Genomic DNA, 41715 nt, shown 5'->3' on the forward strand with positions numbered 1-41715 from the left:
AGCGGAACCCGACGTACTCGACGTCTGGCTCGAGCGGACTCGCCGGCAGCCCGTCACCGACTGCGGGCTCGTTGTACGCTCGCGGGGCAACGTCGTTGGGACCGTCGGGATAGAACAGCGATGCCAGCGTCTGAATCTGGCTGCGGCCGACACCGAGTTCGAACTGGCCGCCACCGTACAGCCGAATTCCTCGCTCGTTGCAGTACGTGATGGTCTCGAGCAGCGACTCGAGCGAGCCAAAGCGCGACGGTTTGATGTTCAACCAGTCGGGCTCCCACGGCAGCGACTCGACGTCGTCGAGCCCGTGGATCGGGGCATCCCAGGAGACGCGCGATCGAACGTCGCGGTCCTCGAATAGCAGCCGCGTTTCGTCGGTCAGCGCCGGATCCTCGATGACGGCTTCGGGGAACGCCTCGAGGACGAGTTCGTACAGGTCGGGATCGGCCGGCACGTCGACGTCGGTCCCCTCGTACTGGCCTTTCAGATCGAGGATCCGGACCGCATCCGTGCCGACCGTCTCGTCGATCTCCCTGACGAGATCCGCGTCCCACTCGGGTGTCGGATCGAGTTTGAATCCGAGGTCGGGTACCTGTTCGTGCAACGCCTCGAGCCGATCGGTCGTCGGCGGCTCGCCCAGACGGGTGCTCGCGACGAATCGTACCGGCTCGAGCGATCGCTCGAGGACGTCCGTGAGGTCCGTTTCCGCCTGCCGCAAGGCGAGATCGAGCGCTGCACTCTCGATGCCCCACCGTCGGTAGTTGCGAAAGACCTCGCGATCGGGCGTACCGCCGGGAAAGAGATCGAGCTCTGCGAGTCGCGTAGAAAAGGACCCGAACGTGTACTCGCCGGTGAGGTCCGGCAGGCCGGTCTCCGCCAGCCGATCGTGATCTTCGGTTTCGTAGGTCACGTCCTCGCCGCGCCCCGTGACCGTCTCGCCCTCCGGCCCTGGCCCCGAGAGCGCGAATTCGGTCGTCACGCGGGTAAACTCGCTCGAGGTCTCGCGCTCGTGGCGCTCGCTCGTGATCGACTCGATCGTCAGCGACAGGTCGGTGATCCGCTCGTCGTCCATATTCGGGCTTCGACCCGGAGCGGGAAGAAACGTCGCCTGATCTGACACGTGGACTGTGTTACTCCTCGCCGCGACGCTGGCGCAGGTTCTGCCGGGTGAACTGTGGTCGTGCGCCGATCGATTTAGGCGAGCGAAACGACCGATAGAGCTGGATCAGCACGACCACCGAGAAGATCGCCGCGACGATCGATCCACGGGGGGCCTCGAGCGCGTAGAGGACGCCCGTCGAGAACAGTGACATCGTGAGCAACATGCCGTAGATCAGGCGTTTGGCGAGCTTCTCGAAGACGCTCTCGGAGTCCTCGACGCCGATGCGGACGTAGAGGTCGTCGCGGTCGAGCCGGTCGAGCGCGCGTTCGGTCTTGGGCGCGAGTCGAGTCAACGACTCGCCGCTGCGGCGGAGCTGCTGGCCCGTCTCGTCGATGTAATTTCGGATGGTCTCCTCGCGATACCCTTCTTCGGTCAGGTAGTCGGTCGCCGTCGCGATGAAGTCGAAGTCCTCGTCTAAGGTGACACAGACGCCCTCGACGACGGTCGCAACCCGGAGGACGAGCGCGAGGTTCTTGGGGAGCCGGAAGGGAAACTCGTAGATCGAGTCTTCGATCTGGCCGACGATCTGGTTGACCCGGTACTGCTCGACGTCCTCGCCGCGTGCGTCCTGGATGGCGATCTCCATCACTTCGGCCATCACGCCGCGGTCGGCGTCGGGACTGAGCGTGCCGATCTCGATCAGCGCGTCGAGAATGCCGTCGATGTCTTGGTTGGCGACGGCGACGTAGAAGTCGACGATCTTCTCCTGAATGAACGAATCGACCCGTCCCGACATCCCGAAGTCGTAGAAGACGATCCGTCCCTCGTCGGTCACCGCGAGGTTGCCGGGGTGGGGATCGGCGTGGAAGACCCCATCGTCGATGATCATCTGCAGGTACGACCGCTCCAGGTTCTCCGCGATGCGGGTCCGATCGATTCCCTTGCGCTCGAGTTCCGCGAGCTCGTTGATCTTCGTCCCTTCGACGTACTCCATGGTGAGCACGCGCGGGCCGGAGTGACTCTCGATCACGTCGGGGATCAGAAAGCGGTCGTCGTCGGCGAAGTTCGTTCGGATCTCGGCCAGCATCTCGGCTTCGCGCTCGTAGTCCATCTCCTCGCGGATCGTCTTCGCAAACTCATCGGCGAGGTTCTCGAGCGAGAACGCCCGCGACTCGTCGACGAAATACAGCAGGATGGGCAGCGACCACTTGATGACCCGCAGGTCGGCGTTGACGAGCGATTCGATGTTCGGCCGGCGGATCTTCACCGCGACGTCGGGATCTGCCCCCTCTGTTAGGTCAGTCCGTGCGTGCTCGCTCTCCGGGTCGAGTTGGGCCCGATAGACCTGTCCGAGACTTGCGCCGCTGATCGCCTCGGTGTCGAACGCCGCGAAGTGCTCGTCGACGGGACCGAGTTCGTCCTCAAGCACCTGTTTCGCTTCGGGCCAGGGAGCCGGCGGCACGTCGTCCTGCAGCGATGCGAGGGTGTCGATGTACGCCGGTGGGAGCACGTCGGGACGGGTCGACAGCAGTTGGCCGAGTTTGATGAACGTCGGGCCAAGCGTCAACAGCGACTCGAGCAGCCGTTCGGCGCGGCGTCGGTGGGTTTCGGGGCCAACCTGCCGCGGACGGCCGAACAGCAGGAAGCGCCGCCGGTCGCGAGCGTAGGCGAGCAACAGCGGCAGAAACTGCCTGGCGACGATGACGAACCGCTTGTACGCGCGAAGAGAGGCCAGTCTCGGTCACCCCGTGTTAGGCGTCCTCGTCGACGATCTCGATCGTCGTCTCGTCGCTGGCACCCCGTTTCGGCAGGACCAACTCGAGGACGCCCCGATCGACCGTCGCCTCGGCGTTGGCGTCGGATGCGTCGTCGGGCAGCGGGAGGTCGACGTCGAAAAAGAGTGAGCGTTTCTCCTCGATGTACTGGTAGTCGTCGGTCGGCTCCTTTTCGCGGTGGGCATCGATGGAGATTCGACCGTCTTCGATCGCGAGGTCGAGCGACTCGGCGGATACTCCTGGGACGTCGAGGACGAGCAAGTAGTCGTCCTCGCTTTCGAGCAGATCGAAAAAGACGTCCTCGGAGAGATCCCGCAACGCGTCGCGGAGCGCTGACATGGATGCAGGTTCGAACGCCGCGACGAAAAACCCCGCGGTCGCGGCGATTTGCCTCCCCATGGGCCCCCACGCTTTTGGCGTCCGGCGACTCGAGTCACGGTATGGAAGGTGCCGACCGCGAGCGAACGGAGGCCGGGTTCAAGGTGCGAACACCGGTCGCCGAGGCGCGCCGAATTCTCAGCGACGCAGTCAGAGAGCGGGGCGACGACGTCCCCTGTGGGACCGAGACCGTCGACGTCGCGCGTGCGGACGGCCGAGTCCTCGCTGCGCCCGTTACGGCCGCACGGAACGTCCCCCACTACCAGCGGGCGGCGATGGACGGCTACGCCGTCCGGGCCGCGGACACGTTCGGGGCCAGCGAGCGCTCGCCCGAGGTGGTGCGAATCGTCGAACCCGACGCGTCCGACGAGGAACACGCCACCGCCGATCGCATCGAACCGGGGACGGCCGCGCGGGTCCACACCGGCAGCGCCCTTCCCGAGGGGGCCGACGCTGTCGTCATGATCGAACGCGTCACCGAACGCGAATCGCTCGGCGAACTCGAGGTCGAGGACGCCCTCGCGGAGGGCGAAAACGTCGCGCCGGTCGGCGAGGACGTCGCGGAAGGCCAACGGCTCTACGAGGCCGGCCACCGGCTCCGGCCCTCGGATCTGGGCCTACTGCGGTCGGCGGGGTACGGACAGGTCGCGGTCGCCCAGCGACCCACGGTGGGCGTGATTCCGACGGGCGAGGAACTGGTCGCTGGCGACCCCGACCCCGGCGAAGTAATCGAAACCAACGGCCTCACCGTCTCGCGGCTGGCCCAGCGCTGGGGCGCTCGCGCCACGTATCGCGACGTGGTCACCGACGATCCAGAGTCGCTGCGCGTGGCCATCCAGCGCGACCTGACGAAGGACGTGGTCGTCACGACCGGCGGCTCCTCGGTCGGCGAGCGAGACCTGTTGCCGGAGGTAATCGACGATCTGGGCGAGGTGCTGGTCCACGGTGTCGGACTCAAACCCGGCCACCCGGTCTGTCTCGGGATCGTCGAGGACACGCCCGTGCTCGCGCTGCCGGGGTATCCCGTCGCCTGTATCATCAACGCCGTCCAGTTCCTCCGGCCGACACTGCGCTGGCTCGAGGGGACGACGCCCGATCCCCATCCGACGACGCAAGCCCGGCTCGAGCGCAAGATCCCGAGCGAACCCGGCACACGGACGTTCGCACGGGTGCGCCTCGAGGCCCGCGACGAGGACGACCTGGACCGGGACGAACCCGCGTACACGGCGATTCCGACCCGGGCGAGCGGTTCGGGCGTGCTCTCGAGCGTCGCGCTGGCGGATGGCTGGGTCGTCGTCGACGACGACCGCGAGGGGATTCCGGCCGGTGAGACGGTGGCCGTCGAGAACTGGGAAATCAACCCGTAACGATCCTCGAGAGAGGGCTATTCTTCCCCAACCTTGATATCGACATGTGTTGCCAACTCTCATTGAGGAATCCCAAATGACAACGACTGACGACGTACTCGACCACCACCTGACGGCCTTCGGCGAGCAGGATCTCGAGGAGATTATGGTCGACTACACCGACGAGTCGGTGATCGTGACGAACATGGGGACGTTCCGGGGACTCGAGGAGATCGAGGGGCTCTTCGAGAACCTCTTCGCGGAGTTCTCCCAGGAGGGGACGACGATCGACATGCAACAAGAGACCGTCGAGGACGAGTTCGCCTACATCGTCTGGGTAGCCGAATCCCCCGAGAACGTTTACGAGTTCGCCACAGACACGTTCTACGTTCCCGAGGAGACGATCCTGTTCCAGACCTTTGCCGGGCATATCTCGCCGAAGGATTGAGACGGTCCTCTGTCACGATATCCCGGTGGTCCCGCAGGACAGTCGCGGTCCCACTGGCACTGACTGACAGTAATCCGTATGAGACGCTCTGCTGGACCGACGGTCCGGTGTCTCTGCACCACGGGTCGCGAGTGCGCCGAAATTGATCGACAGGAGTCCGTCTCCTCACCGCAGCGCGAGCCGGACGGCGTCGGCCAGCGCGTTCACCCGGGCGATGTGTTCGTAGGTACCGTCGCGGACCCCGTTGGTGACGTACGCGAAGCCAATGTTCTCCTCGGGGTCGGCCCAGCCGACGCTGCTCCCGAGGCCGGCGTGGCCGAAGACGTGTGCGGGAGAGAGCGTGCCGTAGGGTGCAACCGTCGTTCCGCCTTTCCAGAAGCCGAGCGCGAACCGAGCCTCGCGGTCGAGCGTCCCGTCGGACGCCGTTTCGGCCTCGAGCCGGGTCATCCGGTCGACGGTCCCGGACTCGAGGAGGCGAGTTCCCTCGAGTTCGCCCCCGTTGGCGAGACAGGCATAAAAGCGAGCCATGTCCCTCGCGGTGCCGATCCCGTTGGCCGCCGGGACCACGGCCCGGTGGACCGTTTCGGCGTTGAACGGGGCCGCGACCGCGGCGTTGTCGCCGAGTCCCTCGCCCGGGTCCCGACAGCGGTCGAACGGATCGAAGCCGACCACTGTTGCCACGTCGTCGTCCTCGTCCTCCCGGAGGCCGATGCCGGTGTGTTCCATCTCGAGCGGCTCGAAGACGCGCTCGGCGGCGGCTTCCTCGATCGGCGTGCCGGAGACACGCCGGACAAGTTCGCCGACCAGCCAGCCGAAGGTCAGCGCGTGATAGGCCGGCAGCTCGCCCGGTGGCGAGAGCGGGTCCTGTTCCTCGAGCGTCTCGACGACGCTGTCCCATTCGTCCCAGACGGTCGGCCGATCGTCGATCTTGCTCTTTTGTAGGCCCGCCGTGTGGCTGAGCACCTGTCGAACGGTGATTTCGGCCTTGTCGGTGCCCGCATCGGCGAATTCCGGCCAGTGGTCGACGACGCGGTCGTCGTACGCCAGTGCCCCCTCCTCGATCAGCGAGTGTAGCGTCACCGCGGCATAGGGTTTCGTACACGAAAAGAGAACGTGACGCGTTTTGTGGGTCTCTGCGTCGCCATCGGGACCAGCCGTGCCGCCCGCGAGGTCGATGACGAGCTCGCCGTCGACGAAGACGGCCAGCTGTGCCCCGTGGTGGAGCCCGACCTCGAGGTGTCGTTCGAAGAGGGCGGCAATGCGCTCGCGATCGGTATCGGCAAGCCGTGACATACCACGTGCAACCAGCAGCGGGATTGTAATCGTTCCGCCCGAGACAGCTATCCAGTTATACGGTCTAGTGTAACGATTTCCCGGCGCACCTGCAGGACGGGTCGCGGGTGCGCCGGCACCCACTGACGGGAGTCCGTATTAGTCGCTCGCCGACGAGTCGGGCCGATACGCGCGGCTGATCGTCTTCCAGTGGCCGGTCGCAAACCGGTAGTACGTGACCGCGGCGGGCACGAACGTCTCGAGGATCAACGCGGCGTAGAGCGCGCCGATGCCAAGCGGCGTCACGGTCTCGAGGAACGGAATCGGAATCGAGACGGCACCGACGAGAGCGACGGGCAGCGCGAAGCCGTACAGCCCGAGCACCTGTCCGTAAAACGGCCAGCGGGTGTCGCCGCTGGCGCGGAGTGGCCCGGTCGCGCCACCGCTGATACCGCGGAAGACGACGCTGACACACGCGACGGCGATAAAGGCGGTCACGAGCGGCAAAATCGATGGATCGGACACGAACAGGCGACCGACCTGCTCGGCGAAGACGAGGACGAGCGCCCCGCTAACGAGATAGACGCCGGTGCCGAACCAGAGGACGTCATGGCCGTACGCGTCGGCGTCCCCTTCGTCACCGGTTCCCAGTTCCTGCCCGACCAGACTGCTCGAGGCCAGCGAAAAGCCCCAGCCGGGCGTATCCATCAGGTCCCGGACGCGGCGGGCGACGACGTAGGCGGCGAGGACGTTCGGGCCGAAGAGCGCGACGATCGCGAGCATCGGGAACTGGGCGGCCCGCCGTGCGACGTTGGTGAACACCAGTGGCGTCCCAATGGTGAGCACGTCGCGGATTTCGCCGGCTGTCGCGTACGGCCACCCGATGCTGACCGTCACGGGGAACGCGCCGATCAGCGGCAGCCGGCCGACCGTGAACCCGACCACGAACGCCGCCAGGACGAGACCGTTCGCGACGACCGTGCCGATCGCCGCACCGACGACGCCCAACTCGAGGACGAAGAGCAATACCCCGTTGAGAACCACGTTGACGACTGCGCCGCCCGCCCGAAGGGCCATCGGCGTCCACGCGTCGTCCGCGCCGACGAGTGTCCGACTGGCGATAAGGTTCAGCCCTGCCAGCGGGACGCCGATGGCGACGACGCGGAGGTAGTCCGCACCGAAGGCGATCGCGGCGGCGTCGTCGCCGATGAGCGCAATCAGTCGCTCAGCACCCATCCCGTAGACGGCAGCAAGCGGAAGCAAGATTGCGACGACGATGACGCCGCTCGTCGTCACCGCGAGTGAGAGTCCCGCGGCGGTCCCGCCGCTGTATCGCTGGGAGACAAGACTGATGGTCGCACCGGCGACACCACCACCGACCGCAAAGGCGAGTCCCCAGTACGGTGTCGCAAGGCCGACGCCGGCGATCGCCGCCGGGCCGAGCGCGATCCCGACCATCGCGACGTCCGCCGCGGACTTCGACATCCGCGCGATCCCCGTGACGATGCGCGGCCAGGCGAGGTCGGTCGTCCGCTCGGCGCGTCGCGGATCGATCACGCCGACCCGTGCCAGCAGGTAGCCGACCGCCAGCAGCAGCCATCGGATGGGATTCGGGATATCTCTCGATCGAGCAGCCACGAGAGCCCGTTCGTGATCCGGCACTAAAGGCGCTCATATGTCGGGCCGGTCCGGTCAGAATGCACCCGTCGCTGACACAGTACATCGAAACCGGGTGTTCTCTTCCGCACTTCGAGTGTTCCGCCTAGTTCGAGTCACGATCTCGAGCCGATCGTACTCGCGAGCGGTAGATTCGCCAGCGGTCACTGACCCAGACCCTGCGCGCTGCGACGTAGACGAGTGCGGCGCCGAAGAAGGTGAGCGGCGTCAACGTGAGATGCCACAGGAGCGTGCTTCGGACCTCGTAGCCCACGAGATCGAGCGCTTCACCTATTCGCTGGAGCGGGTACAATACTGCTGGATGGGCGATATAGATACCGACCGCATAGGTTCCCCACGACGGTACCGGCGTCGACCGTCCGAGCTCCGGCCTCGAGAGAAGAAACAGAAATAATGACCACGTAAACAGCGCAGTTCCGATCGTGTAACTCGCCGTGTAGACCCCTTGAGCGAACGTCTCACCCGTGAGGACGTATCCGAGTACGTATCGTTCACCGAGATGGAGCACGCCGAAGACGACGGTTGCCACGAGATAGCGTGTGCTCCGCTCGGGGCCCGGCTGCCAGCCGCGCGAGTAGATCGCGTAGCCGAGGCTCGTATAAAAGAACCCGAAGAACAGCGCGTCTCTAATCTCGAACGGGATATCCACGAACGTCGTATAACTCGCACCCAAGAGCCCGATCACGTGGAATACGAGCGAAATCGGAACCAGATAGGCCGTCTTGTCGACCCGAACGAAGAGTGACACGAACGTAAGCGAGAGGAGGAGGGCCGGGAGAAACCAGAGGATCTCGGATACCGACGTCCCGTAGTACAGTAGCGCGGGCGGAGACACGAATTCGGTCAGTTTGAGCGCACTGCTACGGACGAGATCTCTGTTTTCGGCGCCTGCACGCACAGCCGTTCCTGCGAGGAAAACCGGCGCGGAGAGCAACAGCCCGGCCGCGTAAAGCGACGCGATCGTGGTCACTCGATCGGTGAAATAGTCGGTCAGCTCACGACGGGCAGTTTTGCGGGCGAAAAAATACCCCGATGCCATGAAGAAGAACGGAACCACGAATCGTGCAACCGAGTCGATCAGAAAATTCACCATGTTCCCGGTCGCTCCGAGCCCCCTGAACGGATCCGTGTGAATCGCAACGACGAACACCATTGCGATTATTCGCACCGAATCGATGCTGTAGATGCGATCAGACATCACTCGTACACCTCGCGGTTCCGCGATCGATCACTGGCTGGCTGTCTCTCGCAGGCGACTGTGCTCCCGGCGCTCGAGCATGCCGCTGCTCAGCCTCGGCCGTCTCCACGGCACGAAGGTGTATCCGGTGCCTGCAGTTCTCCATATCACCCGTTCAGCCACCGATTCCGTTACTATCAGTACAGCAAGCCTGTTTCGCCGCTCTTACGCGTCTGATACAAGCGTTTCAGCGGTGTTATAGTGGCAACTGAAACGATTTCCACTGATCGCTCGACAACTGTGCGATCAGGTATACGCTGTCCTGCTGAACGATGGACGACGCAGGCGGACCACTGTCTCTGCGTCGACTGTTGCACGATCTAGAACTGACATCGACGGTTCGTTCAGCGTCCAGGTGAAGCGTTCGCTGAGTACGCAGCGGACTCGGCACGCGGGTCTCAGACTCGAGAGACTGACGTTTTTACCCCCGGCACGCGAAGTGCCGCTATGAATCGCAAGGAGTTTCGTGATCTTGCCACCCCCGCGGAGGCACGCGAGGCGATCGACTCGCTGGCCCTCGAGGCGGGCATCGAACGCGTCCCGCTCGCAGAGGCGCGGGGCCGCGTGCTCGTGGCGCGACTCGACGCCGAACTCGATGTCCCGGGGTTCGACCGGGCGAGCCTCGACGGCTACGCCCTTAAGGCGCGGGACACGTTCGGCGCGGACGAGGCCGATCCCGCCCGGCTCGAGCTCGTCGGCGAGGTCCACGCTGGCGAGGAGCCCGACGTGACGCTCGAGGAGGGGCAAGCCGCCGAAATCTCGACCGGCGCGGTGATGCCCGACGGTGCCGACGCGATGGTCGCGGTCGAGCGCACAGACATGGATTCGGAGGGTGACGATGTGCTGGTCCGCACTGCAGTCGCCCCCGGTGACAACGTCATGTTCGCCGGCGCGGACGTCGCCGCGGGCGAGCGCGCGCTCGGGCCCGGCACGCAGATCACGCCCCGTGATATCGGCCTGCTGTCGGCGCTGGGGGTCGACGAGGTGCCGGTCAAAGCGAGGCCACGCGTCGGTATCGTTTCGACCGGCGACGAACTCGTGCGACCGGGCGAGAACCTCGCGAGCGAGCGCGGAGAGATCTACGACGTCAACAGCTACACGATCGCCGCCGGCGTCGAAGACGCGGGCGGCGAGGCTGTCCTCTATCCGCACGCCGGCGACGACCAGGACGAAATGGAACGAATCCTCCGCGAGGCCGCCGACGAGTGTGACCTGGTGCTCTCCTCGGGGTCGACCAGTGCCAGCGCGGTCGACGTCATCTACCGCGTCATCGAGGAGCAAGGCGAGTTGCTGCTCCACGGTGTGAGCGTCAAGCCGGGGAAGCCGATGCTCATCGGCCGTCTAGACGATTCGGCATACGTTGGCCTCCCGGGCTATCCCGTCTCCGCGATGATGGTCTTTCGCACCTTCGTCGCGCCGGCGATCCGCGAGGCTGCCGGGATTCCGGAACCCGCGTCGGCAACCGTCGCCGGCCGCCTGGCCCGACAGGAACGCTTCGAGGAGGGCCGCCATCGGCTCATGCCCGTCGGGCTCGTTACCGATGGCGACGGCGAGCCGCTCGTCTACCCCGTCGACAAGGGCAGCGGTGCGACGACCACGCTCGCCGACGCCGACGGCGTCGTCGAAGTCGGCCCCGAGACCGACTATCTCGAGGCAGGTGAACCCGTCACCGTCACGCTGTTCTCGCCGGACGTCCGGCCGCCGACCCTCTTTGCCGTCGGCGAAGACGATCCGACGTTCTCGCGGGTGCTCGACGGGCTCGCGAATCCGCGCTACCTCTCGGTCGGCACTCGGCCTGGCCTGCGACGGCTCCGCGAGGGGGTTCCAGACGTGGTCGTGGCTGCGGGCCCGCTCGAGGCCGACGTCGAGACGACCGAACTCGGCCGCTGGGAGCGCGAGTGGGGGCTGGTTGTCCGCGCCGGCAACCCCGACGAGATCGAGAGACTCGCCGATCTGATCGATCGCGACCTGCGATTTATTAATCGGACGACCGACTCGGGACTGCGCTCGAGTCTCGATGCGACGATCGCTGACCTCGCGGACGACCGGGGGACGACCAGACGCGAGCTGACCGCCGCGATCGATGGCCACGATCTCGGCCTGCGCGCCCACGAGAGCCCCGCCCGGAAGGTCATCGCGGGCGACGCCGACGCCGGCCTCGGCCTGCGCGAGACTGCCGACCGGCTCGATCTGGGTTTCGTCCCGATCGGCGAGCAGCCGGTGTGGGTGCTGGCGAACCCCGACCGGACGGACAAGGACGGGGTTCGAGAGCTCGAGAAAGCGCTCGCGGACGTGCAGTGACTGTCGCTTGCGGTCGCCCCTCGAGCGACACGGTAGCGCTACACCAGCCGACCGATCACTCGGGCCTACTCCTCGGCGTCACCGTTCCGAGTCGCCTCCTGCCACGACGAAGCGTCGAAAAACGACTGGAGCGCCATCAGCACGCCGACGTACGTTCCGAACGCGACGACGACGACCGGAACGATGATCGCGAGTACCAGTCCGCCGAGAGGGTTCGCACCGAACAGCTGTAAGAGGGCTGCCATACCCCATCCAGGGTGGACGGATATGATATATCGTTCGAACGCGTCCGCGTTCGCGAGCGCCCGTTCGAGCAGAAGTGGTCGCGAGACCGGATATCCGACGAGGCTGCTTTTGGTTGCCCGCTCCCTACGAGGAGCCATGCGAATCGTCACGACGCTTCCCTCGGCAACCGAAATCGTCGCCGCGCTGGGACTCGAGCCGGTCGGCGTTTCCCACGAGTGCGACTATCCGCCGCGTGCCGCGGCTGCCCCCGCGGTCACTCGGTCGCGAATCAGCGAGGCGCAAAGCGCCTCGAGCGCCGAGATCGACCGCCAGGTCCTCGAGGTCGCCGAGACCGAGGACGGCGTCTACGAGATCGACGTCGAGACGCTCGACGATCTCGAGCCGGACGTGATCGTCACACAGGGGATGTGTGACGTCTGTGCGGTCGACGAGACCGTCGTCGCCGACGCCGTCGACCGGATTTCGGCCGATCCCGAGGTCGTTCCGACCGACCCTCACAGCGTCGGCGACGTGCTCGACGATCTCGAGCGAATCGGCCGCGTCGTCGGCCGCGAGGATCGCGCGGCCGAGGTCCGTGCCGACCTCGAGTCCCGCATCGACGCCGTTCGCGACCGAACTGCCGATATCGACGCGGCCGACCGCCCACGGGTGGCGATCTTCGACTGGACCGACCCCGCCATGATCGCGGGCCACTGGACGGCCGAACTCGTCGACTGGGCTGGCGGCGACTATGGACTGGCCGACGTCGGCGAGCGCTCGCGACCGCGCGAGTGGGACGAGATCCGCGCGTACGATCCAGAACTCGTGGTCGTCGCGCCCTGTGGGTTCGGCCTCGAGCAGATCGCACGGAACCGAACCGACCTTACCGAACGCGACGGCTGGGACGAGCTGACGGCAGTCGGAGAGGGACGCGTCTGGGCGATGGACGGCGACCACTACCTCAACCGGCCCGGGCCGCGGCTGGTGGACACGCTCGAGGCGCTGGCACCGATCGTCCGACCCGACCGGTTCGACGATCCTGATTCGGACGTCGCGGTTCCGTTCGACGACCTCGCAGGGCCCGAGTCGGCTTCGAACGCGTCGGCTGCTGACTCGCGCTCGTGATCGTCATCCCGTCCGCCGTTCGCGAGACGATCCGCGAACGCGCCCGTGAGGGACAGCCAAACGAGATCTGTGGCATCCTCGGCGGCGCGTACGAGTCCGAGGGGGCGAGCCGCGTCCGGTCGCAGTATCCAGCTGACAACGTCGCCGCGAACCCGCGAACGCGCTACGAGATCGACCCCGAACAACAGCTGGCGATCTTCGACTGCCTCGAGGATCGCGGCGAGGAGATCGTCGGCTTCTATCACTCCCATCCCCGCGGCCCGCCGCGACCGAGCGAGACCGACGCCGAACTGGCGACGTGGCCCGATCGGTCGTACGCGATCGTCTCGCTCGAGCCCCGCGAGATCGGCTCGTGGCGCTGGCGGGACGATACCGAGCGCGACGGGGACGAACCCGGAGCTGGCGGCCGTTTCGAGCGCGAACGGCTCGTCGTCGATTGACCTGTTCATACGAACTTCTGTCAGTCAGTGCTAGTGCACCTGCAGGTGGGTGCGGTTGCACCAGTCTCTCGTGACAGCAGCTCGTATCAGTCGTCCGTGTCTGCCTCGAGTTCGTCGCCCCTCTCTCGCGCCTCAGCGGCTCGCTCGCGGAACTCCTCGATCCGCTGGCGCAGTTTCTTCCCGGCGATGTATTTGAACTCGTCGGGCATCATCCCGTACTCGATGTCGAGCGTAATCATCGTGTCACAGCCCTCGACGATTTCGGGGGCCCAGCTCCCTTGCGCCAGTTTAGACTCGTCCGTGACGACCGCCTCACCGTCCTCGATGTCAATGAAGGCGGTCACGGTGTTCCAGATGTTCGGATTACTCGAGCTCGCCTCGTCGAACAGCCCCTCGAGTCGCGATCCCTTGACCTCCTCGTTGCGGAGTTCCTCAAGGAGGTCCTCGAGGGCGTCGGCCACTGCCTCGTGTTCGGCGGCTTCCTCGCGAAGCTCGGTCGGTGACTCGTCCGACCCGTGCTCCGTCATCGACTCTCCCTCCGTTCGTCGCTGTCCGCGATCATAGACGAGGGTAGCCGCTTCAGAACCGTAAACGTACGCTTCGAATCGAGGTCGGCGGGTCGACTCGAGCAGTGGTTACGACGCGTCCTCGAGGACGCCGGTCACCCAGACGCGATTGGGGTCTTCGGTCTCGTCCATCCAGTTGGCCAGCCTGGTTCGCATGTCTCGTCGCACGTCGTCGTATTCGGGATGATCGATCAGGTTTTGTAACTCCGCGGGATCGGCCGCGAGATCGTACAGCTCGTCGATGTCGGGCCCGTTGTAAACGTACTTGTACCGCTTGGTGCGGACCATCCGCTGGCTGTAGAGGCCGAACTCGTCGCCGTGGTACTGGGAGAACGTCGACGTCGCCCACTCCGTGTCGGCCGGCAGGTCGCCCCCGTTCTCGAGGAGCGGAAGCAGGCTTCGCGAATCGAACGCTTCAGGAACGGAGACGTCGGCGATCTCGAGGAACGTCGCCGCCAGATCGTGCAGATGTACCGGAACATCACTGGTCACGCCCGAATCGACGACGTCCGGCCAGCGCACCTGCAGTGGAATCCGGTACGTGTCGTCGTACATGATCGGACCCTTGTTGAACTGGCGGTGGCTGCCGGCGAAGTCGCCGTGGTCGGAGGTGTGAACCACGACCGTCTCGTCAGTCAGCCCGTGGGCGTCGAGTGCGTCGAAGATGCGCTCGAGCTGGTGGTCGATTAGCGTGATAAAGCCCCAGTACTTCGCGATCGCTTCCGCCCACAGCCCCCAGTCGAAGCCGTCGACGCCACGATACGCGAGGTAGTTCTCGTGGACGCGAGGCTTGCCGTCGTAGGTCTCGGCGTAGCTGTCGGGCCGCTCGATATCGTCGGGGTCGTACAGCGAGGCGTAAGGCTCCGGGACGACGTAGGGGTGATGCGGGCCGTAAAAGTCCGTCCGGTGGAAAAACGGACCATCCCGGTCGTCGTCGGCGTGCGCTTCGATCGTGTCGATCGTCCGTTCCGCGAGAAAATAAGCCCGCGTCTCCTCGACATCGACCGGCGTTGTCGCGGCGACGAACGTCCCATCGTCGCCATCTCGTGGATCGTTGCCCGTATAGAGCTGGTCCTCGAGTTCGACGTCGTCGACGGGGGTGCCACGTTTCTCGCGATATTCGCGGAATGCCTCGTCGATGTCGTCGTGGTGGACGTCGCTGCCGCCGAGATACGAGAACCCGAAGTCTTCGGGGGTCTGGTCGCGACCGGTGTGCCACTTCCCCGTATAGGTGAGGTCGTAGCCAGCATCGGCCAATGCCTCCGAAAACGTCCTGATCCCCTTGGGAAGGTTCGGCTGGAGGGAATCCGGCTCGTGGCAGTTGTTCAGCATGCCGTGGCGGTGGGGGAATCGCCCGGTCAACAGAGAGGCGCGCGCGCTCGTGCAGATACTAATCGGCGTCACCGCGTTCGTAAAGCGGATGCCCTCGTCCGAGAGCCGATCACTTCCTGGCGTTTCGACCGGTGGGTCGCCGGGGGTGCTGGCGTCGTATCGCTCCTGGTCGGTGAGGAGGAGCAAGACGTTCTGGCGGCTGTCGGCGTCAACGTCGGCCATCGGGCATCGTACACCGACGCCGTAGTTAATTGTGTGACCTGCACGTGGGTGTTCGTCCGGGGATCATAAGATGCCGCCGTGTGAACCCAACCGTTGATTTATCAGTCGTTCGATCGTGGACACGTGCCGAGCGCGTACTGTGGCGAGTGTGAATGGCAGTATCGAACCGATGCGGATGGGGACGATGCGGCTGCGCTCAGCCGCGCAATGATCGATCACTTCGTCGAGACGGGCCACTCGCCGGTCGAGCGGTGTGACGCGACGGACCGCTCGCCGGCCGACGACTCGCTCGAGTCAGCGGATCGAACAGCAACGTGTCCGCGTGACTCGTGACCGACTCGTGATACGACGACGCTGAACGCGATCCTCCGCGGAGAGCTGTCGGTAGATGTCCCGCACAGTATGACCGATCGTCAAATAGTGCCGGGTGACGGTGGCGCACACCTGACTATATGTCCACCGCAATTCGGAAACATACTTTGGTCACGCGTAGAAACTGGACGGCAACCATTGATTTGGCGTGCTATCATCCGTCACCGACCAAACGATAATACTTTTCCATTAGGGTCCGAAATCCCTGAGTATGTCTGACGACCTCAAGAAAGGGCTCGAGGGTGTGTTAGTCGCTGAATCGGGACTCAGCTCGATCGACGGCGATGCGGGCCGACTGATCTATCGCGGCTACACGATCGAAGACCTCGCGCGCGGTGCGAGTTACGAGGAAGTCCTCTACCTGCTCTGGAACGGTCACCTCCCGACCGAGGACGAACTCGGACCGTTTACGGATGCGCTTATGGAGGAACGCGAGGTCAGCGAGGACGTCCTCGCGACCATGGAGCGCCTCGCCGCGGCTGACGAGCGGCCGATGGCAGCCCTGCGGACCGCTGTCTCGATGTTTTCGGCCTCTGAACCCGAAGCCGACGCCGATCCTGAGGATCTCGATGCGACGCTCCGGAAGGGACGCCGAATCACGGCCAAGATCCCGACCGCGCTCGCGGCCTTCGAGCGCTACCGGCTCGGCGAGGAGCCGGTCGACCCCCACCCTGACCTCGGGCTCGCGGCGAACTTCCTCTACATGCTGACCGGCGAGGTGCCCGACGATGTCGCCGCCGAGACGTTCGATCAGGCGCTCATCCTCCACGCCGACCACGGCCTGAACGCCTCGACGTTCACCGCGATGGTCATCGGCTCGACGATGGCCGACATCTACAGTGCCGTCACTGGCGGCATCAGCGCTCTCTCCGGACCACTCCACGGCGGTGCGAACCAGGACGTCATGGAGGTCTTGATCGAGATCGACGAGAGCGACCTCGACCACCGCGAGTGGGTCGAGCAAGCCACTGCAGAGGGACGGCGAATCCCCGGCTTCGGCCACCGCGTCTACAACGTCAAAGATCCCCGCGCGAAAATCCTCCAGGAGCGCAGCGAGGAACTCGCTGACAACGGCGAGGACAAGTGGTACAAGTACACCACCACCATCGAACAGTTCCTCACCGAGGAGAAAGGCCTCGTCGAGAAGGGCATCGCCCCGAACGTCGACTTCTACTCGGGCTCGGTCTACTACCAGCTCGGCATCCCGATCGACATGTACACGCCGATCTTCGCGATGAGCCGCGCCGGCGGCTGGATCGCCCACGTCCTCGAGTATCAGGAGGACAACCGCCTCATCCGCCCGCGCGCCCGCTACACCGGCCCGGAGGATCAGGAGTTCGTCCCGATCGAGGAGCGGTAACTGTAGCGTCGGTTCAGTTTTCGTCCCCGTTTCGCCGTCGACAGCGCTCGAGCGCGCCGCTTGCTGCGTACGTCGACCGCCGATCGTGTCTCTCTACCGTTTACGAGTATCTACCGTGCTATTCTACGAGCCGACAGTACAGGCAAGTCCCTCGCGCCACAACGACCGATCGTGGCTGTCTTCGTCTACGGAACGCTGACCGATCCCGAACGGGCCGCAACCGTCCTCGGTGACGGCTTGCAGTATGAGTTCGTCGGCCGCGCGACTCTTGAGGGACTGCATCGGGTCGACGGCCGGTATCCGACGCTCGCGCCCGGCGGCAGCGTCGATGGACGGTTGCTCGCGGTCGACGATGCGGGCCTCGAGCGACTCGACCGGTACGAAGGTATCGAAAGCGGGCTCTACGTCCGCGTCGCGGTGCCAGCCACAAGCGGTGTGAGGGACGATCGCTGCTGGGTGTACGTCGGCGAGCCGGATCGACTCGACGTCGACGGAACGTGGCCGGGGTCCGGACCGTTTCGCGATTGCGTCCAGCGAGTCGTTTCGCGGCGGGCCGTCGTAGTCCGACGGACCGAATGACGTCTGTCTGTCTTCCGTCTGACGCCGTTCGAAACCCGCCGCATGCTTGCGGTTTCACTTTCGCCGCGGGTGCATGAGATTTATATGGTCTGGGTTCCCTTGTCCATTCGCACGTCACACGCCGTGCATTCCCTGTATTCCCTGTCGTGCTACACTGCTGTAGCACATCCCTGTTGGGGGACGACGGTGGGCCCGGGACGGCTCCCTGGTCCCCGACAGTAATCCTTACACGGCACGCCGAGTAGACAGGTGTATGCTCGAACTCGCGGATATTCTCGAGGCGCGCGAGCGGGTCCAGGAGACCTCCCGACACACGCCCCTCGAGCACTCGCACACCTATTCGGCGATGACCGGGGCCGACGTCTACCTCAAACTGGAGAACTTCCAGCGGACGGGCGCGTTCAAGATTCGCGGCGCGACAAACCGGATCGCGACGCTCTCTCAGGAGCAAAAGGACGCGGGCGTGGTCACTGCGAGCGCGGGCAATCACGCCCAGGGGGTCGCGCTCGCGGCGACACGCTCGGGCGTCGACTCGAAGATCGTCATGCCAGAGCACGCGCCGATCTCGAAGGTCAAAGCGACCAAAAGCTACGGTGCTGAGGTCGTTCTCGCGGGACGGGATTACAACGAAGCTGCCGAACGCGCCCACGAGATCGAACGCGAGGAGGGTCGCACCTACGTCCACGCCTTCGACGACGAGTACGTGATGGCCGGCCAGGGAACGATCGGCCTGGAAATTCTCGAGGACTGCCCCGAGGCTGAGACCGTCGTCATCCCCATCGGCGGTGGCGGCCTCATCAGTGGTATCGCGACCGCGATCAAAGAACAGAAACCGGACACACGTGTCATCGGGGTCCAGGCTGAAGGTGCCTCGAGCGCAGCGCCGTCGCTCGAGAAAGGCGAACGCGTCTCGATCGACGAGGTCGACACGATCGCCGACGGGATCGCGACCCGCAGCATCGGCGAACAGACCTTTCCCCACATTCAGCAGTACGTCGACGAGGTCGTCACCGTCTCCGATTCCGAGATCGCCGTCGCCCTGGTCTACTTACTCGAGCGCTCGAAGACCCTCGTCGAGGGCGCGGGCGCGGTCCCGCTCGCGGCCGTCCTCTTCGAGAAGTTCGACTACGCCGAGGACGAGGTCATTGTCACCGCACTTTGCGGTGGGAATATCGATCTCAACACGCTCACTAACGTCATCGTCCGCGGACTGGTCGAAACCGGCCGCTATCTGAAGATCCGGACCGTCCTGAAGGATCGGCCTGGCGCGCTCGAGGACCTGCTAGACATCTTCACTGCCCACCGGGCGAACATCTACGCGATCCACCACGATCGGACCTCCCGCGAGGTCGAGATGAGCGACACCGAAGTCGAGATCGAACTCGAGATGCGCGGTCCCGACCACGTCGATGCGTTCCTCGCCGATCTCCGTGATGCAGGCTACGTGGTCGACGTGCTGGCCTGACTCCGCTCTTCGTTCCGCCTCCTTTTAAGCCAGCGCCGGCCGAGACGTGAGCTATGAAGCGCATCATCGAGACCGACAACGCACCTGCCGCGGTCGGTGCCTACAGTCAAGCGACCAGCAACGGCTCGCTGCTCTTTACCGCTGGCCAGATCCCCCTGACGGCCGACGGCGACCTGCTCGACGACGAGCCGATCGCGGCCCAGACCGAACAGGCCCTCTACAACCTCGACGCCATCCTCGACGAAGCCGGTGCGTCGTCCGACGACATCCTCAAAGTCACCGTCTTCCTCGCGGACATCGACGACTTCGACGCGATGAACGAGGCCTACGCCGACTACTTCGACGACGAGCCGCCGGCCAGAAGCGCCGTCGAAGCCGGCGCGCTTCCGAAGGGCGTCGGCGTCGAAATCGAAGCCATCGCAAGCCTCGAGTGAGGCGGTGAGCGTCCCGTGAGCACGTCGCCGTCGAAGCTGTTGGGAACTCGAGGCGCGCGCCATGTCAGCCTTGCTGTGGGGCGCTGTCGGCTGCCTATCGGTGCTGGTCTGTGTCCAGGGCTACACGCTGTTCGTCGCCCCGCTCGTGACGATCACGCAGGCGCTGACAGTGGCGCTGCTGGTCGGATCCGTCGTGGCTGGTGGGGCGTACGTGCTCGAGCCACGGCTGGCCGCGTGGGCGGCCAACCGCACGACGGAGTGAACGCATCTCGTAAGGGTTAAACCACGGACGCGGTTAGGATGACGTGAGCCAGGATGGCCGAACGGTAAGGCGCACGCCTGGAAAGCGTGTTCCCTTTCGGGATTCAGGGTTCAAATCCCTGTCCTGGCGTTTCTGTCGCGAACAACTCCGTGAGCGACAGATACCTAACGACTGAATTTGAATCAGGGAGGTCGCGCACAGCGAGCGACGCGAGCGATTCGGATTCGAAAAACGACACACGCAGGATTTGAACGAGAGAAGACGCAGCGGCCGAACGAAGTGAGGGTGACCGTCTTCGCGTGGTTCAAATCCCTGTCCTGACGTTTTCGTGATTGTTGGCCGTTCACAAAAGCAGATGTCGTTCGTCGCATCTCGAGTCCCCTGTGGAACGATCGCCAGTAGAGTCCAGAAGACTTTCATGGCTGGTTCCACCAGCGCGTCACGGATGCGACGAGTACTGCTCGCCGTGACGCTGGCGCTGCTTGTATCGATTGCCGGATGTTCGGGGCTCGGCGGTGAAACGGCCGATCCCTCGTCGGACGACGAGACCCAACTCGAGAACGGGAGTACGCTCGAGTCCGAGGATCCGACCACCAACGCGATGGACACCAATCAGTCGGTCCAAATCGAGGCCAACGAGTCGGTCGCCGGAAGCGAGTTCGAGTCGCTCTCGGTGAGCTACCCACGCGAGAACTTCACCGTCGACAGCGCCCAGCACGACGAGATCGTGCTCGGCGTCGACACGAACGGTGACGGCGCGGTCGACCGATCGTTCAACGAGACCCATATTAGCGGCGTCAACAACAACGACTACTCGTTCAGTATCGAACTCGACACCGACTACACGCTCGAGGCTGGCGACGTGATCGTCACAGAGTATCCTGCGGTGGACAACCCGGCCGAACAGGGAGAGTACACGGTCGAGGTGACGCTCAACGAGGCCCAGACCGCAACCGGCACAGTCACCATTACAGACACTGAGACAGCCTGATACTGTCGGTCGTTGACGAACGCGCTGACGAAGGGTAGGGGTACGCGAAGGAGGCGCTGGATTACTGCTCGAGTTCCACGGGGGAATCGGTCGCGATCCAGCAGTGAGGGTCATCCGGATCTCTGAGTTGTAACTTACCGCTTTGACACACCACCATTTCGTATTGGTCGTCCATGATGACCCATCGATGACGACACTGGGATCGATTATCGTAACGGGGCCCGTACCGTCCGGTTTCACGACGGTAGGGACTGCATACCGGCCGTGTACTGCCGTGTGAGTGTGCTGCTGGCCGGGCCGATAGCCTTTGGCCCCGCGTCCCGTTGAGACGGATATGTGTGGTCGCTACACGCTCGTCGTCGAACAAGCCGAACTCGAGGCGCGGTTCGATGCCCGGTTTCGCGAGGACGGGGCCGAGTCGAGTTTCAGCCCGCGCTACAACATGGCACCCGGCCAGCAGCTACCGGTGATCACGAACGAGCAGCCGGAGACGATTCGACGGCTCGAGTGGGGGCTGGTGCCGTCCTGGGCCGACGACGACAGCGGCGGGCTGATCAACGCACGGGCCGAGTCGGTTGCCGAGAAGCCGAGTTTTCGGGATGCCTACGAGCAACGGCGGTGTCTCGTTCCGGCGGATGGATTCTACGAGTGGATCGACACCGAGGACGGGAAACAGCCCTATCGGGTTAGCTTCGAAGACGATCGCGTGTTCGCGATGGCCGGCCTCTGGGAGCGCTGGGAACCCGAGACGACTCAGACCGGCCTCGACGCGTTCGGCGGCGGTGTCGACGAGGGGACCGAGTCCGGGCCCGTCGAGACGTTTACCATCGTCACGACGGAACCCAACGACCTCATCGCGGATCTGCACCACCGGATGGCGGTGATTCTCGAGCCTGACGTCGAAGCGCAGTGGTTGACTGGCGAGGCCGGGCACGACGTCCTCGAGTCGTATCCGGCAGCCGAGATGCGAGCCGATCCGGTGTCGACGGCGGTGAACGATCCATCGACCGACGAGCCCTCGTTGATCGAGCCGCTCGAGGGTGCGTGATCAGAGCCCTTCGCGGCCACCCTGTGAGAGCATGACGAGGATCGAGAGGCCGGAGACGACCAGCAGGATCAGCGCGGGGATCACGGCGTACTGATAGTAGGCGGCCTCCTGGGCCCGCCAGATGATCGTCACGAGCGTCTCGAACTCGTAGGGGCGGAGCATCAGCGTCGCCGGGAGTTCCTTCATCGTCGTCAGGAAGACCAGCGCCGCGCCGGCGGTGATGCCGGGTGCGATCAGCGGGAGGGTGATCTTCCGGAACGTGCGCAGCGGCGGCTCGCCGAGCGTCTGTGCGGCTTCGACGAGTTTCGGATCGACCTGCAGGGTCGTCGATCGGATCGAGCCCACTGCCTGTGGCATGAATCGAACGACGTACGCGAAGACCAGCAGCGGGATCGTCTGGTAGAGTTCCGGCAGCACCGCCCCGACGAGGTCGTTGTAGTAGCGGACGTTCTCGTACCCCGTGGCGAAGAAGACCAGTGCGAGCGCGAGCGCCACGCCCGGGACAGCGAAGCCGACGTAGGTCGCGCGTTCGAAGACGACCGAGAGCGGGGAGTCGTATCTGGCCGCGAAGTAGGCGACGGGCAGCGCCACGAGCACGGCGATGAGCGCGGCCGCACCCGCGACGGTAATCGAGTTGAGGGCATACGACAGCTCGAAGCCCAGCGACGGTCGCGCGTTCGGATCGGCCGTCACGAGCCAGAGCCCGAGGATCCACAGCGGGACCAGGAGTGCAACCGCCGTCACCGCTGCGGGCAGTGCCATCGCCGGCCACCGCCAGCGGCCGAGTTCCACGACCGGCCCGCTCGAGCCCTCGCCGCCGTCGCCCTGAACCGTGTCGTTCGGTCGGATCCACCACTCGAGGGCCAGCACGACGAGGACGATCGAGAGCAACTGGAGACAGAGAATGGCCGCGTAGTTCCGATTGAAGGCGTTGTATTCGACGTAGATCTGGCGGGTGAACACCGGCAGTTGCATGATCGCAGGCGTCCCGAAGTCGGAGACGGCATACAGGGCAGCCAGCAGCGCACCGGCGACGATCCCCGGACGGACCTGTGGGAGCGTCACGCGGCGAAACGCCGCCCACGTGCTGTGATTGAGCGTGCGTGCAGCGTCGAGCAGCGTCGTGTCGAACGAGAGCAAGGCGGCGCGAGTCGTGAGATAGACGTATGGATAGGTATACAGCGTGATGACGAGCGTCGCACCGCTGAGCCCGTAGATCTCGGGTAATCGGCTGATCCCGATCGGCTCGAGCAGCGACTGGAACTCGCCTTGGGGGCCGAACGCGGAGACGAACGAGAAGGCACCGATATAGCTCGGTACCACGAGCGGCAGGGCGACGACGATCGACCAGAACCGACGAAACGGGAGGTCGGTCTGGACGGTCAGCCATGCGAGAGGGACTCCGATCAGGACGGACGCGGCCGTTACGGCGGTCATCAGGAGGATGCTGTTGACGACGACCTCGACCGTCTCGGAGCGACTGAGGAGCTCCCACGTTCGGCCGGGGTCGACGGTCGTCGCTTCGAAGACGAGCCACGTCAGCGGCAACACCATGCTGGCGGCGATGATCCCTGAGAGCAGTGCCAACCCCAACGGTGGCCCGTCGGTCGTCTCGGTTCGTCGGCGCGGGAAGAGCGATCTCATAGGTTGGAAAGTGAGCGATATCGATCGGCAGCGACGTGACGAACGGGCATCGGCGCGAGACGGGTTCGGCCGGTGTGGTCCTCTCGTCTGCCCGCCGTCGACTGCTGTCGCTCGTTATTCGTGGCTCTCGTTCCAACGCGTATAAGGATTAGGTTTGCCTAATTTCCGGTATGGAACTCACGCGACGCGATGCACTCGCCGCGCTGGCCGCGCTCGGCGTCGGCGGCGGGACACTGTCGGGCTGTGTAGCTCCCCGGAGCAACACGCCGGCGGCGGACGTCGACGTCGACCGGATCCGGGCGGTGTTGATCGCCGCCGCCGAGGTCGTCTACCCCAGCGAGGTGTCCGGGATCGACGAGTTCGTCACGACCCTCCTCGAGGCCCGACTCGAGGACTCGACTCATGCCACGGGACTCGACGAGACGGCCGCCGAACTCGACGACCACGCCTCGGCGTGGTACGAGAACCGGTTCGCGACACTGTCGGTCGCCGACCGCGATCGGGTGCTCGAGGAAATCGGCGCAGCCGCGGCCGACGAGGATCCCGACGGAACCACCGCCGAACGAGTGCGGTATTACGTCGTCAACGAACTGCTGCTGGCGCTGTACGCCTCGCCGACAGGCGGCGAACTGGTCGGCATCGAGAACCCGCAGGGGCACGCCGGCGGGCTCGCAAGCTATCAACGGGGGCCGACGGCGTGAGCTGGGATCGGCCGCCCGCCGACTCGGCGGGGTCGGTAACTGACGAGGACACCGATCGCACTCCCGTCGGGGACGCCGACGTCTGTGTGATCGGCGCGGGGCCGGCAGGCGGACTCGTCGCGGATCGCCTCGCTGACGCTGGCCACGAGGTCGTCGTGCTCGAGGCCGGGCCACGGTTCGAGTCGGCCGACAGGCTCGCCAGACAGGAGCGGGCGATCCGACCGGCCTACGACCGGCCGGACGTCTGGGACAGCGATCCGGAGCGCGACGCCTACGAGGCGTCGGGGGAGTGGTTCTACCCGCTGAACCACGCTCGATCGAGGGGCGTCGGCGGCTCGACGCTCCACTGGCAGGGGATGGTGATGCGCCTTCACGAGGCCGATTTCAAGTCGGCCAGCGTCCGCGGCGTCGGGACCGACTGGCCGATCGACTATCAGGACCTGCGGTCGTACTACGCCGCCGCGGAGCGAGAACTCGGCGTGGCAGGGGCCGACGACAACCCGTTCGCGCCGCCCCGCGAGGAGCCCCATCCGATGCCTGCCTTTCGGCCGTCCTACAGCGATTCGCTGTTCGCCGAGGCCTGTGACGACCTCGAGATCGCGATGCACTCCGTGCCCAACGCCCGCAACTCGGAGGCCTACGACGGCCGCGGTGCCTGTGTCGGCTACGGCACCTGCCAGCCGGTCTGCCCCTCGGGCGCGAAGTACGACGCCACCGTCCACGTCGAGCGCGCCGAGCGAAAGGGCGCGACGGTGATCGACCGTGCGCCGGTCCAGCGCCTCGAGCATACGGCTGACGCGATCGAGGCAGCCGTCTACGCGACGCCCGACGGCGCGGAGCACCGGCAGGAGGCCGACGCCTTCGTAATCGCCTGCGGCGGCGTTGAGACGCCGCGTCTCCTCTTGCTCTCGGAATCGAGCCACTATCCCGACGGGCTGGCCAACTCCAGTGGCCGCGTCGGCAACTTTTTCATGGATCACCTCTTCGCGGGCACGGGCGGCGTCCTCGACGAACCCACTCGGCAGAACCACGTCGGCTTTCTTACGAGCGAGTCCCACCAGTTCTACGACGAGGCCGACGACGAGTACGCCCCGTTCAAACTCGAGTTCTTCAACTACGACGGCCCCTCGCCTGTGGAGCTGGCACTGACCGGCGACGACTGGGGCGACGACTTGCTCGAGCGCCTGCGCGATAGCTATGGTAACCACATCGGCATGGGCGGACTCGTCGAGCAGCTCCCCCGCGAGGACAGTTACGTCGGGCTCGACCCGTCGACGACCGACGACCACGGCAATCCGGTTCCGGACGTCCACTGGAACGTCGATGAACGGGCGCTGCGAACCATCGAGCGCGTCAACGAGATACAGGAACGGGTTCTCGACGAACTCGGCGCGGAAATCACCTGGCAGGTCGGCCCCGAGAACACGGGTCCGGCGTATCACCACATGGGAACGACCCGGATGGGCGACGATCCCGCTGAAAGCGTCGTCGGGCCCGACCTTCGGACTCACGACCTCGAGAACTGCTGGATCGCCTCGAGCAGCGTCTTTCCCACCGGTGGGGCGATGAACCCGACGCTGACGATCGCGGCGCTGGCGCTGAAGGCCGCGGATCACGTACGCAAGCAACTGTAGCCACCGCCACAGTATTTTAGGCAAACCTAAAAGTATAAATGCGACCGGCGGCGAGTACCGCCAATGAGTACCGGGGAGCAGCCCGAGATGACGGATGGAACCGACGACGCCGACGATCGGTACACCTTCGACGACGTCAGCGTCGTCATGGGAACGTACAACGAAGAGGAAGCGATCGGCAAAGTGCTCGCGGACATCGACGAGGTCACCGACGGCAAGGCCGAGGTCGTCTGCGTCGACGGCTCGTCCGACCGGACGCCCGAAATCGCTCGCGAGCACGGCGCGACGGTGATCGAACAGCAGCCGCAAGGGTACGGCGTCGCCGTCCACGCGGCGATCACGGAACCCGATCGGCCGATCGTCGTCACCACTGACTGCGACGACACCTATCCGATGGAGCAACTGCCGGAGTTCCTCGCGTTGATCAACCAGGGGTACGACGTCGTCAGCGGCGACCGGCTCTACCACGGTGCCGACGCGATGCCGGCGTTCAACCGCTTCGGGAATCACGCCTTCGCCGCGGTCGCGAGCCTCCTGATGGGGACCCGCGTCCACGACACCACGACCGGGATGCGCGCCTACCGACGCGAGGTCATCGAGTCGATCGAGTGGACGGAAAACACCGGTCTCTCGGCCGAACTCCTGATCCGGCCGCTGATGCGAGGTTACGACATTCGCGAACATCCCATCGAGTACCGCGAACGCGCCGGCGAGACGAAGCTTGATCCGTTGCAAGGCGGTGTCGAGATCGCCAGGTCGATCGTCAAAGTCTCGCTCGAGGAACGGCTCCGAGAGCTACCACACGAGCCGACACAGTAAGCGACAGGTCGAGTGCTGACGGTTTCGTTCGATCGAATATGCTGTCCACGATTCTCGAGTGACGGCCTCGAGGAGCGTTCGGATAGCTGTGTTCGACGGCGATCAATACCGAACGCTGCGCGTGAGGACGAAGACCAGTAGCGCCATCAGCAGCGAGCCGAGCAGGGTTTCGATGCTGGCGATGGCGCGAGCGATCCCCGCGACCGGCTGGATGTCGCCGTAGCCGAGCGTGGCGAAGGTGATGATGCTAAAGTAGAGGCTCTTGAGGAACGCTCGAGCGAGAACGGGACCTGGCGTCTCGGCGGGGTTTTCGATCTGGTACGTGACCGTAGCCTCGCTCCCGACCTCCTGAATGCCGCCAGTCAGGGGGTACAGTCCCGCACAGACGAGGATCAGGACCAGCGATGTCGTGACGACGCGCCACGGACTCGTCCCGTAGCACATGACCCAGCGCGAGCCGGCGAGCGTGATCGCCTGTCGGTAGTCCCCGTTCTGCCAGGCCCGCCGTCGCCGAAAGTCCATCTCGCGAAAGTAATAGGCGTGTACCCGCTCCGGGAACGCGTTCTCGTCGTAGAGTCGCTGTAACTCTCGGTAGACCCACTGTGCGGATTCGGCTCGTTCCGTCAGCTCGTCGGGCGACGACCGCTGGTCTATCTCGGCCTCGTAGACCGTTCGCTCCCCGAACGCCGTCTCAAGGTTGATTCGGATGTCGGTCAGCCCAGCGCGGTAGAGCCGTGCACCCCGAAAGTCGGCGCTCCGGAGATCGGCGAAGACGAACACCGCGTCGTGGAGGTTAGTATCGCGGAACGACGTCCCGTGGGCGTCGACGTCTCGGAACGTGGCTCGACGGAGGTCCGCCTCGGAGAGATCGGCGTTGTCGAGGACTGCGTCCGTGAAATCGGCTTCGACGAGCGATTGTCCCGCCAGAAACGACGTGTCGCTTAGCCTCGCTCCGGTGAAATCGGCACCGTCGAGCCGTTCGCTCGGCTCCGGTGCATGTTGCTCGTAGACCGACGTCGGAACGACAATCTCGGCGTGCCAGAGACAGCGATCGGTCTCCTCCCATGTGGGCCGCCAGCAACAGACCGCTCCGGCGTCCTCGACTCCGCTGCTGTTTGTGATGTGGCCACACCGCTTCTCGGTCATGGGTGTGGTGGGTGGAGACGGCTCCTAACGCTGGTGCCTGAAATACGTCCCTGTCGCTTACTGACTCGCGGCCGGTGCGGACGGGTCGCGGTCCTCGGCCGCGAGGCGTGTCTCGAGGTATTCCCACTCGTCGTAGAGGGCCGGCCGATCGGGGAGGTAAGTCCCTTCGGTCCCGCAATCGGAGACGAGGAGACAGCCGGTTCGCTCGGGCGGCCAGATCACCTCGAGACGGCCGTCGACGGTGCGAACGGGGAACGCCTCGCGATAGGTGTACGTCGCACCTTCAGACTGGACCAGCGTGATCGACAGTTCGATCTCGTCGGCGTCGTCTATGGCGACCGTGTCGTTGGTCGCGCCGGGGAGGCGTGCGACGCCGCCGGTCTCGTTGGCCATGAGTCCCCAGTCGACCGTGATCTCGTCGTCGGGATCGCTGATCTCGTAGCTCGTCTCGGCGTCGTCGGTCTCGAGGCGGACGACGGCCCGTTCGACCTGATCGGCGACGCCGACGACGGTCTCACCCGTAAACGACGCGCCATCGCGGACCGTCAGCGGTTGCAGCGCCGGGACGATGGGATCGCCGGGTTCGGGCGTCCACTCGCCGCGGTAGGTGTAACGGTAGTAGTCCCGCTCGGGATAGGCCTCGAGAACTTCGAAATCCCGCTCGGGCGGCCCGTCGAGGGCGTAGACGACATCGCCGTCGAAGTCGGGATCGTTCCGCAACGCCTGGAAGGGATGTCCCTGCCACTGGCCGTATGGCGTCGGCAGGAAGACGACCGCGTTCTCGAGGTCGCGGTCCTCGAACGGTTCGTACGCGGACTCGAAGCGCTCCGTGTGGGCGGCATTGCGTTCGATCGGCGTCGAGACGAGCGCGGCGTTGCCGACGCCGACGACGAGACCGGTCACGACGAGAATCGAAAGCGCGAGCGCGCGCGCCGTCCGCGGCGACGCCAGCGCTGCGAGCCGGCCGCGAGCGACACTGGCGCGGAGCCGCCGCCAGCCGGTGACGAACCCGACCGCGGCGAAGATCGACAGCGGGACGAGGAGATCGAAGTGATAGAACGGCCCGAACTGCGCGATCAGTCCGGTCGTGGGATCGGCCCCGGCGAGGAGGTTGAAGGTGCCCCAGAACGGGACGTTCCCCGCGGGGACGGTGACGAGCACGCCAGCGAGAAGCAGACCCACCGTCCGATCGACGGTGTATTGGCCACCAGCACCGTCGGTTTCGGCGCTCGTCCCGTCGGCTCGAGCCGAACGGGGGCTGTGTCCCCGGCGGACCCATTCCCGGATCGCCACGCCGAGTCCTGCGAGCGCGGCGGCCGTTCCGATCGGCCCGGCCGTGAACCAGCGGGTCCAGAAGTACTCGAGCACGTAGGCGTTGGTCTCGAGAGCGAGCGCCGGCGTGTACTCGATGGCGTGGTTTTCGATTTGCCGATAGCCGAAGCCGGGGCCGTCCAGCGGTGCGAACGCTTGATAGGGGAAGACGAGCGGGGAGCCGGTCAGCCGCGCGTTGTACGCGAGCGTGACGCCGACGAACGCGAGCCCGATCGCAGCGGTGAGCACGTTTCGCCGGATCGCACCGGGAAGCGGTCTGAGCGCTCGGTCCGGAGTCGCCGCTCGCGTTCGAATCGCTCGCAGGACCGTCCACAACGCGTGACCGATAAACGGCGCGGCAAAGAGGACGGCGGTGTACGGCCGGGCGAAGAACGCGAGGCCGACCGCGACTCCCGCAAGCCCGGCGTCCCGCAATCGGCCGGATCTCACCCCGCGGAGGTAACAGACCGCGAAAGCGAGGTTCAGCAGGGTCGTCGGGGCGTAGGGCAGAAACACCGACGTGGTCACGAGCGCGAGCGGCGACGCGGCGAAGACGACCGCGGCGACGACGCCGACCCGTCGATCGACGGCCATCGATCCGAGGACGTAGATCAGCGCCGCATTGCCGGCCGCGACGGCTGCGAGGGTGACCCGCGGCTCCCCGAACAGTGCCATGGAGACCGCGTACATCGCCGCCGGAACCGGCGTGTACTTCGGGTAGAGCCGACTGCCGTCTTCGATGAAAAACCACGGGCGGAACGCGTCGACGAGGTCTCCGGCGTGGAGTTCGAGCTGTCCCTCGAGCAACATGGCGGCCTGCAGGAGGTAGACGGCCTCGTCGTCGTTGCTCGAGTGATACGGAAACAGCTGCGTCGCGAGGAGCCAGACCGCGAGCCCGGCGAGGAGAACGACGACCAGCGCGTACTGATGTTCGCGTCGGAGGGACGCGATCGACGAGCGGAGCTGACGGAACACGAGAACGACCGACCGATCAGATGTCGATCCCGTCGACGCTGCGCATGAAGTCGACGGTGCCTTCGACGTTGGACAGCTCTGACAGATCGATATCCGGGACGTTCAGCTCATCGATCGTCGGCAACCCGCCGAACGGTTCGACGCCTTCGATCATCGGGTATTCGAACGTATCAACCGCGAAGAACTCCTGGGCCTCCGCCGAGAGCAGGTGGCGGATGAAGTTCTCGGCGAGTTCGGGGTCCTCCGCGGAGTCGAGGACAGTCGCACCGGCGACGTCGAAGACCGAGCCGGCGTCGCCCTCGGTGAACTTCGTGGCGATCGATGGATCGCTGTCGCCGTCGATGATCCGCTGGATGTAGTAGTGGTTCGTGAAGCCGGCGTCGATCTCGCCGTCGTTGACGGCGTGACAGACCGCCTGCTCGTCCTGGTAGCTCCTGATCCCCGAGTCGACGACGCCCTCGAGCCAGGCGCGGGTAGCGTCATCGCCCTCGAGCTGGCGCATCGCGGCGACGAACGACTGGCAAGAGCCGTAGGAGGGAGCCCAGCCGAGATCGCCGCCGAAATCGGTCGCGTAGGCGTCGATGCTGCTCGGCAGGTCGCCCTCCGAGTAGGCGTCGGTGTTGTACGGGACCGTCCGTGCGCGGCCCGAGATCCCGATCCAGTCGTTGGTCCGGAAGTCCGAGCTGACGACTCCCTTGAGATCGTCCGAGAGTCCGTGGGTCAGGCCGTCGTCCGCGAGCGCACTGAGCGCGGCGGCGTCAACCGTATAGAAGATGTCGGGACGCGTTGACGGCCCTTCCTCGTTGATCGCGTTGACGAGGTCCGAAGAGCCGTCGTATCGAACGTTGAGAGTTAAACCGTCGTAGTAGTCCTCGAGTCCGTCGACGATTGGACCGACGAGGAACTCGTTGCGGCCGGAGTAGAGTTCGAGTTCGCCCTCGAGGGCGGGGAGGTCCTCGATCGACGTGCCACCTGGCTCGGATCGGCCCTCGCGTCCCGAGCCGAACTGTCCGAACGGGCTCGATTCTTCGTCTTCACTGCCAATCAGTCCCAGACAGCCGGCCATGCTGGCCATCCCGAGTGCGGCCGAACTGGCGAGAAACGCCCGTCGACCCGTCGAATCGTGTTGCTTTGTCATGTGTTTTAGGCTGACCTAAATGCACTTATAGGCGTCGATTCCCCACCACGGCCGTGGGTCGCTCGAGTGCGGACAGACACTCGAGCCACTCGAGCATGTACTCGCCGACGTAGTTGAAGAACGCACCGTTGTTGTAGTCGGACCAGTCGCCGTCGGCGAGTTCCTGGGCCATTGCCTCGAAGACATCGGCGTAGGAGTCGGCGTCTGCGCCCGCCTCGTCAATTACCTGCCAGAGGTGTTCGTTGAGCTCGAGGCCCGGCACTTCGTTGTTTAAGTCGTCGAAGGTGCTGCGCGGGGCCTTGTTGTGTTCACAGAGTGGCGCACCGTTGTAGATGCGCTTGCCGAGCACGTCGCAGGCGCGCTTGAGGAAGACGCCCGACCAGATGTCGTCGAACCGGCCCACGTCCCACTCGTTGTCGTCCATCGGCAGCTGGTAGAACGCGGGGATCACCTCGCGCCGGAAGGCGAGGTTCATCGAGCAGACGGTGAGGTAGTTGCCCCGCGCTGCGACGAAGTCGTCGCCGAAGTCCTCGCGCGTGGTGCGGGTCTGGGCCTGCCCCTCGAGGTCGCCGTCCATCAGGATGCGGACGGCGTCGAGGTCGGGGACGTTGGTCCACAGGCCCTGCGAGGCGACGACTTCGCCGCCGCCGATCTCGGTCGTGTCGGTCTCGACGGTCTCACCCATCGCCGAGTAGGGATAGCCCCGTGGGTAGAGGCCGTGTTCGTCGGCGTTCTGGTAGAGGACGTTGACCCACTGCTCGTCGGAGGCGACTTCCTCGATTTCGCCCGCAAAGGCGAGGTTCTCCATGTGCGTGCCGAAGAAGTCCTCGTCGTCGTGAGGGAGTGTATCGTCGTCGATGAAGAAGCCGTAGTCGAACTCGTCGTGGGCCCACATGTAGAGCAGCCCGAAACTCGTCTCGGCGTGGCTGGCCGCCGGCACGACGTGGCTGTACTCGGCGACGCCATGATCTTCGTACCACTCCTCGCGACGGCTCCCGTCGAAGACCTCGCCGGAAACGTCTTCTTCCTCGAGCATCGCTTCCATTGCGTCGGTCTCACAGAAATCCTCGGTGACGAGCACGACGTGCAGCCGCGAGAGGTCGAAGCCGTGCTCGCGGGCGTTCTCGAAGTACGAGCGCATGCACTCGTATTCCCGGATCGTCGGTACGATGACACAGATGTCCTGACTCATTGCCACACTATCTTTTAGGCTCGCCTAAAACACTACCGGTTTCTCGCGTCGCCTCCGACCCCGTCGTCGCGTCCGACAGCGACAGTCCGAGCCAGGCGACCGCGCCCGTCCCGCCGAGCAGCGTCACGCCGTTTTTCAGCGCGTGATCGACGATCGCAGCGGCCAGGGCCACGCTCGCGCCGACGGGCGTCAACCCGACCACGAGCGCGGTAAACGCCGCCTCGTAGAGCCCGACGCCGCCCTGTGAGAGCGGCAACACCTTCGCGAGGTTGCCCACGCTGACCGCCAGCGTCCCGACCGAGAGTACTGTCCCGATCGGGAGCCCGCTGTCCAGCGCTGCGAGGACGAGCACCGCTGTGAGCACGTCGAGCGACCACACCAACAGACTCCCAGCCCCGATCGCGGCCAGCGCGCGCGGCTGGCGGACGACGACTTGTACGTCGCTTGCGAACTGGACTGCGGCCTCGAGTGCCCCCTCGAGCCACGGTCGCCCCTGCCCCTGTGCCCGGAGCCACGCGCCGAGCCCGTGGTCGGCCCGCGCGGACGTGACGACGACGGCACCGACGCCGACGGTCGCCGTACTCACGGCTGCCGCGGCCAGCAGGGCGGTCCGTGCGCCGCCGGCCTCGGCGACGAGTTCGAGCGGGCCGGTATCACCGCCGATCGCGAGCCACGCCGTCGCCAGCACCGCGAGCGTCGCGATCGTCGCCAGATCGAACAGCCGCTCGACGGTCAGCGAGGCGACCCCGGCGGCGTAGGACACCCCTCGCTGGCGTTTCATCACGTACGCACGCACCGCGTCACCCGCCCGAGCCGGGATCGCGAGGTTAGCCGTCTGGCTGACGAAGACGGCGACCGTCGCAACGGCGGTCCCACTGCGATGATCCATCGCCGCGAGCACATCGTCGTACCGTCGCCCGCGAAGCGGCCACGAGACGACGTAGACGACGACTGCAGCCCCGAGGACGACCGGATCGGCACTCGAGATCTCGGCGGTGATAGTCCGGATATCGAGTTCCCGGACGGCGACGAACAGCCCGGCCAATACGAGAACCGTCCCAGCGATCGTCAGGCGGCGACGAGTCAGCAACGCGGCACGCCCGCTGCGGTCCGATCCACTGTCACCGGTCCCGAGCGTTGGCTCGCCGTCGCCGTTCCTCGAGCTCGTCTCGGCATCGGCAGCCTGTGAGCCCGACCGCTCGCCCCCATCGTTCATGCACGAGTCCTTCGAGTCCAGATATTTAAGCCCACCTAAAACACGTGCGGACGGGATCGCTAGTCGCTCTCGAGGTCGTTTCTGAAGAAGGAAACTGTCCCAATCCTTGCGCTCAGCGTAGTTCGTCGATGAGCTCGCGGGTCGACCGGCGTACCGCTTCGTCGCTCGAGAGCTGTGGCTCCCAGCCAAGCGCCGAGAGCTTCTCGATCGAGAGACGCATCTTCGGGACGTCACCGGTCCAGCCCCGTTCGCCGCCGGTGTACTCGAACTCGGGCTCGAGTCCCAGCTCGTCGGCGACGATCGCGGCGATTCGGTCGACCGAGGTCGTCGTCCGCGTCCCGAGGTTGTAGGTGTTCATCGCATCGTCGGCGTTGTCGACGACATGGAGCATCGCATCCAGACAGTCCTCGATGTGCAGGTAGGATTTCTCCTGGCGGCCGTTTCCGAGGATCGTCAACGTCTCGGGATCGGCCAGCAGTTTTTCGATGAAGTCGGGGATCACCGCGCCGCGCAGGCGCGGGCCGACGACGTTCGCAAAGCGGAAGTTCCAGACCGTCAGATCGTGGCTGTGGGCCCGTGCCGAGAGCAGTCCCTCGTCGGCCAGTTTGCTCGCGCCGTAGGCGCTGATCGGCTCGAGGGGCGCGTAATCTTCGGGCGTCGGCCGCGGCGCTTCGCCGTAGACCGTCGAGGAAGAGGTGTAGGCGATCTCGGTCACGCCGGCGTCGGCCATCGCCTCGAGGATGTTGCGGGTCATCCGCGTGTTGTCGTCGAACTGGCCGTGTGGTCGGTCGGTGTCGACGTGTTTCGACGCCGCGAGGTGGAAGACGAGGTCGATGTCCTCGAGTTGCCCTTCGAGGGCATCGGGCTCGGTGAGGTCGGCCTCGAGGAAGTCGGCTCCGTCAGGGATGCGATCGCGGTCGCCGTTCGAGAGGTCGTCGACGACGGTCACGGCTGCGCCGTCGGCGAGCAGGCGCTCGGTCAGGTGTGACCCGATGAATCCGGCACCGCCCGTGACGAGCACGCGTCGGCTCGAGAGAGACATGGTCGATGGTTTGCCGACGGGGTGTTAATCCTGTTGGGTTTCGTCAGCGAGCAGGTGACGCTCGTGACCGATAGAGAACGGAGGGTACTGGAGCTTACACGCCGGTCGAGTAGCGAAGAATGCCGGCGAAGCCGCCGAAGGCGTTGTAGAGCTGTTCGCCCTTCTCGAAGTCCGTCGAGATGAACTTCGTCTCGGTACCGCGCTGTTCGGCGATCTCGATGAGGTGGTCGATGGCGTCCTCGCGGTCCTCGTCGGTCGCCTCGACCTCGGTGCCACACTCGCTGCAGGTGTGATCGGGCGTCGACTTGCGCCGATCGATCACCTCGCGGTCGGTGTTGCCACACTCGGGACACTCGTAGCTAATAACGTCCTTCCGGAGGTCCTCACTGATCAGCAGTCGGTCGACCGCGCCCATCATCAGGTTCTTGCGTGTCTGCTCGAACCCGTATGTCGCGAGGTCGCCGGCGTTGAGTTCCTCGAAGAACTCCTCCATCTGCTGTTTATCCTTCATCACCTCGGCGTCGGCCAGGGCGTCCTCGGCGTTGTCGACGAGGTCTTTCAGGCCGGACTCGTCGGTGTAGGCGACGTCGAACTTCCCGATGACGTTGTCCTGAATCTCGTGGTGGAGGTAATCGCCGTCCAGGAACTCGTCTTTGGTCGGCGAGGGACCGCCGACGAGGATGCCGTCGAGTTCGTGGCGCTTGGGGACGAACAGGTCGTTTGCCATCCCCGCGACCTCCTGATAGAAGTTGTCGATGGCCTCGAGGCGCAGGCGGGCGAATCGCTGAGCGGACTGGCCACCTTTGCGCTGCTTGCCGGGGACCAGCGAGGAGGCTGACTTGACCGGTTCGATGCGTTTGCCTTTCAGCCAGCCGACGTTAGCCTCGCGGCGGTCGAGAACGATGAGGCCGTACAGCCCCTTGTCGGCGAGCATCTCCTCGAGCGGTTCGGTGAGAAACTCCGAGTCGCAGTGATACCGGAACGATTCGACGGGCTGGGGCGGACTCTCTAAGACCTTCGTGACCATATCGGTGCGGCCGCCGCCGGAGTCGACGGCACCCGAAAACAGCACCATGCCGTTTTCCGGCGGGTAGGTGTCGTAGTATCGCAGCCGGTCTTTGATGCTGGTCAGTGCGTCCTGGACGGCCGTCCGGGTCTGTTTGGACTTGATGTTGGCCGCTTCGCTGTGTTCCTGCGTGACGTGCTGGACGACGTCACTGATCTGTCTGTCCTCTGGAACGTAGATCGTTACGAGCTGCGTTCCGGAGCCGTCATAATCCTTGAGATCCTCGAGAACCTTCCGGAACTCGTATTTCTTCCGGTCGGATTGCTCCTGCTCGCCCTCCTGGCTCATTACCCGTATAAAACAGTGCTGTGGGTAAGAATCCTTTGACACACCTGCCGACCGACACCGAGTGGCGGTCCTGCAGTCGGCATCGTCGTGTCGGACTCGTGTAACGACGTGGGAGGTGTGGTCACGATTTAAGGTGGTGCCGTTCTAGGATCCGAACAGTATCCGACTATGTCTAATGAGACGGTCTACGCCATCGCGAGCGGAAAGGGCGGCGTCGGGAAGACGACGACGACGGTGAACCTCGGGACGGCCCTCGCGGAGGCCGGCGAGCGCGTTGCCATCGTCGACACCGATCTCGGCATGGCGAACCTCGCCGGTTTCGTCAGCCTCTCTCCCGACTCGACCACCCTCCACGACGTGTTAGCCGGCGCTGCATCGACCGACGACGCGACGTACCAACTGGCGGACAACATCGTCGCCATCCCGAGTGGCACGAGCCTCGACGACTACGCTGAAACATCGCCTGAGGGGCTGCGCGAGGTCGTCGACGATCTCCGCTCGCAGTTCGACTACGTCTTTCTCGACGTCGGGGCCGGCATCAGCCACGAGACAGTCCTGCCGCTGGGGCTGGCCGACGCCGTCGTCCTCGTCTCGACGCCCGAACCTGCTGCTGTCCACGACACGACAAAAACGATCGAACTGACCGAACGGTCCGGCGGCGATGTCGCCGGCCTGGTCTTGACCCGCACGCGAGCGGAGAGCGACATCTCCCACGACGATCTCGCCGACCGCCTCGAGGTCCCGCTTCTCGGGACGATCCCCGAAGACGCTGCGGCCCGCGAGAGCGTCTATGCCGGGACGCCACTGGTCGTCTACGACCCCGACGGCCCCGCCGCGGTTGCCTACCGACAGCTCGCGGCCGAGCTGACCGGCGTCGCGATTCCGACCCCAGATGCGAGCGACAGCGAGGAGCGGGTCGGCGGTGCCAGCGGAACCGAGTCGGACGACAGCGACGACGGGCGGGAGGCAGCACACGACGATGTCTCGAGTGCGATCACGGAGGCCGAGTCCGACCACTGATACGGACACCTCTCAGTGGGTTCCGGCGCACCCGCGACCTGTTCTGCGGGTGTGCCAGTAAACAGTGGTAGCAGACCGTATGAGACGATCTCGGCGACGCTGTGTCATGACCATCTTGGAAAGGGACTGACCGTGTTCGGTAAGCAGATATTTCCATCAACGATTCGCCGCTCGTCACAACCGTTTCTATCGAATGACGTGATTACCCCCGACTTGTGACCGTCAGGACCGGGAGACCGTCATCTCTAGTATTCAGTCCGATTCAATACGGACGACGGCAGTTTCGGACGTGTTTGGCAGTCGTTTCCTGTTCCGTTTCAGTGCTCGGCTCCGGACGAAACTATCGGTCGCGACGACAGAAACGGTAACGAACTGATTACTAATCATGACTGTCATCGATGGCTCGCCCATGGAGCGACGAAAGATCCTCCTCGGCAGTGGCGCAGCGCTCGCAACCGTGCTTGCGGGATGTTCCAGTGACGAGACTGGCTCCGATTCCAACAACGACGACGACGAACCGCTCAACGATACCAACGGAGACAACGGTGACGGTGACGATTCCGACGACGCCGACGTTCCGGGGCTCGACCGCGACAAGCTCGAGCTCGACAGCGAGAAAATCTCGATCGAAGAGGTCAACAAAGACGGTGACACGGTCGACATCGTCGCGACGACCACCACGACCGATCCCGAGACGCTGGCCGCAGAACTCCAGTCGCTCGGGGAAACCGTTGCCGCGGCGATCACGGATCCCGAAGCGTTCAAAGCCGAGATCAACAGCGTCACCTGGGTGCTCGAGAACGACGGCGCGATGGTGATGTCGTTCTACATCGACGTGCAGTGGGCGATCGCGTACATCAACGACGAGATGAGCGAGGACGAGTTCGTTCAGACGGTCCTCGATACCGCCGACGAGACGCAGTAAGGACGATCGTGGCGACGATGGCGGCGTTGTTCTTTTGAGCGTAACGACGATCAGCCGTGTGATCGACCGTCGGTACGGACTCGATCACGACAGCGATCGCCGACCGCTCACATCGACCGCGGCGCGGCCACGCCCAGAATCGACAGGGCGTTCGCGACCGCGTGTTTCGAGGCTGCAACCAGCGCCAGGCGCGCCTCGCGAACGTCGGCGTCGACGTCGTCGGCAAGCACCGGACACTCCCGGTAGAAGGCGTTGAACCGGTCGGCGAACTCGCGGGTGTAGGTCGCGATCTGATGGGGCTCTAAGTCGTCGGCCGCCTCGTCGACGACCGCCGGGAACCGCGCGATCGTCTCGAGGAGGTCCCGCTCGGCCTCGGTTGCGAGCAGGTCGGCGTCGACGGCAGTCTCGACGTCATCCATACCCGTTTCGGGGTCGATTCCCGCTTCCTCGAGGATGCCACAGCAGCGTGCGTGGACGTACTGGACGTACGGCGCGGACTGGGCCTCGAAGTCGAGCGCGCGGTCCCACTCGAAGGTGATAGCTTTTGTCGGCTGCTTGGAGACGATGTCGTAGCGGACTGCCCCGATCCCGACCTGATGAGCGATGCGCTCGATGTCGTCCTCGTCTAAGTCGTCGTCACGGATCCGGTCGTCGAGCCGGTCCTCGACCTCGTCGCGAGCGCGGTCGATCGCCTCGTCGAGCAGGTCGTCGAGATCGACGCCGGTCCCACGGCGGGTACTCATTTTCCCTTCGGGGAGGTTGACGTAGGAGTACAGCACCTGCTGGAGGACGTCGGTGTCGTTGTCCAGCAACTCGAGCGTGGTGCGAAGCTGCTTGGCCTGCAGTTTGTGGTCCTCGCCGAGCACCGTCACAGCGCTATCGTAGTTGTCGAACTTCCACTCGTGGTGAGCCAGGTCGCGGGTCGCGTACAGCGAGGTGCCGTCCGAGCGCAGGAAGACGAGGTTCTTGTCGATGCCGTGGTCGTCGAGTTCGAGCTGCCAGGCGTCTTCCTCGTAGACGGCCTCGTCGAGTTCCTTGAGCCGCGAGACGAGGTCGTCGGTGTCGCCGTTGCGCATGAACCGCGTTTCCTTGACGAACTCGTCGAACTCGGCGGGCAGGCGCGCGAGACACTCCGTCATCCCGCCGAGGACCTGATCGACGACCTCGCTGACGCGCTCGTAGGCCTCGTCGTCGCCTTCCTCGAGCCCCTGCATGATCGACTCGATCTCGGCTTCGGCCGCCTCGACCTCCTCGGCGGCGTTCTCGAGGTAGGCGTTGCCCTTGCGGTAGTACCGGACGAGGTCGTACTCGATGCGGTCGCGTTCGGGTTCGCTCTCTAGATCCTCCTCGTCGAAGGTTTCGTAGGCCCAGGTGAAGACGGCCATCTGTCGACCGGCGTCGTTGACGTAGTAGTGGCGGTCGACGTCGTAACCGGCGAAATCCAGGAGATTACAGATCGCGTCGCCGATGATCGGGTTCCGTGCGCGACCGACGTGGACGGGTCCCGTCGGGTTCGCGCTCGTGTGCTCGACGACGACCGATTCCTCGCGGTCCGACAAGGTACCGTAGTCGTCGTCGGTCGCGTCGGCGAGGGTGTCAGCGAGGTACGCGTCGCTCGGCAGGAAGTTGAGATACGGCCCCTGCGTCTGGATCTCGGCGACGTAGGTCAACTCGTCGGCGTCGATCTCGGCCGCGATCTGGCCGGCGACCTGCGGCGGCGCTGCGCCAGCCTCGCCAGCGAGCCGGAACGCCACGCTCGAGGCGAGGACGCTGTCGACGTCGTCCGGCGGTTCTTCGAGGCCCAGATCGTCCGTCGGGAAGTCGAGTGCGGAAAGCGCCCCCTCGAGGGCGTCCTCGACCTCCGCGCGTAGGGAGAGGAACATACCCGCCCGTATTCAGGGCTCGAGTAAAGGAATGTCGGGTTTCGTCTCGAGGACGGGAGTCGGGATAGCTCCGGAGACAGGTCGGATGGTTCTGTTGTTTATTTTCGTGACCTCTAGCGGGTTCGACCGTCATAGATGCTGGCGGTGGTTGCCGTAACGCCAATCATAATTTGTGCCATAGTATAGCATACCACATATGGCGAGACCAACTGACCAATCCGAGCCGGAAGCCGGACACGTGTTCGAGCGGGTCGACGAACACGTCGAGCAGCGAGATGACTGGGCGCGCCGCCGCCGGAAAGACATCCCAACCGACAAGCACCTCCTCGTCATCGCATGTATGGACGAACGGATTCCCGTCGAAGACGCACTCGACATTTCCTTGGGTGACGCCCACATCTTTCGAAACGCCGGCGGCAAGGTAACCGACGATGTTATCCGCAGCGCCGCATTGAGTACGAACTTCTTCGACACGACGGAAATCATCGTCGTCAATCACACGGATTGCGGGATGATGAGCGCACCAGACGAGGCCATCGTCGACGGACTCGAGGCCGTCGCTGGCGGTAGCCTCGACGATGTCGATCTCAATCCTGCACTCCCCAGTTTAGAGATCGGCGACGCCTCGATCGCCGAGTGGGTCTCTATGACCGACGACATCGACGAGGCGTGTCAGGCCCAAATCGACTATCTCGAGGCCCACCCGCTCGTCCCCGACGAGGTCACCGTCCACGGCTACATCTACGAAGTCGAAAGCGACGCCCTCCGTCGCCCTGGCGAACGGGTTTCCGAGGAGATCAATACGCGGGGTTCAGAGTAGGACAGCCTCCCCGTCGATTTCTGTCCCCGCCTGTTTCTGAATCCAGCCGAACGAAGAACCGTCGCCGACGTCACTCGAGCAACGCCGCGGCCTCCCGAAACCGCTCGTAATGGACCGGCCGGAAGGTCTCGCCGGAGGCGTCGAACGCCGCCGGCGTCCAGAATCGGGCGTCCGTGGCGTCGCTGCCCGCGATCGGCTCGCCGTCGGCGTCGGCCCAGTTGGCCACGTAGTGGACCGTCACGACGTGTTTGCCCGATCGCGGCGGCATCGCCGACGCGGCCAGGATCTCGAGATCGTCGGGATCGACGGCGATGCCGGTCTCCTCTTCGAGTTCGCGGGCGGCCGCTTCGGGTGGCTCCTCGCCGGTCTCGATGTGGCCGCCGGGGATCGTCCACTCGCCGACGCCCGGGGGAACGCCGCGTTCGACACAGAGCACGGCCGGGTCGGGCCGGTCGCGGTCGACGACCGCGACACCGGCACACGGCACGGGATTGTGCCAGACGATCGCCTCACAATGCGGACAGCGCATGCGCTCGCGGTCGTCGGCTATCGTCGACTCGAGGCGGCTTCCACAGTCGGGACAGAACGTCGGCGGTCGGCTGACCATCTATGAACTCGTCAGCACTGACGGATCATAGGGTTTTCAATCCGCTGCCGGTCAGCGGGACGACGACGTCGGCGTCTTCGTCGAGGATGCCGCGCTCGCGGTAGCGCTCGAGGGCCGCCGGCGCGACCGCACAGGTCGGCTCGACGTAGAACCCGTTACGGTGGAGGCGATCCAGCGCGCTCTCGATCGGATCGTCGCCGAGTGCGATCGCGTCGCCGCCGGTCGCCTCGATGGCCTCGAGGATCTGGGTGCCGCGTGCGGGTTCGGTGATCTGGATGCCATCCGCGATGGTCGTGCGGTCGCCGTCGTCGTCGGTCGTCTCGCCGCCGAGGGC

Annotated in this window: 38 protein-coding genes, 1 tRNA gene and 1 pseudogene (1 of these 40 cut by a window edge); 20 read left to right on the forward strand and 20 right to left on the reverse strand. The window is 65.0% G+C overall.

Features of this window, described 5'->3' with window-relative positions:
- The 3 genes from ACFR99_RS08245 to ACFR99_RS08255 all read right to left on the reverse strand — a co-directional run.
- On the reverse strand, positions 1 to 1069 hold the 5' portion of the coding sequence (locus ACFR99_RS08245; protein WP_390286202.1) for an enolase-like domain-containing protein. Its footprint begins 32 nt before the window's first position; 1069 of the gene's 1101 nt are visible here — the first part of the coding sequence; its start codon is at positions 1067 to 1069; its stop codon lies off the left edge, out of view.
- A 58-nt stretch (positions 1070 to 1127) separates the two neighbouring features.
- Positions 1128 to 2774 (reverse strand): ABC1 kinase family protein, encoded by a 1647-nt coding sequence (locus ACFR99_RS08250; protein ID WP_390286204.1) that lies wholly within the window; start codon positions 2772 to 2774, stop codon positions 1128 to 1130.
- 76 nt (positions 2775 to 2850) lie between these two features.
- The gene (locus ACFR99_RS08255) at positions 2851 to 3213 is read right to left on the reverse strand and encodes an Hsp20/alpha crystallin family protein (protein ID WP_390286206.1); all 363 of its coding nucleotides are present in this window, start codon (positions 3211 to 3213) and stop codon (positions 2851 to 2853) included.
- A gap of 101 nt (positions 3214 to 3314) precedes the next feature.
- Between ACFR99_RS08255 and ACFR99_RS08260 the strand changes: the two genes are divergently transcribed.
- Positions 3315 to 4619: a molybdopterin molybdotransferase MoeA gene (locus ACFR99_RS08260; RefSeq protein WP_390286208.1), complete on the forward strand. Its 1305-nt coding sequence runs from the start codon at positions 3315 to 3317 to the stop codon at positions 4617 to 4619.
- 76 nt (positions 4620 to 4695) lie between these two features.
- Positions 4696 to 5046: a nuclear transport factor 2 family protein gene (locus ACFR99_RS08265; protein WP_390286210.1), complete on the forward strand. Its 351-nt coding sequence runs from the start codon at positions 4696 to 4698 to the stop codon at positions 5044 to 5046.
- 165 nt (positions 5047 to 5211) lie between these two features.
- On the opposite strand, the gene ACFR99_RS08270 is transcribed toward ACFR99_RS08265, so the two are convergent.
- The 3 genes from ACFR99_RS08270 to ACFR99_RS08280 form a co-directional block, all read right to left on the reverse strand.
- The gene (locus ACFR99_RS08270; RefSeq protein ID WP_390286212.1) at positions 5212 to 6339 is read right to left on the reverse strand and encodes a serine hydrolase domain-containing protein; all 1128 of its coding nucleotides are present in this window, start codon (positions 6337 to 6339) and stop codon (positions 5212 to 5214) included.
- 138 nt (positions 6340 to 6477) lie between these two features.
- Positions 6478 to 7956 carry an MATE family efflux transporter gene (locus tag ACFR99_RS08275; protein WP_390286214.1) on the reverse strand — a complete coding sequence of 493 codons (1479 nt, stop codon included), beginning with the start codon at positions 7954 to 7956 and terminating at the stop codon, positions 6478 to 6480.
- A gap of 124 nt (positions 7957 to 8080) precedes the next feature.
- Entirely contained in the window at positions 8081 to 9193 is a 1113-nt protein-coding gene (locus tag ACFR99_RS08280) for an acyltransferase (protein WP_390286216.1), read from the reverse strand.
- A gap of 486 nt (positions 9194 to 9679) precedes the next feature.
- Between ACFR99_RS08280 and ACFR99_RS08285 the strand changes: the two genes are divergently transcribed.
- Complete coding sequence (locus ACFR99_RS08285) at positions 9680 to 11533, forward strand: molybdopterin biosynthesis protein (RefSeq protein ID WP_390286218.1); 1854 nt, start codon at positions 9680 to 9682, stop codon at positions 11531 to 11533.
- A gap of 65 nt (positions 11534 to 11598) precedes the next feature.
- Here the strand turns inward: ACFR99_RS08285 and ACFR99_RS08290 are convergent, their stop codons facing one another.
- Positions 11599 to 11778: a hypothetical protein gene (locus tag ACFR99_RS08290; protein ID WP_390286220.1), complete on the reverse strand. Its 180-nt coding sequence runs from the start codon at positions 11776 to 11778 to the stop codon at positions 11599 to 11601.
- A 136-nt stretch (positions 11779 to 11914) separates the two neighbouring features.
- On the opposite strand from ACFR99_RS08290, the gene ACFR99_RS08295 reads away from it, so the two are divergent.
- Together ACFR99_RS08295 and ACFR99_RS08300 are read left to right on the forward strand one after the other, a co-directional pair.
- Positions 11915 to 12883, forward strand: a complete 969-nt coding sequence (locus tag ACFR99_RS08295) for an ABC transporter substrate-binding protein (protein ID WP_390286222.1) — start codon at positions 11915 to 11917, stop codon at positions 12881 to 12883.
- A complete protein-coding gene (locus tag ACFR99_RS08300) occupies positions 12880 to 13323 on the forward strand; it encodes a desampylase (protein WP_390286224.1) in 444 nt (147 codons plus the stop codon). Before ACFR99_RS08295 ends, ACFR99_RS08300 begins: the two co-directional genes overlap by 4 nt.
- An 86-nt stretch (positions 13324 to 13409) precedes the next feature.
- Here the strand turns inward: ACFR99_RS08300 and ACFR99_RS08305 are convergent, their stop codons facing one another.
- Both ACFR99_RS08305 and ACFR99_RS08310 read right to left on the reverse strand, forming a co-directional pair.
- Positions 13410 to 13850, reverse strand: a complete 441-nt coding sequence (locus tag ACFR99_RS08305; RefSeq protein ID WP_390286226.1) for a hypothetical protein — start codon at positions 13848 to 13850, stop codon at positions 13410 to 13412.
- A gap of 108 nt (positions 13851 to 13958) precedes the next feature.
- Positions 13959 to 15443, reverse strand: coding sequence for a sulfatase-like hydrolase/transferase (locus ACFR99_RS08310; protein ID WP_390286228.1), 1485 nt, complete (start codon positions 15441 to 15443; stop codon positions 13959 to 13961).
- A gap of 123 nt (positions 15444 to 15566) precedes the next feature.
- Between ACFR99_RS08310 and ACFR99_RS08315 the strand changes: the two genes are divergently transcribed.
- From ACFR99_RS08315 to ACFR99_RS08355, 9 genes are all read left to right on the forward strand, one after another.
- Complete coding sequence (locus tag ACFR99_RS08315; protein ID WP_390286230.1) at positions 15567 to 15776, forward strand: hypothetical protein; 210 nt, start codon at positions 15567 to 15569, stop codon at positions 15774 to 15776.
- A 250-nt stretch (positions 15777 to 16026) separates the two neighbouring features.
- Positions 16027 to 17175: a citrate synthase gene (citZ, locus tag ACFR99_RS08320; protein WP_390286232.1), complete on the forward strand. Its 1149-nt coding sequence runs from the start codon at positions 16027 to 16029 to the stop codon at positions 17173 to 17175.
- Positions 17176 to 17346: 171 nt separating this feature from the next.
- A complete protein-coding gene (locus ACFR99_RS08325) occupies positions 17347 to 17754 on the forward strand; it encodes a gamma-glutamylcyclotransferase family protein (RefSeq protein WP_390286234.1) in 408 nt (135 codons plus the stop codon).
- A 253-nt stretch (positions 17755 to 18007) separates the two neighbouring features.
- A complete protein-coding gene (gene ilvA, locus ACFR99_RS08330; RefSeq protein ID WP_390286236.1) occupies positions 18008 to 19219 on the forward strand; it encodes a threonine ammonia-lyase in 1212 nt (403 codons plus the stop codon).
- Between the two features lie 53 nt (positions 19220 to 19272).
- The gene (locus tag ACFR99_RS08335) at positions 19273 to 19653 is read left to right on the forward strand and encodes a Rid family detoxifying hydrolase (protein WP_390286238.1); all 381 of its coding nucleotides are present in this window, start codon (positions 19273 to 19275) and stop codon (positions 19651 to 19653) included.
- A gap of 61 nt (positions 19654 to 19714) precedes the next feature.
- On the forward strand, positions 19715 to 19915 hold the full coding sequence (locus ACFR99_RS08340; RefSeq protein ID WP_390286240.1) for a hypothetical protein: 201 nt from the start codon (positions 19715 to 19717) through the stop codon (positions 19913 to 19915).
- A gap of 47 nt (positions 19916 to 19962) precedes the next feature.
- Positions 19963 to 20044 (forward strand) — tRNA-Ser (locus ACFR99_RS08345).
- Between the two features lie 316 nt (positions 20045 to 20360).
- Positions 20361 to 20906 carry a hypothetical protein gene (locus ACFR99_RS08350; protein ID WP_390286242.1) on the forward strand — a complete coding sequence of 182 codons (546 nt, stop codon included), beginning with the start codon at positions 20361 to 20363 and terminating at the stop codon, positions 20904 to 20906.
- 334 nt (positions 20907 to 21240) lie between these two features.
- Positions 21241 to 21954, forward strand: coding sequence for an SOS response-associated peptidase (locus ACFR99_RS08355; RefSeq protein WP_390286244.1), 714 nt, complete (start codon positions 21241 to 21243; stop codon positions 21952 to 21954).
- On the opposite strand, the gene ACFR99_RS08360 is transcribed toward ACFR99_RS08355, so the two are convergent.
- Positions 21955 to 23598: an ABC transporter permease gene (locus ACFR99_RS08360; RefSeq protein WP_390286246.1), complete on the reverse strand. Its 1644-nt coding sequence runs from the start codon at positions 23596 to 23598 to the stop codon at positions 21955 to 21957. It abuts the gene before it with no gap.
- Between the two features lie 170 nt (positions 23599 to 23768).
- Between ACFR99_RS08360 and ACFR99_RS08365 the strand changes: the two genes are divergently transcribed.
- The 3 genes from ACFR99_RS08365 (at position 23769) to ACFR99_RS08375 (ending at position 26752) form a co-directional block, all read left to right on the forward strand.
- Positions 23769 to 24299, forward strand: coding sequence for a gluconate 2-dehydrogenase subunit 3 family protein (locus ACFR99_RS08365; protein WP_390286248.1), 531 nt, complete (start codon positions 23769 to 23771; stop codon positions 24297 to 24299).
- Positions 24296 to 25933 carry a GMC family oxidoreductase gene (locus tag ACFR99_RS08370; RefSeq protein WP_390286250.1) on the forward strand — a complete coding sequence of 546 codons (1638 nt, stop codon included), beginning with the start codon at positions 24296 to 24298 and terminating at the stop codon, positions 25931 to 25933. The genes ACFR99_RS08365 and ACFR99_RS08370 overlap by 4 nt, the downstream gene beginning before the upstream one ends.
- A 63-nt stretch (positions 25934 to 25996) precedes the next feature.
- On the forward strand, positions 25997 to 26752 hold the full coding sequence (locus ACFR99_RS08375) for a dolichyl-phosphate hexose transferase (RefSeq protein WP_390286252.1): 756 nt from the start codon (positions 25997 to 25999) through the stop codon (positions 26750 to 26752).
- A 102-nt stretch (positions 26753 to 26854) separates the two neighbouring features.
- On the opposite strand, the gene ACFR99_RS08380 is transcribed toward ACFR99_RS08375, so the two are convergent.
- From ACFR99_RS08380 to prf1, 7 genes are all read right to left on the reverse strand, one after another.
- Positions 26855 to 27898, reverse strand: coding sequence for a pentapeptide repeat-containing protein (locus ACFR99_RS08380; RefSeq protein ID WP_390286254.1), 1044 nt, complete (start codon positions 27896 to 27898; stop codon positions 26855 to 26857).
- A 57-nt stretch (positions 27899 to 27955) separates the two neighbouring features.
- On the reverse strand, positions 27956 to 30184 hold the full coding sequence (locus tag ACFR99_RS08385) for an ArnT family glycosyltransferase (protein ID WP_390286256.1): 2229 nt from the start codon (positions 30182 to 30184) through the stop codon (positions 27956 to 27958).
- Between the two features lie 16 nt (positions 30185 to 30200).
- Positions 30201 to 31322 carry an extracellular solute-binding protein gene (locus ACFR99_RS08390; protein WP_390286258.1) on the reverse strand — a complete coding sequence of 374 codons (1122 nt, stop codon included), beginning with the start codon at positions 31320 to 31322 and terminating at the stop codon, positions 30201 to 30203.
- A 25-nt stretch (positions 31323 to 31347) separates the two neighbouring features.
- Complete coding sequence (locus tag ACFR99_RS08395) at positions 31348 to 32514, reverse strand: alpha-1 4-glucan-protein synthase (protein ID WP_390286260.1); 1167 nt, start codon at positions 32512 to 32514, stop codon at positions 31348 to 31350.
- A gap of 7 nt (positions 32515 to 32521) precedes the next feature.
- The gene (locus tag ACFR99_RS08400; RefSeq protein WP_390286262.1) at positions 32522 to 33730 is read right to left on the reverse strand and encodes a lysylphosphatidylglycerol synthase transmembrane domain-containing protein; all 1209 of its coding nucleotides are present in this window, start codon (positions 33728 to 33730) and stop codon (positions 32522 to 32524) included.
- 112 nt (positions 33731 to 33842) lie between these two features.
- Positions 33843 to 34772: an NAD-dependent epimerase/dehydratase family protein gene (locus ACFR99_RS08405; protein ID WP_390286264.1), complete on the reverse strand. Its 930-nt coding sequence runs from the start codon at positions 34770 to 34772 to the stop codon at positions 33843 to 33845.
- 94 nt (positions 34773 to 34866) lie between these two features.
- Positions 34867 to 36126: a peptide chain release factor aRF-1 gene (gene prf1, locus ACFR99_RS08410; RefSeq protein ID WP_390286266.1), complete on the reverse strand. Its 1260-nt coding sequence runs from the start codon at positions 36124 to 36126 to the stop codon at positions 34867 to 34869.
- A gap of 168 nt (positions 36127 to 36294) precedes the next feature.
- Here prf1 and minD point away from each other — a divergent pair, with 168 nt between their 5' ends.
- Positions 36295 to 37146 (forward strand): cell division ATPase MinD, encoded by an 852-nt coding sequence (gene minD, locus ACFR99_RS08415; protein WP_390286268.1) that lies wholly within the window; start codon positions 36295 to 36297, stop codon positions 37144 to 37146.
- 409 nt (positions 37147 to 37555) lie between these two features.
- A complete protein-coding gene (locus ACFR99_RS08420) occupies positions 37556 to 38071 on the forward strand; it encodes a DUF8159 domain-containing protein (RefSeq protein ID WP_390286270.1) in 516 nt (171 codons plus the stop codon).
- A 107-nt stretch (positions 38072 to 38178) separates the two neighbouring features.
- Here the strand turns inward: ACFR99_RS08420 and argS are convergent, their stop codons facing one another.
- Positions 38179 to 39954 (reverse strand): arginine--tRNA ligase, encoded by a 1776-nt coding sequence (gene argS / locus ACFR99_RS08425; RefSeq protein ID WP_390286272.1) that lies wholly within the window; start codon positions 39952 to 39954, stop codon positions 38179 to 38181.
- Positions 39955 to 40150: 196 nt separating this feature from the next.
- On the opposite strand from argS, the gene ACFR99_RS08430 reads away from it, so the two are divergent.
- A complete protein-coding gene (locus tag ACFR99_RS08430; protein ID WP_390286274.1) occupies positions 40151 to 40774 on the forward strand; it encodes a beta-class carbonic anhydrase in 624 nt (207 codons plus the stop codon).
- Between the two features lie 70 nt (positions 40775 to 40844).
- On the opposite strand, the gene ACFR99_RS08435 is transcribed toward ACFR99_RS08430, so the two are convergent.
- Both ACFR99_RS08435 and ACFR99_RS08440 read right to left on the reverse strand, forming a co-directional pair.
- On the reverse strand, positions 40845 to 41381 hold the full coding sequence (locus ACFR99_RS08435; RefSeq protein WP_390286276.1) for an NUDIX domain-containing protein: 537 nt from the start codon (positions 41379 to 41381) through the stop codon (positions 40845 to 40847).
- A gap of 25 nt (positions 41382 to 41406) precedes the next feature.
- Positions 41407 to 41715, reverse strand: a pseudogene (locus ACFR99_RS08440) (pyridoxal-phosphate dependent enzyme); the annotation flags it as partial.

This window comes from Haloarchaeobius amylolyticus (assembly GCF_042678045.1).
Taxonomy (GTDB): Archaea; Halobacteriota; Halobacteria; order Halobacteriales; family Natrialbaceae; genus Natrinema; species Natrinema amylolyticus_A.

Excerpts from the sequence above, each read along its gene's own strand:
- ACFR99_RS08365 (WP_390286248.1), top strand. The coding sequence starts at position 23,769 with ATGGAACTCACGCGACGCGATGCACTCGCCGCGCTGGCCGCGCTCGGC.
- ACFR99_RS08280 (WP_390286216.1), bottom strand. The coding sequence starts at position 9,193 with ATGTCTGATCGCATCTACAGCATCGATTCGGTGCGAATAATCGCAATG.
- ACFR99_RS08355 (WP_390286244.1), top strand. The coding sequence starts at position 21,241 with ATGTGTGGTCGCTACACGCTCGTCGTCGAACAAGCCGAACTCGAGGCG.
- ACFR99_RS08380 (WP_390286254.1), bottom strand. The coding sequence starts at position 27,898 with ATGACCGAGAAGCGGTGTGGCCACATCACAAACAGCAGCGGAGTCGAG.
- ACFR99_RS08375 (WP_390286252.1), top strand. The coding sequence starts at position 25,997 with ATGAGTACCGGGGAGCAGCCCGAGATGACGGATGGAACCGACGACGCC.
- ACFR99_RS08435 (WP_390286276.1), bottom strand. The coding sequence starts at position 41,381 with ATGGTCAGCCGACCGCCGACGTTCTGTCCCGACTGTGGAAGCCGCCTC.
- ACFR99_RS08395 (WP_390286260.1), bottom strand. The coding sequence starts at position 32,514 with ATGAGTCAGGACATCTGTGTCATCGTACCGACGATCCGGGAATACGAG.
- ACFR99_RS08340 (WP_390286240.1), top strand. The coding sequence starts at position 19,715 with ATGTCAGCCTTGCTGTGGGGCGCTGTCGGCTGCCTATCGGTGCTGGTC.
- ilvA (WP_390286236.1), top strand. The coding sequence starts at position 18,008 with ATGCTCGAACTCGCGGATATTCTCGAGGCGCGCGAGCGGGTCCAGGAG.
- ACFR99_RS08405 (WP_390286264.1), bottom strand. The coding sequence starts at position 34,772 with ATGTCTCTCTCGAGCCGACGCGTGCTCGTCACGGGCGGTGCCGGATTC.
- ACFR99_RS08260 (WP_390286208.1), top strand. The coding sequence starts at position 3,315 with ATGGAAGGTGCCGACCGCGAGCGAACGGAGGCCGGGTTCAAGGTGCGA.
- prf1 (WP_390286266.1), bottom strand. The coding sequence starts at position 36,126 with ATGAGCCAGGAGGGCGAGCAGGAGCAATCCGACCGGAAGAAATACGAG.
- ACFR99_RS08265 (WP_390286210.1), top strand. The coding sequence starts at position 4,696 with ATGACAACGACTGACGACGTACTCGACCACCACCTGACGGCCTTCGGC.
- ACFR99_RS08420 (WP_390286270.1), top strand. The coding sequence starts at position 37,556 with ATGGAGCGACGAAAGATCCTCCTCGGCAGTGGCGCAGCGCTCGCAACC.
- citZ (WP_390286232.1), top strand. The coding sequence starts at position 16,027 with ATGTCTGACGACCTCAAGAAAGGGCTCGAGGGTGTGTTAGTCGCTGAA.
- argS (WP_390286272.1), bottom strand. The coding sequence starts at position 39,954 with ATGTTCCTCTCCCTACGCGCGGAGGTCGAGGACGCCCTCGAGGGGGCG.
- minD (WP_390286268.1), top strand. The coding sequence starts at position 36,295 with ATGTCTAATGAGACGGTCTACGCCATCGCGAGCGGAAAGGGCGGCGTC.
- ACFR99_RS08350 (WP_390286242.1), top strand. The coding sequence starts at position 20,361 with ATGCGACGAGTACTGCTCGCCGTGACGCTGGCGCTGCTTGTATCGATT.
- ACFR99_RS08305 (WP_390286226.1), bottom strand. The coding sequence starts at position 13,850 with ATGACGGAGCACGGGTCGGACGAGTCACCGACCGAGCTTCGCGAGGAA.
- ACFR99_RS08335 (WP_390286238.1), top strand. The coding sequence starts at position 19,273 with ATGAAGCGCATCATCGAGACCGACAACGCACCTGCCGCGGTCGGTGCC.
- ACFR99_RS08430 (WP_390286274.1), top strand. The coding sequence starts at position 40,151 with ATGGCGAGACCAACTGACCAATCCGAGCCGGAAGCCGGACACGTGTTC.
- ACFR99_RS08290 (WP_390286220.1), bottom strand. The coding sequence starts at position 11,778 with ATGGCAGCCCTCTTACAGCTGTTCGGTGCGAACCCTCTCGGCGGACTG.
- ACFR99_RS08255 (WP_390286206.1), bottom strand. The coding sequence starts at position 3,213 with ATGTCAGCGCTCCGCGACGCGTTGCGGGATCTCTCCGAGGACGTCTTT.
- ACFR99_RS08400 (WP_390286262.1), bottom strand. The coding sequence starts at position 33,730 with ATGAACGATGGGGGCGAGCGGTCGGGCTCACAGGCTGCCGATGCCGAG.
- ACFR99_RS08270 (WP_390286212.1), bottom strand. The coding sequence starts at position 6,339 with ATGTCACGGCTTGCCGATACCGATCGCGAGCGCATTGCCGCCCTCTTC.
- ACFR99_RS08390 (WP_390286258.1), bottom strand. The coding sequence starts at position 31,322 with ATGACAAAGCAACACGATTCGACGGGTCGACGGGCGTTTCTCGCCAGT.
- ACFR99_RS08295 (WP_390286222.1), top strand. The coding sequence starts at position 11,915 with ATGCGAATCGTCACGACGCTTCCCTCGGCAACCGAAATCGTCGCCGCG.
- ACFR99_RS08285 (WP_390286218.1), top strand. The coding sequence starts at position 9,680 with ATGAATCGCAAGGAGTTTCGTGATCTTGCCACCCCCGCGGAGGCACGC.
- ACFR99_RS08310 (WP_390286228.1), bottom strand. The coding sequence starts at position 15,443 with ATGGCCGACGTTGACGCCGACAGCCGCCAGAACGTCTTGCTCCTCCTC.
- ACFR99_RS08360 (WP_390286246.1), bottom strand. The coding sequence starts at position 23,598 with ATGAGATCGCTCTTCCCGCGCCGACGAACCGAGACGACCGACGGGCCA.